This window comes from Streptomyces reniochalinae, from assembly GCF_003323735.1.
Taxonomy (GTDB): Bacteria; Actinomycetota; Actinomycetes; order Streptomycetales; family Streptomycetaceae; genus Streptomyces; species Streptomyces reniochalinae.
Genome location: NZ_QOIM01000017.1, coordinates 112,999 through 165,455, shown reverse-complemented (window position 1 = coordinate 165,455; position 52,457 = coordinate 112,999). Strand labels below are relative to the sequence as shown.

Below are 52,457 nucleotides of genomic sequence, written 5' to 3'. Positions count from 1 at the left end.
AACGTCGACTCCGCCTACTGAGCAGAAGGCCCCCAGCCGACAACACCCCCCACACCCAGCACACACGCACCACGCATGCGACACCCCGAGCGGGTGGGAGGAACACCCTCCCACCCGCTCGCCGCATGAGCGAGGCCGCGTTACGGGTGGTGAGGGAGGGGAACCCGGGCGCCGTCAGTCGCGGGCGGCCCCCGTCAGTCGGGGGCGGCCGCAGGGCGGTCGTTCTCGGGGGCCGGAGACGGGGCGGGAGTGGGTGTGGTGGACGTCGGCGGAGTGGAGGGACACGGTGACGGAGAGGTGGTCCATGCCGGTCTTCGCTTCGCTGGACGCCCTCAGCGATCTCGTCACCCGGCGCGGTCGGCTCTTCGTACGCTGGTCACGCGGTCCCGCGGTGGACCTGCGAAGCGGCTCCAGCATGGACGATCTGACGGGAGCCGCCATGCCGGGGCTGTCGGCCAGCCCGCTCGCGGTGGAGGACTGGTGGGCCGGTCGTCCGGTGCGGGTGTGGGTGGCCAGGCGTCTGTACGACTACTCGCATCTGCCCCGGGTCAGGGACTCCCGCACCCGTGCCTGGGTGCTGACCGGGGACGAGCTGGGGCGCGGTCCTGACAACGAGCCGTTGGTGCGCGACGTCTCTCCGCTCGGCTGGATCGCCGATCAGGTCATCGCGGAGGCGCACGAGATCGTCACCAGCCAGCCGGGCAGGTGGGGCCCGATCCGCCGGGACGGTACGGCGCTGTGAGTCCCGGTGGCGGGGGCGCGTGGGTGGTGCTCAGGCGGGCCCTGTACCGGTCGCCCGGGTGCGTCAGTGGGCGGTGCCCACGACCTTTCCCGGGTTGAACAGGCCGAGGGGGTCGAGCGCGTCCTTGACGGCGTGCTGCACAGCGCAGACCCCGGGACCCAGTTCCCTCGTCATGCCGTCCCGTTTGAGCAGGCCGACGCCGTGTTCGCCGGTGACGGTGCCGCCGAGCGCGACGGCTTCGGACAGCAGTTCCTCAAAGGCGGTCTGCGCGGCCTCGCGGGCCGCGTCGTCGCCGGGCGGGGTGATCAGCAGCGGGTGCAGGTTGCCGTCGCCCGCGTGCGCGATGGTGGCGATGCGCACGCCGTGCCGGCGGCCTGCGGCCTCGGTGCGGGCGAGCATCTGGGGGACGGCGGAGCGCGGCACGCAGACGTCCTCGGTGAGCACGGGACCGAGCCGCTCCAGCGCGGGATAGGCGAGCCGACGCACCTCGAACAGCGCCTCCGCCTCGGTGGGGTCGGTGGAGCGCTCCGCCCACAGCGCGCCGCTCTCGGTGAACGCGGCGGCCACTGCCGCGGCCTCCTCCTCCCCTGCCTGTCCTGGGGAGTCCACCCGGGCCAGCAGCAGGGCGGCGGCGTCCGCCTCGATGCCCAGGTGCTTCCACTCCTCGACCGCCGTCATGCAGGCGCGGTCGAGGAGTTCGAGCGCGGCGGGCTGTAGCCCGCGGCGGGTGCACAGGGCCACCGCCTCCCCGGCGAAGACGAGGTCGTCGAAGGCGCCGACCACCGTGTGCGGGGTGCCGGTGGGTGCCCGGCGCAGCCGCAGGGTGATCTCGGTGATGACGCCGAACGTGCCTTCGGATCCGGTGAACAGCCCGGTCAGGTCGTAGCCGCTGACGCCCTTGGCGGTGCGGCGCCCGAACCGCACGGCGGTGCCGTAGGGGCCGGCCGGACCGCCCATGACGGCTTCGAGACCCAGGACGTAGTCGCGGGTCACACCGTACTTGAGGCAGCACAGGCCGCCCGCGTTGGTGGCGACGTTGCCGCCGAGGGTGGACCAGGGGGCGCTGGCCGGATCCGGCGGATACCACAGCCCGTGCTCGGCGACGGCGGCCTTGAGGTCGTTGTTGACCACCCCGGGCTGGACGACGGCCAGCAGGTTCTCCGCGTCGATCTCGAGGATGCGGTTCATCCGGGACAGATCCACCACGAGGCAGCCGTCGGTGGCGTTCGCCCCACCGGAGAGGCCGGTTCCCGCGCCCCGCGTGACGACCGGTATCCGCAGATCGGCGCAGACACCTACGGCGGCCTGTACCTGAGCAGTGGTGCTCGCACGGAGTGCGGCCAGCGGTTTTCCCGCGGGGGCCCACTCCGCGTCATCGGCTGCCAGTGCGGCCAGGACGTCGGGGTCGGTCACGAGTGCGCTGTCCGGCAGTGCGGAGGCGAGCGCGTCCAGTGCGGTGTCCACACCGGTGCACGCTAGTGCCGTGGCGGGACCGGTGACCATGGGGGATTTCTCCGGTAAGGGCCCGCTCAGGTGGGTGGTTCGCCCAGGGTGCGGGCGAGGCGGTGCAGCCGGAGCGCCAGGTGGACGTCCAGGGCCCGGTCGCCGTGGCGCCAGGTGTCGCCGAGCCGTTCGGCGATGCGCTCCAGACGCTGGTAGAGGGTGTTGGGGTGGATGGTGAGGGCGGCGGCGGTGGCGGTGTGGCCGCGCCCCTGGGTGAGGAAGGTGTCGGCGGTGCCGGTCAGGTCGGTACGGTGCCGCGCGTCGTGGTCGAGGAGCGGGCCGATGGTGGCCTGGACGAAGCGCTGCGCGTCGGCCCGGCCCGAGGCGCTGAGCAGGTAGCGGTAGGGGCCCAGGTCGGCGGGTGCCGCGCGGACGTCGGCGCGGTCGAGTGCGTGCAGGACGGTCAGGCAGGCGGTGGCGTCCCGGTAGGCGGCGGCCAGCCCGGCGACGCCGTGGGCGGGGCCGCCGAGCCCTGCGGTGGCGCCGGTCAACTGGTCGCGCAGCTCGTCGGGCGGGTTTCCAGGATGCCGACGGCACGGCCGCGCACCACGCCGCTCAGCCCGCCGTGGCGGGCCGCCAGCCGGTCCAGGGCGGGCGCGCCGTGGAGGTCGGCGACGGCCACGGTGTGGCCCCGGGCCACGTCGAGGCCCCCTGCGCGGGCGCGGCGCTCGAAGGCGGAGGTGTCCTCGACCTCACCGGCGACCAGTTGTTCGAGCAGTTCGGCGGCGGAGCGGCGTTCGGCGTCGGTGGCCGCCCGCTCGGCGGCGACCACCAGGGCGATCGTCATGGCGGCCCGCTCCAGCAGCCGTTGGGAGTCCTCGTCCAGCGGTGTGCGCGTACTGACGCGCAGGGCGCCGAAGCGGACGGCGGAGGAGGAGACGGGCACCGTGCGGGTGCAGTGGCCCGCTCGGTCGTCGGGCACCGCCGCTGAGCCGTTCCGCGCCGCGGCCACGGTGCGGCCCGCCTCGTCCTCGAAACGGACGGTGCCCCCGACCACCCGCGAGAGGCCGGTGACCGCCTCGTCCACTCCCCCGCCGCGCAGCGCGGCCCGCAGCAGGTCCTCGTGCAGGGCGACCGCACGGTCGACAGTGGTCACGTGGTGGCGCAGCCGCTCGATGAGGCGGGCGTTGTCGATCGCGACGGCGGCGTAGGCGGCCAGCGAAGACAGCAGTGACGTCTCCTGCCCTGTGAAGGACCGCACCCGGCGCTGGGCCACCATCAGGACGCCGAGCGTCTCCCCGCGCAGGCGCAGGGGCGCGCCGAGGATGGTGCGCAGCCGCTCGGCGCGTGCCACGTCGTCCACGCCCGGCGCGTGGGTCAGTCCGGCGTCGTCGAGGTAGTCCGTGCTCTGCACCGGCTCTCCGCCCTCCACCACGCGCCCGGCGAGCCCGCTGCTGGGCTCCAGCACGATGCCGCGCAGGCGTGGCCCTGTGGAGCCGTCGGTCACCTCGATGGTCATCCTCCCGTCCGCACCGGTCAGCGCGAGGTAGGCGACGTCCACGTCGAGCAGGCGCCGCGCCTGGGCGACGCTCTCCTGGAGCAGCACCCCGCGTTCGTGCGTGCCGGTCAGGCGCAGCGCGAGATCGCCGAGCGCCGCCAGCTCCCGTGCCCGCTGCCGGCGCTCGCGCAACCGGGAGCGGAGCCGCTCGGCGCGCAGCGCCTCGGCGGCGATCCGTTCGCGTTCGGCCTCCTGGGTGGCCGATGCCAGCCGCCGCTGCCGCAGCGCCTCGTACGCCGTCGGCTCCGCGTCCTCCAGCAGCAGCTGCAACCACGACTCGGCCCGCCTGTCCACGCCGCCATGCTCTCACCGGACAAGGGCGAGCTGCCGTCGCGGCGGTGCGGTGGCTCACCCTGCGGGTCCTGGGAAGGGGTGCCACTGCCGGCAGCCGCGGTCCGCGAGTGGGGGTGGTCCGTCGCGCGGTTCCCCGCGCCGCTTCGGGCTCGTCCATGTCTCCGCGAGGTCGGACGTCGCCCGCGGCGAGTGCGCGCTGCTGGTCGGCCCGGACGCCGAGGCTCCACGGGCCGGCCACCGCGACCGCCGCACCGGCGTGAGGAGTTGGCCGTGGCCTCTTACTACCCACTGACCCCGACGACGAGTCCGACTCCGGCGGCGGAACGCGCACGCATCCTCGCGGCACCGGACTTCGGCCGGTACTTCACCGACCACATGTCCGCCGCCACCTGGAGCGCGGACCTCGGCTGGCGGGGCCACCGCGTCGGCTGAGTGATCCCTCTGAGTACGCGCGCTCAGGTAGGGCCGGGAGCGGACGGGAAAGCTGAGCGCATGACGCCACCACCACTGTCCGGGCAGCCGTACCCGCCGCACCGTCCGGGCACGGCTCCCCCTCCCCCTCCGCCCGCGCCGCGGCAGGTGCGGCGCGGGCTGCGGGCGGCTCTCACGGTGGCGGTGGTGCTCACGCTGGTGTGCGGCGGCGTCACGGTCCGGTGGCTGCTGCGCGCCCGTGACGAGGCCCCACTGGCCGACAGGCCCCGGGTGAGCGACAGCAGGGCCGGTGTCTCCTACGCGCTCCCTCCTGGCTGGGGGCTCGACCGCCGGGAGGACGCGGACCTCGTGGATGCGTTCTCCTCGCGGATCACCCGCACCACGGCGGGCAGCGGGAGCGGCGGCACCGTCCTGACCGGCCGGTCCGGGCAGGTGGTGCCGACAGCCGACCTCGGGACCTACACCGAGGCGGCGGCCGGGTCGAACGCGGAGTTCTTCTTCCCTCGCCGCCCGGCGGAGCTCGTCGGGTCCCGGGCCACCGAGGTCAGCGGCCATCCGGCGCACACGGTGGCGCTGCGGCTGCCGGCCCGCGGGGGAAGGCCCGCGGGCCACCTGCTGATGACCGTCGTCACGGTGGACAGCGACCGCACCTCCTTCGTCCTCGGTATCGCCACGGGCGGCTCCCGGGCGGGCGTCCACGACGTGGAGGACGTGCTGGCCAGCGCCCGCACGAGGTGAGCCCGGCCGGCGGGCGCCGCTCGCGCCGCCGTCCCCGCCCCGATCACCCGAACGGGCGCATCGGGTGCACCCCTGCGCGCTGGAGGGGCACGTCACCGGAGCGCGAGGGAGGATGGAAGGGAGCGCCCAGGGCAGGAAGGTAGCCGTCGTCGTGAGGAACCGCGAGGAGCCGCCGGCAGGCGACGTCGACGGCGCGCCGGTGGCAGGCGAAGGACCGCAGGGCGTGTCCCTGTCCCCGCCCGGCGGGCTCCTGGACGTGCTGGGCGTGGGGGCCGTGGTGCTCGACGCGCGGGGACGTATCGTGCTGTGGAGCCCGCAGGCCGAAGAGCTGTTCGGCTACTCGGCCGAGGAGGCGCTGGGCAGCTACGCGGCGCCGCTGCTGGTCCCCGACGAGCAGCGGGATCTGGTGCTGGGGCTCTTCGATCAGGTGCTGCGGTCCGGCCGGAGCTGGGCGGGCTCCTTCCCCGTGAAGCTGCGGAACGGCAAGGTCAAACCCCTGGAGTTCCGCAACATGCGCCTCAACGACGACCAGGGCGCGGTCTTCGGGCTGGGCCTGATCACCGACCAGGCCACGCTGCGGGAGGTCGAACGCGACCTGGCCTTCTCCGCCCGGCTGGTGCAGCAGTCCCCGATGGGGATCGCGGTCATGGACACCGCGCTGCGCTACGTGTCCGTCAACCCGACCCTCACGCAGTTGGACGGCGTCGGCGTCGAGGAGCACCTGGGCCGCTCCGTCCACGACGTCCTCCCCCACGGCCACGCGGGCAAGGCGGAGCGGGTGATGCGGCAGGTGCTGGAGACCGGCGAACCCGTCATCGACCAGGAAGTCCTCGGCGGTGAGACCTCGCGGGGCGAGGGGCGGGCCTGGTCCGTGTCCGTCTTCCGGCTCGACGACGCGGGCGGGCGCCCGCTGGGGCTGTCCGTGTCCGTCACCGACATCACCGAGCGCCACCAGGCGGCGCTCCAGGCCGAAGCGGCCCGGCAGCGCCTCTCCCACCTCGCGGAGGCCTCGGTCCGTATCGGCACCACGCTCGGCCTCGAACAGACCGCCAGGGAGCTGGCCGAGGTCGCCGTGCCCGACCTGGCCGACATCGCCGCCGTGGACGTGCTGGACGCCGCCGTGAGCGACCAGCCGGTGCGCATCCCCGAGGAGGAGACCGCCACCTTCCGTGCGCTGGCGCTCGCGCTCGCCTACCCGACCGTCGCCGCGGACGCGGCCGACCTGCCGGGGCATGTGGCGCGCTACGGAGCCGACCGGCTGGTCACCCGCTGTGTGGCCACGGCGGAGCCCGTCGCCGTACCTGCGGTGCGCCCCGAGGATCTGCTGCACATCGCCAGGGACGAGGAGTCCGCGGCGCTGCTGGCGCGCGCCGGGGTCCACTCCTACCTGGCCGTCCCCCTCATCGCGCGCGGTGAGGTGCTGGGCGCCCTGGACCTCAAACGCTCCCGCAACCCCAAGCCCTTCGACCGCGACGACACCGTCCTCGCCTGCGAGCTGGCGGGACGCGCCGCCGTCTGCATCGACAACGCCCGCCTCTACCGGCAGCAGCACAACATCGCGCTCACCCTGCAACGCAGCATGCTGCCCACACCGGCGGCCACCGCGACCCGGCTGCGGGTCGCCTCCCGCTACCAGCCGGCCGGCGCCCACAGCGAGGTCGGCGGCGACTGGTTCGACGTGCTGGAGCTCGAACAGGACCGCACGGCCCTCGTCGTCGGCGACGTGATGGGCAGCGGCATCAACGCGGCCGCCACCATGGGACGGCTGCGCACCGCCACCCAGACCCTCGCCCGGCTGTCGTTGCCCCCGCACGACGTGCTCGGCCACCTCGACCGCATCACGATAGGCCTCGACCCCTACATCGCCACCTGCCTGTACGCCGTCTACGACCCGGCGGAGGGCCGCTGCCGGATCGCCTCGGCCGGCCACCTGCCCCCCGTCCTCGTCCCGGCCCGGGGCGAGCCCCGGCTGGTCGGCCCGCCCGAGGGCGCCCCGCTGGGCACGGGGCTGGGCGAGTACGGCACCACGACGGTCGGTCTCGAGGCGGGCGACCGGCTCGTGCTGTACACCGACGGGCTGGTCGAGACGCGGCGGGACGACATCGAGGACCGGCTGGGCGTGCTGCTGGATCTGCTGCGCCCGGGTGGCCCTGGCGCGGCGGAATCGCTGGAGGAGACCTGCGACCGGCTGCTGAAGACGCTGCGCCACCCCGACAACCACGACGACGTGGCCCTGCTGGTGACCAGCCCCCGTCCCTGACCCTCCCGGTGCCGGCAGCCTCCGGCAGCGGATGCGGGGTACCGGAGGGTGAGGCGGGCGGATCACGGACGTAGGGTCGTGCGGTAACGGGGCACGTGCCAGGAAGCGCCCCTCGTGGCTGGAAGGCGACCGTGACTGCGAACACCGAGCACCCGTCCCTGCTGGATCTGCCGCCGCTGACCGCGGACCACTTCGCCGCCGTCGAGGACAAGGTCGCCTCACTGCTGAGGACCGGGTGCGACGTGGTGGCGATGCAAGGCGAGGCGCTGCTGCCGCTGGAGGCGTGCATCCGTTCGGCTGCGGCGCCCGGCAGTACGGCGCTGAACGTGGTCAGCGGCCCCTACGGGGAGACGTTCGGCGGCTGGCTGCGTGCCTGCGGGGCCGAGGTGGTCACGCTCAGCGCGCCGTTCACCAAAGCCGTCGAGGCCGGACAGGTGGCCGAGGCCCTGCGGCGGAACCCCCGCATCGGCCTGGTCAGCCTCGTCCACGCGGAGGCGGCGACCGGCAACACCAACCCTGTCGCCGAGATCGGCGAAGCGGTGCGTGAGAGCGGCGCGCTGCTGATGCTGGACGCCGTCGCCTCGGTGGGCGCCGAGCCGCTGCTGACGGACGCGTGGGGCGTGGACCTGTGCGTCGTCGGCGGACAGAAGGCGCTGGCGGGCCCGGCCGGGGTCTCCGCCGTCTCGGTCAGCGCCAGGGCGTGGGAGCGGATCGCCGCGAACGAGCAGGCGCCGCGCCGCTCGTACCTCTCGCTGCTCGACTGGAAACAGCGGTGGCTCGACGGCGGCCGTACCGCGCTGCCCCACGCGCCCGCCCAGTTGGAGATGCTGGCACTGGAACAGGCCGTCGACCGGGTGGCCGCCGAAGGTCTCGAGAACTCGATCGCCCGGCACCGCGCGGCCTCCGCCGCGACGCGCGCCGCGGCACGCGAGCTGCCGGGGCTGGCCCCGTACGTGGTGCGCGACCAGGACGCGGCGCCCGCCGCCACGACCCTGCGCGCGCCCGAGGGCGTGGACGCGCGCGAGGTGGTGGCCGCGGCGCTGGAGGCCGATCCCCGGGTGCCGCTCCAGGCTGCGGCGGGCGCGCTCGCCGAGGAGATGTTCCGCGTGAACCACTACGGTCGTGCTGCCGACCGCACGGTGGTCGCGGACACGGTGCGGGCCCTTGCGGCGGGGCTGCGGACGCTGGACGTCGCGGGTGCCGGCACGGGAACCTCCGCCGCGGACGGAGCCGTCCGCAGCGCCGAAGCCGCCTGGGACGCGACCCCACCGGCATGACGGCGGGGCGGCGGAGGCGGTCCCAGGGGCGCCTCCGCCACTCGCGCAGGCGGAGGTTCACTCCGGCCAGGGCGACTCCAGGACGGTGCGGACGAAATCGCCGCGCTCGAAGTGCGGGTCGTAGTGCGCCAGGACGTCGGCCTTCACGTTGCCGAACGTCGTTTCGGGCTTCGGTCCCACCCCGTCAGCGAACGCCCGCAGAATGCTCTGTTTGAACGCGGGACGCGGATGCAGCGTGACGACGGCCTCCCGGTCGTCGGCCGCCAGCTCGTCGAAGCCGAAGCCCAGGACGTCGTACTCCACTCCCGCCGTCACCAGCGCCACCTCGGGCTCCATGAACTCCGGGATGCCCGGTGTGGTGTGCAGGGCGATCGCCGTCCACACCCGCCGGATGCTGTCCTCCGGCACGGAGCGGGCCGCAAGGAAGCGGCGGGCCTCGTCCGCGCTGTCGACCTCGAAGCGGCGGCCGCTGTCGTGGAACGGCTCGCCCAGCCCGACGTCGTGGAAGAGGGCCGCGACGTAGAGCAGTTCCGGGTCGTGGCCGATGCCACGGGCACGGCCCAGGAGGCTGCCGAAGAAGTAGACGCGGCGCGAGTGGTCGTAGACCAGGTCGCCGGTCGTGTCCCGCACGAGTTCCGTGGCCTCCGCCGCCAGCCGGGAGTCCGGCACCCGCACTCCGCCGGGGCCCTCGTGTCCGTCCGTGCGCTCACCCATCCGGGCTCCTTCGCTCCTGCCTCGTGGCTCACACCCTCGCCCTGCTGAGGCCGCCGCGCCGGGCCGACCGCGCCCGCGCGCCTCGGGCCTGCCGCTCAGTGTCCGCCGGGGGTGGGTTCCAGGACGAAGACCGGAATCTCACGGCCGGTCTTGCGCTGGTACTCGGCGTAGTCGGGGAACGCCTCCACGGCGCGCTCCCACCACCGCACCTTCTCCTCGCCGGTGACCTCGCGGGCCGTCATGTCCTGCCGTTTGGGCCCGTCCTGGAGTTCGACCCGGGGGTCGGCGACCAGGTTGTGGTACCAGACGGGGTGCTCGGCCGCTCCGCCCTTCGAGGCGACCACGGCGTACTTCCCCTCGTGCTCCACCCGCATCAGCGGTGTCTTGCGCACCTTGCCGCTCCTGGCACCCCGCGTGGTGAGGACGATGACGGGCATCCCCCGCATCGTGGTGCCCTCCGTGCCGCCGGAGCTCTCGTACAGATCGACCTGGTCACGCACCCACTGCTCCGGGCTCGGCACGTACTCACCCTGGATCGGCATGCTGCGTTCGTCCCCTCGTCGGTTCGCGGCCGGACCGCTCGCGGCCGTCGGATCATCTTGCCTGGCACTCCTCGGCTTACCACCGGTGGCAGGGCCGTACACGTGGCCGGAACCGGCCGCTCGGCGCCGCACACGCCCGGCCTCGGAGCCGTCGCCGGGGGACGGCGCTCTCCTCGCACGCACGCGATTTCCGGGTGCGCCAAGCACGCTCCTCCCGGCACTCTGGACGGATGGAGACACACCTGCGCGGCGCCACCGGCCGGGCGGGCCGTGTCGCCCTCGGGCCACCACAGCTGCGGGCGTTGCGGTACGTCGCAGCGCGCTCGCGCGGCGGGCCGCTCGGAGCCGAAGCCCGCGTCACGGTGAACTTCCACCCCGACCGGCTGGTGGGCGAGGAGCAGGTGCTGGAGCGGCTGGCGCGGGAGGGCACCTACTCCTCGCAGTTCGTCACCGGTGTCGGCAACGGCGGCCTGACGGCGCACCCCGGCGGAGACCGGTGGCGGTGGGAGGCCCGGATGTTCGGCGGCGCGTACGACGAGGCGCCGCCCGAGGAGCGCCCCGTCTACGGCGCGCTCGACCACCGCAGCCGTCGGGCCGGTGCGGCCCCCCGCTTCGGCTCGGCCCATCTGCGGCTCACCCGCGAAACGCTCGCGCGTGCCACGTTCTGCTATCCGGACAGCGTCACCGAGCCGTCCGCCTTCGGCGTGGCCTCCCGGATGGCGCTCGTCGAACTGGCCGAGGCGGAGAGCCGTGACCTGCTCGACGACTACGTCGAGGCCCAGGTCCACGGCGGCGTCCGACTCGACCGGGACGTCGACGCGCTCGTCCTGGACCCCTCCTTCCGGAACACGGCGGTGGAGGCGGCGGCCGCGCGGCTCCCCTGCCCCGTCGAGTGGCACCCGGGTTTCGTACTCACCGCGGACGAGCTGCGCCGCCACCCCGACTACCGCGGCCAGGAGTACGTGGATCTCGGCGTGCGCATCGCGCGGGAGGGCGGCGGCGGCCGCCTCGACCCCCGCGTCCTGGGTGAGGCGGTGCGCACGGGCGGCCACGACCCGCAGGCGGTGAAGAAGGTGTGGCACTGCCTGGCGCGGTTCGGTTGCGCGTCAACGGACGTCCACCCGTAGGGTGTCGACAACGAGTTCGACGCTCCGGCGGACCACCGGGGCTCAGTTGTGGAGCGGTGCATGCATATCGGGGACGGCGGTCAGGAGCGGCTGAACACGGGAACGGCCCACTCGGCCCGGGTCTACGACTACATCCTGGGCGGCAAGAACCACTACCCGGCCGACACGGTGGCCGGGGACGCCATGGTGGAGGTGTGGCCCGCGCTGCCGGTGCACATGCGGGCCAACCGCGCGTTCATGCTGCGCGCGAGCCGCTACCTGGCGCGCGAGCGGGGAGTGCGCCAGTTCCTGGACATCGGCACGGGGCTGCCGACCTCCCCCAATCTGCACGAGGTCGTCCAGGGCACGGCGCCCGAGTCGAAGGTCGTCTACGTCGACAACGACCCGATCGTGCTGAACTACGCGCAGGCCCTGCTCAACAGCACGCCCGAGGGCCGTACCACCTACGTCGAGGCGGACATGCGGGACCCGGACGCCATCCTGGGCTCCGCCGGGTTCCGCGACACCCTCGCGCTCGACGAGCCGGTGGCGCTGCTGGTCGTCGGCATGCTGCACTTCATCCACCCGGGCGACGACGACCACGGACTGCTCCGCCGGCTGCTGGACCCGCTGCCCGCAGGCAGCTACCTCGCGGCGACCGTCGGGACGGCCGACTTCGCCCCGCAGGAGGTGGGTCGGGTCGCCGAGCGGTACGCGGCGGAGGGCATGCCGATGGCCCTGCGCACCCGCGCCGAGGCGGCCGCCTTCTTCGACGGGCTGGAACTGATCGAGCCCGGTCTCGTGCAGGTCCACAAGTGGCGCCCCGACCCTGACGACGAGCAGGTCAGCGACGAGGACATCGCGATGTACGGCGCTCTGGCCCGCAAGCCCTCCTGAGGCCACGCCGCTCGCGTCGGCGGGCGCCGGGGTCAGCCGAGCGCGTGACGGACGTACCGCCCGGCGGTCTCCGCCAGCACTTCGGTGCCGTCGCGTGCCCACAGGCCGGGGTTGAAGATCTCGACCTCGATAGCGCCCCGGTATCCGGCCGCGTCGGCCAGCGTGCGGAAGTGGCGGAGATCCACGCAGCCGTCACCGAGCTGGCCCCGCCCCAACAGCGCGCCCTCGGGCAGCGGGGTGACCCAGTCGGCGAGCTGGAAGGCGGCGATGCGCCCCCCGCTGCCCGCGCGGGCGATCTGTTCGGGCACCTGGTCGTCCCACCACAGGTGGTAGGTGTCCACGACGACGCCCACCCGGTCGGACGGGAAGCGTTCGGCCAGGTCGAGGGCCTGGCCGAGGGTGGAGACCACGCACCGGTCGGAGGCGAACATCGGGTGCAGGGGTTCGAGCGCCATGCGCACGCCCACAGCGGCCGCGTGGTCGCCGAGTTCGGCGAGCGCGTCAGCGACCCGCTCACGCGCCCCGTGCAGGTCGCGGCTGCCCTCGGGGAGCCCGCCCGAGACGAGCACGAGGGTGCCGGTACCGAGCGCGGCGGCCTCCTCCAGTGCCGCGCGGTTGTCGTCCAGGGCGCGGCGCCGCTCGCCGGGCTCAGTGGCGGTCAGGAAGCCTCCCCGGCACAGTGAGGTGACGGTGAGGCCCGCGTCCCTCATCAGCCGGGCCGCCGCCTCGACGCCGTACCGGCGCACCGGCTCGCGCCACAGTCCGGCCTGGGTGACGCCCAGCTCACCGCAGGTCTCGGCGAGCGCGGGCAGGGAGAGTTGTTTGACGGTCTCCTGGTTGATGGAGAAGCGGGCGAGGTCGGGCGGGGCGGCTGTCATCGGGGCACTCCGTGGACGGCGAGGAACTGCTGCATGCGGGTACGGGCCAGGTCGGGGTCGGGGAAGAGACCGAGCCCGTCGGCGAGTTCGTAGGCGCGCGCCAGGTGGGGCAGGGAGCGTGCCGATTGCAGGCCGCCGACCATGGTGAAGTGGGACTGGTGCCCCGCGAGCCAGGCGAGCAGGACGACGCCGGTCTTGTAGAAGCGGGTGGGCTCCTGGAACAGGTGGCGGGCGAGGGGGACGGTGGGGTCGAGTGCCGCGCGGAATCCGGCGGTGTTCCCGGTGGCCCCACCGTCCCCGGTGTCCAGGGTGCGGACGGCTTCGGCGGCCAGCGGGGCGAGGGGGTCGAACACGCCGAGCAGCGCGTGGCTGAATCCGCGCTCGTCGCCCGCGATCAGCTCGGGGTAGTGGAAGTCGTCTCCGGTGTAGCAGCGCACCGTGGCGGGCAGGCGGCGGCGCAGTGCCCTCTCACGGTCGGCGTCCAGCAGGGAGACCTTCACCCCGTCCACCTTGTCGGGGTGTTCCGCGATGATCGTCAGGAACGTCTCGGTGGCGGCGTCCAGGTCCCGGCTGCCCCAGTAGCCCTCCAGGGCGGGGTCGAACATGGGGCCGAGCCAGTGCAGGATGACGGGCTCGGCGGCCTGACGCAGCAGGTCGCCGTAGAGGGCGAGGTAGTCCTCGGGGCCGCGGGCCGCGGCGGCCAGCGCACGGGAGGCCATGACGATGGCCTGGGCTCCCGCGTCCTCCACGACGCCGAGCTGCTCCTCGTACGCCGCACGCACCCGCTCCCTCCCGGCGGCGGGTCCGCTCAGCTGGTCCGTGCCCACCCCGCAGGCGATACGGCCGCCCACCGCGCGCGCCTCGGCGGCGGAGCGGCCGATCAGCTCGGCGGCGCGGGGCCAGTCGAGCCCCATGCCGCGCTGCGCGGTGTCCATGGCCTCGGCCACGCCGAGGCCGTGCGCCCACAGGTGGCGGCGGAACGTCAGGGTGGCGTCCCAGTCGACGGCCGCGGGGGCGCCGGGGCAGTGGTCCGCGAACGGGTCGGCGACGACGTGGGCGGCCGCGAAGACGGTGCGGGAGGTGAGCGGCGCGGCCCCGGCCCCGGCGCTGACGGCCGGGGCCGGCGCGGTCCGTGGGACGTACCCGCGCAGGGCGCCGGTGGCATCGGGCAGCCTGATCCCCGCGGGCCGCCCGGCCGGCGGGCGCGGCGCCGCGCTCACAGCGACAGCTCCGGGACGGTCAGGCGGCGGCCCTCGGCCGACGACCGGAGGCCGAGTTGCGCGAGCTGGACGCCGCGCGCGCCGGCCAGCAGGTCCCACTCGTAGGGTGTGCCGAGCGCGACGTGGCGGAGGAAGAGTTCCCACTGGGCCTTGAAGCCGTTGTCGAAGTCGCCGTTGTCCGGCACCTCCTGCCACTGCTCGCGGAACCTCTCGGTCGCGGGCAGGTCCGGGTTCCACACCGGCTTGGGCGTGGCGGCCCTGTGCTGGGCGCGGCAGCGGCGCAGCCCGGCGACGGCCGATCCCTCGGTGCCGTCAACCTGGAACTCGACCAGTTCGTCGCGGTGGACCCGCACCGCCCAGGAGGAGTTGATCTGCGCGAGGGCGCCGCCTTCCAGCTCGAAGATGCCGTAGGCGGCGTCGTCGGCGGTGGCCTCGTAGGGCTTGCCGCGCTCGTCCCGGCGGCGCGGGATGTGGGTGGTGGCGTGGGCCTGTACGGAGGTCACGCGGCCGAAGAGGTTGTGCAGCACGTACTCCCAGTGCGGGAACATGTCGACGACGATGCCGCCGCCGTCCTCGGCACGGTAGTTCCAGGAAGGGCGCTGCGCCTCCTGCCAGTCCCCCTCGAACACCCAGTAGCCGAACTCGCCGCGCACCGAGAGGATCCGGCCGAAGAAGCCGCCCTCGACGAGCCGCTTGAGCTTCAGCAGTCCCGGCAGGAAGAGCTTGTCCTGCACGACGCCGTGCTTGATCCCCGCGCGCGTGGCGAGCCGCGCCAGTTCCAGTGCGCCGTCGAGCCCGGTGGCGGTCGGCTTCTCGGTGTAGAGGTGTTTGCCCGCGGCGATGGCCTTCTTCAGCGCGGTCTCGCGGGCGGAGGTCACCTGCGCGTCGAAGTAGATCTCGATGGTCGGGTCGGCCAGGACGGCGTCCAGGTCGGTGCTCCACTCGTGCAGCCCGTAGCGGGCGGCGAGGGATTCCAGCGCGTGCTCGCGCCGGCCCACCAGTACAGGCTCGGGCACCAGTGCGGTCCCGTCGCCGAGGTCGAGGCCGCCCTGCTCGCGCAGTGCGAGGAGTGAGCGCACGAGGTGCTGGCGGTGTCCCATGCGTCCGGTCACGCCGTTCATGGCGATCCGTACGGTCCTGACTGTCACGTGTGCGTCTTCCTCTCGACTGTCTCTCGATCCCCTCGCGCACCGGCGGTTCCCGCGGGGCCGCCGCGCAGGCGGTGAGTGTCGGTAAGCGCTTTCAGAGCGCCACGCTAGCTGTCCTCGGGAGCGGCCCACAAGAGGCCCGCGCGGATACGTGGCGGCGCACAGCCGGACCGTGGGAGAGTGATCGACGAAGGAAGAGCTGTTCGAGGGAAAGCGCTTTCCCCACAGAAGGGGTCTCACCGTGGACGGGGGTAGAGGACACGCCCTGAGGTGAGACCATGGCGCTCGCCCCCCGGCCGCAGCCCCACGCGCGCGTGGGGACCGGGGCGGGCGCAGGAGCGGGAAGACGGAGGAAGACATGACAGTGACCCTGGCCGACGTGGCCGCCCGGGCCGGAGTCTCCTCGGCGACGGTCTCCCGCGTACTGAACGGCAACTACCCGGTGGCCGACGGAACCCGCACCCGCGTCCTTCGCGCCGTCGACGAACTGCAATACGTCGTCAACGGGCCCGCGAGCGCCCTGGCCGCGGCCACGTCCGACCTGGTCGGCATCCTGGTCAACGACGTCGCCGACCCCTTCTTCGGCATCGTCGCGAGCGCCGTGCAGAGCGAGATGGGCGGCGAAGGGGTCACGGGCGCGGGCCAGAAGCTCGCCGTCGTCTGCAACACCGGAGGCTCCCCCGAGCGCGAGTTGACCTATCTGACGCTGCTGCGCCGCCAGCGGGCCGCCGCCGTCGTCCTGACCGGAAGCGCCGTGGAGGAGACCGCACACAGCACCGCACTCGCCGACCGGCTGCGCCACCTCGCCGCGGGAGGCACGCGGATCGTCCTGTGCGGCAGACCCCCGCTCCCGCCGCGCAGCGGCACCACGGAGCAACCCCCCGCCCCCGCCGAGGACGGCGTCGTCACGCTCACCTTCGACAACCGGGGCGGCAGCCACCGCCTCACCGCGCACCTCCTCACCCTCGGGCACCGCCGCATCGGCTACGTGACGGGCCCCGCCGACCGCTCCACCACCCGGCACCGGCTGGAGGGGCACAGGAGGGCCCTCGGCGAGCAGGCGCCCGAGGCGCTCGCCGAAGCCGAGCGCCTCACCGTGCACGGCGGCGCCTACGACCGTTCGGCCGGCTATGACGGCGCGCTCGAACTGCTGCGCCGCGCCCCCGACCTGACGGCGGTGCTGGCCGCCAACGACACCGTCGCACTCGGCGTCTGCGCCGCGCTGCGCGACCGCGGGCTGCGTATACCCGAGGACGTCTCGGTGGGCGGCTTCGACGATCTGCCCTTCGCCGCGGACGCCTCCCCCGCGCTGACGACCGTGCGCCTTCCCCTCCACGAGGCGGGCGCCAGGGCCGGACGTCTCGCCCTGGGCCTGGAGACCCCGCCACCCGGCGACGTGGCCACGGTCCGCGCCGACCTGATGGTGCGCGCCTCAACGGCCCCGCCCGCCCCACGCTGACACTCCCCTGGCCCGGGACGCGCCCCGAAGGGGCGCGGGGAACGGCGCGACCAGCCATGCCCCACCCCGCGGACCGCACGCTACGGGCAGTGGCCCCCGAGTGCCGAGGCAGGACCCGCAGGGAAACCGCAGGCCCCGGCCGAGTCGTCGCCGGGCCCCCGTAGCTGCCTACCCCCGCGCGACCGGAGGCGCGGCCTCGCAGTCCGCGCCCGCGGCCTCGCCTGTGCTCCGGGGTGCGCCCGCGCCCGGGGCCTCACCCGTGGACGAGCCCTCGCGCGCGCACCGCCTCATGGCGGCCGCGAGAGCGGCGCCGTAGAGCAGCAGCACCAGCGCGAGCAGCGCATAGGAGAGCGGCGTCAGGGCGGCGACCATGCCCAGCAGCGGGCCGAGCGTGGTGAGCGGCAGCAGGATGCCGGTGGCCGCCAGCAGGAGAGCGGCGAGCCCGACGGGTCCTGGCGGTGCGGGACGGCGGAAGCGGGGCACGGAGCGCAGCAGCGCCATCACCATCGCCTGCGTGAGCAGGTTCTCCGTGAACCAGCCGGCGTGGAAGAGGGCCTGCCCACTCGCGTCGGCCGCGCCGCGCACGGTGAGCGCGAGCACCGCGAAGGTGGCGAGGTCGGCCACGGCGTTCAGCACGCCGAAGGCGGTGATGAACCGCAGGACCTGCCCGGTCCGCAGCGCGGCGGGCCTCCGGGGCGAGGCGGGACCGCTCCGGTCGAAGGCGAAGGCGAGTTGCGCCGCGTCGAAGAACAGGTTCTGCACGAGGACCTGCGCGGGAAGCATCGGCACGAACGGGAACAGCAGCGCGGCGGCGAGCATCGCCAAGGCGTTGCCGAGCTGGGAGGAGAGGGTTACGCGCAGATAGGCGGTGAGGGAGACACCCGCGCGGCGGCCCGCGTCCAGCGCATGGCCCAACCCGGCGAACGGCCGCTCGCCGAGGACCACGTCGGCGCTCTCGCGCGCGGGCGCGACCGCGTCGCGCGGGCACAGTGCCACGTCGGCGGCGCGGAGTGCGGCCAGGTCGTTGACACCGTCGCCGAGGAACCCTGTGGTCCGCCCGTCGGCCCGCAAAGCGGAGACCACGCGCGCCTTGTGGCGCGGGGTGCACCGGGCGAACACACGGACGCGGCGGGCCTCACGGGCCAGTTCTTCGTCGCCGAGCGCGTCGAGGCGACGGGCGGTCAGCACGTCGTCGCCGGGGTCGAGGCCCAGTTCCCGGCAGGTGCGGACGGCGGTGCCCAGATCGTCACCTGTCAGGATCTTCACGTCCACACCGCGCCCGCTCAGCGCGCGCAGCGCCTCGGGCGCCTCCTCGGTGAGGGAGTCCCGCAGCGTGACCAGCCCGACGAAGGTCAGGCCGCGCTCGTCCGCCACTCCCATGGCGCGCCCGCCGGCCCGGTGGCCGCGTTCGGCGGTGGCCACAGCGAGCAGCCGCAGGCCGTCCGAGGCGTACCGCGCCGCGGCCGCGCGCAGCGCCTCACGGCCGGCTTCCGGCAGCGCGCACCGTTCCAGCACGGTGTCGACCGCGCCCTTGACGACGAGCGTGTGCACGCCCGGGCGCCCCGGCTCCCGGACGACGGCCGTGGACAGCCGCCTGGCCGGATCGAAGGGGAGCGCGGTCACGCCCTCCCACGCCTCGACACCGGGTTCGGCATCGCTCCCGTCCGCGGCGGCCCCCACGCCGTGCGCCGCGGCGCGGAGGACCGCCTCGTCCAGCGCGTCGGGCACCGGGTTCTCGGCCAGTTGCACGGTCCACAGCGCGTTGAGCGCCGCCCACCGCAGCACCGCGGGGTCGGGGGCGCAGTCCGCGTTCAGTGCCTGGTCGACGACCGGTCGGTCCTGGGTGAGGGTGCCCGTCTTGTCGAGGCACAGGACGTCCATGGCGCCGAGGTCCGGCAACGCGGACAACCGCCGCACGATCAGCCGGTGTTCCCGTGCGAGGGAGACGGCACCGCGGGCGAGGACCGCGGTCATGACGACGGGCAGCATCTCCGGCGTCAGGCTGACGGCGACCGCCACGGCGAAGGGCAGGATCTGCACTCCGTGCCCGCTGACGGCCGCGTCGGCCGCGAGAGCGAGCGGCGGCGTCAGCAGCATGAAGCGGACGAGAGTCCAGGCGACGCCGCGTACCGAACGGTCGAAGGCGCCGTGCGCGGCGCGTACGCGCCCCCGCCCGTGCCCGTGTCCGGCGGCCAGCCGGGTGGCCGCGCCCGTGGCGATCACCACAGCGGTACCGCCGCCGGCGACCACGCTGCTGCCCTGGAAGCACAGATGGGGCTGCTCGAACAGTTCGGTGTCACCGGCGGGCGGAACGGCCGCGGCATCCGCGCGGTGCTTGGACAGCGGACCCGACTCGCCGGTCAGCGGCGCCTGATGCACGACCAGGCCCGTGGAGCGCAGCAACAGCACATCGGCCGGAACGAGATCGCCGGGGCCCAGCCTGACCACGTCCCCCGGCACCAGATCACCGACCGGAAGCTCCCGGGGCAGCGGTCGCGCCGCGCCCGCGTCGGGGCGCCGCACCACCGTGACCGTGCCGGCGAGCAGAGCCCGCAGCCCCGCGACCGACCGGTCGGCCCGCAGCTCCCCGCAGGCCCGCAGCACACAGCTGACGGTGACCAGCGCCGCGATCACCCCTGCCGTCCCCCACGACCCCACGGCGGTGGAGACGACTGCCAGACACAGCAGGACGGCCGTGAACGGATCCCGTACGCCCCGGCAGAGCCGCCGCCACAGGGACGGAGTGCGCCACGAGGGCGGGGAATTCTCGCCGTACCGCGCCAGCCGGTCCGCCGCCTCGGCCTCGGTGAGACCACGCGGGCCCGCCTCCAGCCGCCGCAGCGCCGCGAGCGGGGCGTGGGCCGCCAGCCCTGCCGCGTGTTCCAGCGGCGCCGCCTCGCTACGGGCGCGCACCGGCCCCTCCCCGCGCCGGGAGAGGCCCGCCGTCTCAGGCACCGAACTCGCTCACCCGCGCAGCCCGTCGCGGCCGCGAACGCTCCACGTCCAGTTGCCGCACCATCTCGTGCACCACGGCGACCACGACCGGATCGTCGACCAGGTACACCTGCCGCCGCCCCTCACGCCGGGCCCGCACCAGCCCGGCCAGCTTCAGCTTGGCCAGGTGCTGGCTCACCGCCGGCAGCGTGCCACCGACCCGCGCGGCGAGGTGCGTGACATCGCACTCCCCCTGGGACAGCGCCCACACGATGTGCACCCGCGAGGGCGAGGCGAGCAGGCCGAAGGCGGCGGCGGCGTCTGCCAGCACCTGAGGGGACGGGTCCGTGTGACCGCCTGCCTGCGATGCCACCGCTGCACTCCCGTCCGCACGTCCACACGCCTTCCGGCGACCGGTCGGCGGCCGCCCGCCACGGACCGCGCGCCCGCGACGGGCCTCAGTCTAGAGGCGCCTGGTGCCGGTGGTGCCGGTCAGACCGCCGCACCTCCTCATCCACAGCACCCTGTCAGTTGCGCAACCATGGAACTGTTTTGCGCTTCGCGGCGTCTTCCCGTGCGCCGGTACGTCCGTTGCCGGTGAACTGGAGAGGAATGTGATGGGCATCATCAGTTGGATCATCCTCGGCCTGCTGGCGGGAGCCATAGCCAAGGTGCTGCTACCGGGCCGTGACCCGGGCGGCCTGATCGGCACCGTGCTCATCGGGGTCGCGGGCGCGTTCGTCGGCGGCTGGATCTCGACCACCTTCCTGGACCGCCCCATCCGGCAGGAGTTCTTCGATCTGCCCACCTGGGGCGCCGCCATCGGCGGCTCGCTGGTCCTGCTCATCCTCTACCGCCTCCTGCTGGGCAACTCCCGGCGCTGACCCCCGGCGCGGGCCGGGCCCGCGCCGGGACAGTGGGGGCCATCGGGGCGCGGGGACGCGGGTGTGGCCCACCTCTCCCGCCCCCTCACGCACCGGGCGGGTCCTTGCCGCCGGATGAGCCTTCGGACGGGCCTCCGGTCGGGCCTTCCACCGAGGAACGCCCGGTGCCGGGGCGGCCGGGACCCGAACGCTCGATCCGGCACTGCCGGGCCCGGGGCTGCGAAGCCCCGGACCGCCAGCCCCGAACCGTCGGATCCCGGACCGCCGGTTCAGCGACCGGGGCCGCCGGACGCGGAACCGCCGGATTCCGAACCGCTGGATCCGGGACTGCCGGAGTCGGAAGCGGCGGAGTCGGGGCCGCGGACGCCGGTATCCGAACCGCCGCTTGCGGGGCTGCCGAAGTCCGGGCCCGCGTAGTCAGGGCTGGCGAAGTCGAAACTTCCGTAGTCGAAAGACCCGTAGTCGAAAGTCCCGTAGTCGGGACTGTGATGACCTGACCGCCTCGCGGGGGCCTCCCGACCCGCGGAGACCTCCCGTCTCGCGTCGGGCAACCGGGCGCGCAGGTACGGCAGCACCGCGCGCTCCAGCAGAGCGGCGCGCCACGCCTTCCCTGCCCTGTCCTCCGCACGCCGGTCCTCCGCGAGGACCGGCGTACCGCCTGGGCCGGAGGCGGGGCTGGATCTGGAGTGGCGGCGCGCTGTGACGACGAGCCTGCCCAGTCCCAGGGCGCCCGTGACGGCGGCGATCCCGGCCCCCGACCACCCGGTCACCACGAGCGAGGCACCGACGTCCCGCTGAGCCCGAACCAGCATCAGCACGTATCCGAGCACCAGGAAGACCACGGCCGCGGCGGCGGCGACCAGCGGCACCAGTACGGCGAGCGCCGCGAACAGTCCGCCGCCGCGGACCCGGTGCACCCTCCTCGCGGAGCCGGCATCCCGACCCCGGGCAGTGCGTTCTTCGCGTGTCCGGCACAGTGCGCGGTACTCGGCTGCCGCCTCACCCGCCAGCTCTTCCGCCGACTCGTGCGCCCAACTCCTCAGACGCTCCGCGGTGCCGGCGGGCGCTCCCCGCAACTCCCGCCTGAAGACCTCCGAGCGCAGGGCTTCGTCCACCACCCGCGCGAACTCCCTGCCGGTTTCCGTCGGGGAGCAGGGGATGGCCCCACTCCCGGGCGGCGAAGCTCCCATTACTCTTCCTCCCAGACACCCGGCGGGCTGCGAACAGTCCGACGGAACGCGAAAATCTACAAGACTGTAGAAGATACTCAAACGAGCGGCGCGGCGACCACACGCCCCGAGCGCACGGGGCCGGTCGTACGGTGGCCGGCCGGCGGAGGGAGGAGTTGTGGGCGAGACAGCACGCGAGCGGGGACGCCGACGCGGACAGGGCGAGTTGGAAGCCACGGTGCTGACCGCCCTGCACGCCGCACCGGGGCCCGTCACCGCCGCCTGGGTGAGGGAACGGCTCGGCGGCGGCCTCGCGTACACCACCGTCGTCACCATCCTCACGCGTCTGCTCGCCAAACGGGCCGTCACCCGCGAGAAGGCCGGCCGCTCCTTCGTGTGGACACCTGCGGCGGACGCGGCGGGGCTGGCCGCTCACCGGATGCGGCAGGTGCTCGACAACCAGAGCGACCGCGGCACCGTGCTGACCCGCTTCGTCACGGGGCTGACCGACGACGACGAGCAACTGCTGCGCTCGCTGCTGACGCAAACCGGAGAGGGCGGGCGCGACGGCGGTCACGACCGCGCCCCGCACCCGGCCACCGGAACCGGAAGCCGCACCGGGAGCGGCACCGGCACCGAGGCGCCGGGCGACGACGCGGAGGGGAAGAGCGACTGAGCCGTGGGCTTCTTCGTCCTCCTCCCCCTCGTCCTGCCCCTGACGTCCTGGCCGGTGGCCAGGCTCGCCGAGCGGCGTCTGCACCCCCGCGCCACGACGCGCCTGCTGGTCGCGGCCGGCGTCGTCCTGGCCGCGTGCAGCACCCTGTGCCTGGGGCTGCTGGTCGTCGTCGGCACCGCCCAGTTGCCTGGCAACCCGCTGCCCGACGCGTGGTCCCATCCGCAAGTGCGCGCGGCCGTCCCCTACGACGAGATCCTGGGGAAGGCCGCCATCCCGGCGCTCCTCGCGCTCGTCACCGCGGGCGGCGTCACCGTGGCGCGCCACCTCCGCGTCCGGCGGCGCGTCCGACGCGCGCTCGGCGGCTTGCCGCCCTCCCCCGTCGCGGTACTGCCCGACAGCGAGCCGTACGCCTTCGCCCTGCCGGGAAACCGGCGTACGCGCGCACGAGTCGTGGTCACCACATCCCTGCTCGACGCGCTCGAACCGGCCGAGCGGCGCGCTCTGTTCGCGCACGAGCGCGCACATCTGACAGCCCGCCACCCGCTGTTGCTGCTCCTCGCCGAACTCGCGGCCGTCGCCAACCCCTTCCTGAGGCCCCTGCGCACGGCCGTCACCTTCGGGGTGGAACGGTGGGCCGACGAGGAGGCCGCCCGGATCGTCGGTGACCGGCGGATGACCGCCCGCGCGGTCGGCAAGGCCGCGCTCATCGCGCGCAACGGTCCGCCGCGGAGCCTTCCCGCGCTCGCCGGCGCCGGACAGGTCCCCCGGCGCGTGCAGGCGCTGCTCGCCCCGCCGCCGACCGCGCGGCTCTGGCTCCCGCCGACCACCGCCCCAGGGCTCGTCGCAGGACTCGCCGCGTGGCTCGCGGCCCTCGGAGCCGCTCTCTCCGCCCTCTCCTCTGCCAACGCCGCCGTCGCGCTCGTCGTCATCCTCCAGGCGGCCACTCCGCTGTGAGCCGGCGCCCGTTCCCTGGCTCGGACACCAGCCGCGAAGGAGGTCACGGTGGCTGGACGGCGAGCGGATCCGCGAGGCCCCGCGGTGCAGGACGTCCAGGGCCGTCAGGTCCAGCCCGGCGATCGGTGCCGGGCGCAACCGCCCGGCCGCGTGTCCGAGCCAGGGCGCTGGAGCCGAGCCGGTCGGACGCGTGCACCGCCGCCCCGGTGGACAGAGGCTCTCGTTAGGGTGATCCGCTGGGCCGGTGCGGCCGTACGGCGCGGGAGGGGAAGCGAGGGTGACGCGTGGGAGCAGCTGACACGCCGACGATACGGGTGCCCGTCGGGCGGGACGCCGAGCGCTGGACCAGCCGGAGCACCGAGCGGCGCGTCCTGCTCGTGGTGCACAACGTCACCTCGGCGGGCCGGCTGCTGGACGTGCTGCCGCTGTTCCACGACGACTTCCGGCTGCAACTGCTGGTCACCTCGACGGAGTCCTCCGCCTTCCAGGCCGGCACCCGCGAACTGTTCGCCGAGCTGGGCCTGCCCGTACTGCCCTGGAGCCAGGCGCTGACGACCCCGGTGGATCTCGCCGTCTCCGCCAGCTTCGGTGGTCAAATCGAGTTGCTTCAGGGCAAATTGGCCGTGCTGTCTCACGGTGTCGGGTACACTAAAAAATTGGCCGTGCCGGGTGCCGGGTGCCGGGTGCCGGGTGCCGGGTGCCGGGTGCCGGGTGCCGGGTGCCGGGTGCCGGGAGCCGGGAGGGGGAGCCGACTTTCGGGTTGTCCCGGGAGTGGTTGCTCGCGGAGGGCGAGCCGTTCGTGGACGCCCTCGTGCTGTCTCATCCGGAACAGGTGGACCGGCTGCGCCGGGTGTGCCCGGAAGCGGCCCAGGCCGCCGTCCTGGCCGGCGACCCCTGCTTCGACCGCATGCTGGCCGCCCGCCGCTACCGGGACCGGTTCCGTCGTGCGCTGGGTGTGCGCGACGGCCAGCGCCTTCTCGTCCTCAACTCCACGTGGAACCCCGAGGGCTTCTTCGGCAACGGCGGTGGCCAGGACCTGCTGCCCGAACTGCTGCCGCGCCTCGCGGCGGAACTGCCGGCCGACGAGTACCGGGTCGCCGCGGTCCTGCACCCGAACATCTGGTACGGACACGGTCCCGGCCAGATCCGCGCCTGGCTGGACCGGGCGCGACGCAGCGGGCTCACCCTGATCGACCCCGTGCACGCGTGGCGGCAGGCGCTGTTGGCGGCGGATGTGGTGCTGGGGGACTTCGGCGCGGTCACCTACTACTCGGCCGCGCTGGGCGTCCCCGTACTGCTGGCGTCCGCGAACCACGACAGGCTGGACCCGGAGGCCCCGCCCGCGGAGTTCGTGCGGAAAGCCCCCCGGCTGGAGCCGCGCCGTCCGCTGCCCGACCAGTTGGAGAAGCTGCTGGCGGACCACAGGCCGCTCAACGGCCCGGCCGAACACACCAGCTCGGCGCCCGGTGCTTCGGCGGCTTCGTTGCGCCGCCACTTCTACGCCCTGATGGAGCTGCCGGAGCCCGCCACGCCCGCCTTGCTTGAGCCACTGCCGCTGCCACCGTACGCGCCGCCCCACCGCACGGCGCCCCTGCACGTCCGCACCCGCGTCGAGGGGCGCGAGGTTCACCTCGAACGCTCGGCCGACCAGCCGTACCACGCCGTCGGCGAGACGCACCTGGCCGTCCACGAGGACACCCGGGACCCGGGCGACCTGGAGGTGGCCGACGTGATCGTGCGGGAAGGCGGAGCCGACGATCCCCGCCTGGGCGGACCGGACAGGTGGAGCGCGCAGGTGCTGCGCCGGCATCCGCACTGCGCGCTGGCCGGCTTCGTGACCGGGCCCGACACCTGCACCGTGCGCACCAGGGAAGGCCAGCTGCTCGACCTGTCCGCCGGGGACGGGGCGGACGCCGATCCGGCCGCGTACGCCTCGGCGCTGTACGCGTGGCTGGCGAGCGGCGGATCGCTGCCGCCCGACGGCACGACGCTGCGGGTGCGGACCGCCGCACTGACCCACCCGGTGCGGGTCACGCCGGCTACGGCGCACCCTCGCACCGGCGCCGCAGATCCGCCAGATACCGCAGGTGCGCAGTGGCCTTTTCCGGTGTGAGCAGCCGCTCGGCCTCGGCGATGGCGGCCAGCGCCCCGGCCTGGTCTTCCTCGTCGTGCAGCGTCTCCGCGAGGTCGGTGAGAGCACGGGCGTGGTTGTAGGCCTCGCCTGCTTCCGCGAAGAAGTCCCGCGCGCTGATCAGCCGGGCGCGGGAGCGGGCGAACTCGCGCATGCCGCGCAGCGCCCTCCCCTGGTGGCGCGAGGCCAGGGCGAGCGCTCGGGGAAGGTCCTCGGCGCCCTCCTGGCCCGGCGTGATGAGCCGGTAGCAGCGCTCTGCCTCGGTGAAGCAGTCGAACGCCTCCTCCCAGCGCCACGACGCCAGCCGCAGCAGGCCCCGCAGCTCCACCGCCGAGGCCTCGCCCCGCAGATGGCCCACCGCGCGCTCGCACGCGAGGGCCGCCTCGATCTCGCCGTCCGCCTCGTCGTGGTGCCGCAGTTCGCCGAGGCAGTGGGCGAGTTGGAAGTGCAGCGCGCCGGCGATGCGGGACTGCGGCCTGTGCTGGTCAGCGCAGGCCGCGGCGAACCGGAGTGCGGGCAGCACGTCGTCCCAGTGCCCGGCCTTCAGCTGGAGCGGCCACAGGGCGCGGGCCAGGCGCAGCGCGGTGTCGGTCTGCTGGTACTCCTGCGCCACGAAGACCGCACGGAGCAGGTTCGCGCTGTCGGCCAGCAGCGCCGTCATGCCCTCGGCCTCGTCGGCGTACGCGGTCCCTTCCGCGGGCGCCGGCTCGACACGCCAGCTTTGCGGGAGTGCCGCGTGGGCGCCGTGCAGTGCCCTGTTCAGCAGGCCCTGGAGCACTCGGGAGACCGCGGCCGCACACGCCGGGACGGAGTCCTCGGGCCCCGCCGCGTCGGCCAGCGCGCGCCGCACCTCGGGCCGAAACCGGTAGCGGCCGTCCGCGGTGGGCTCCGCAAGCTGCGCCTCGGCGGCCTCGTCGAGCATGCGGGCCGCCTCCTCGGGCGCGACCTGCGCGGCCCAGCCGGCCAGTCCGGCGTCGATCGCCGGCCAGTCGCCCAGGCAGACCAGCCGGCACAGCCGGGCGGTCCCGGGGCGCAGGCGGCGGGACGCGGTCTGCACCAGCCCGCGTACGGGATGTTCCATGGTCTCCTCCGCGTCGTCGGGGAGGGTTTCCCCGGTCAGCAGACGCGTGGCCGCGACCTTGAGCGCGTAGGCGTTGCCCGCGCAGTGGCCCAGCAGTGCCGGCATGTCCCGCTTGGCCCGCGTCACCCTCTCCTGGCCCGCCACCCGCCGCAGCAGCCTCACCGCGTCCCGGTCCGTCAGCGGGGGCACCGTGACACGCTCCGCCTCCAGTGCGAAGGCCGGTCCTGAGGAGACGACCAGGAGGAAGACCTCCGGCGTGGCGGGGATCAGCGCCCGGACCTGGGCCGCCGTGCAGGCGTGGTCGATCACCACCAGCGCCCTGCGTCCTGCCGTGAGGCTTCTGTAGAGCTCCTCACGGCCCGCGCCTGTGGGCGGCATCCGGTCGGGCGCCACGCCCATGCGCTCCAGCAGGCGCGCCAGCACGGCGGCCGGCGCCACTCGGTGCTCCCCCGCGCCGTCGCGGAGGTCGACGTAGAACTGTCCGTCGGGGAAGCGGCCGGCCTGGCCGGCTCCCCAGTGCAGGGCCACCGCGCTGGTGCCGATTCCCGGGGGCCCGTGCAGCAGCGCCACGCGCGGACGGCCCCCTGCGGCCCGCCTCGCCTCCCGCTGCAACTGTCTGACCACGCTCTCGCGGTCGGTGAAGTGGCGCGTGGCGGGCGGCAGTCCCGCGCCAGGGCGCAGCTCCACCGCGTCCGGCGGCAGGCTCCGCAGCAGCAGTGCCCACTCGTCCGCCTGCCTGCGGTCCCCGATCAGCTGGGTGTGCACACGGCGGGCAAGGTCCTCGCGCTCCTCCTCGGTGGCCGGCAGCGGCGCTCCCCACCCCAGGGTGCGGCGTACCTGGGCGCCGGTCGACACGACCAGCCGTTTGCCCAACTCCCCGGCGGCGCCGTTTCCCACCGCGCCGAGAAACGCGGCGAGCGCCCCCACCGTGACGACCTCGAACACGCCACCCCTCCCCTGAGTCCGGTACCGGACCGACTGTAGCGGCCAGGTCGCGCCGGCGGACAGCCCGAACTCCCGGGCGGGGAGGGGCGGTCAGCTCTCCAGGGCCGCGGTCATGACGCGCAGGTGGCCGGCGACGGGCCCGAAGGTGAGCAGCCCGCTGCCCGCTCCGGCCTGTTCCCCGGCGGCCGGCTCCAGCTGGGCCAGGGCCCGTCGGGTGACGGCGCTCTCGCCCACCGCCGCCGCGGCGCCGCCGACGAGACACCACATCGCCTCGAACAGGAGGTCACGCGGCGGTGGGGGCATCGCGCGCAGCGCCGCGCGGGCCTCCTCGCTGCGCCCCTGCCCGACGAGCAGCGTGGGCCGCACCCAGGGCTCGTACGGGCCCCAGTCGGCTGCCTCGTCCACGGTGAGCGGCTCGCCGTGCGCGATCTGCACGCTCAGCAGCGCGAGGGGCGGCAGACCGTTGCGCAGCCCCGGCATGCCCGCGCCGTCGAGACACGCGGCGGCCTGCGCGTAGGCGCGCCGGGCGGCCTCGGGCGCCCCGGTCATGGCCGTCCGCAGCGCCCCGTACCAGGTGGTGAGGACGGCGACGAGGGGGAGCTCGTGCCGGGCGGCCAGTGCGTCGGCCGCGGCGGCGTGCCGGTCGGCTCCCGCCAGGTCTCGGCGGGCGCACCTGGCCTGGAGGCGGATGAGGTGACCGAGCACCTCGTACCGCGCCAGCCCGTGTCGCGCGGCGAGGTCCACCACCTCGGCGCCGATCGCGTCGCGGCGTGCCGCCAGTCCCGCGCGGTGGAAGGTCTGCATGAAGGTGCCGTTGAGGGCGTAGGCGAGCAGCGCCGCGTCGTCGAGGCTCCGGGCGATCTCCTCGGCCTGCCGGGCGGCCTGGAGCGGGCGCGCCGTCGTGCCCCGGGCGGCTTCCCCGTCGGCCGGTGCGCCCCGCGATTCCACGGCGATGGTGGCCAGCAGCCGGCAGCGCGCCGCGGCGTGCTCGTCGGCCGCTGGGGACGCCTCCTGCGCGAGGGCCGGGGCAGCGGGCGGAGCAGGCGGCGGGAGCTGGAGCAGGGTCCGCTCCGCCGCGCCCACCAGCCACCGCGACTGTTCGGGGTCGTCCGCGCGGGTCCAGATCGCGGGCACGTCGTAGACGCCGATGACACGTGCCGTCAGTTCCGGGTCGCCCATCTGTTCGGCGGCGGCCACGGCGGCGACTCGGTGGTGCCGGGCCGACTCGAGGCCGCCGCCCCCGGTGACGGCCAGGTCCCGCATGAGGACGGCGGTGGACTCCAGGTGGACCCGGGAGCGCGCCGAGACGTTGCTCTCGTAGGCGGTGGTGGCCTGGGCCCACACCTGCGCCGCCGTGCCGGCCGCGCTCGGGTCCAGGTGTTCCGCCTGGCGCAGGATGTCCTCCTCCAGGCGGCGCAGCCGGGGACCGGGGTCCACGCCGAGCTGCTCGGTGAGCGTGGCGCGGGCCCGGCGCAGTACGGACAGCGCGTCGGCCTGTCTGCCGGTGCGGTACAGGGCTCGCGTGAGCAGCTGCCAGGCGTCCTCGCGCCACGGGTGCTCCGCCACGTGGGCGTCCAGGTCGGGCACGGCTCGCGCGGCCTCCCCCAGCGCGATGCGGGCCTCGGCACGGCGTTCGAGAGCGTGGAGGCGCAGTTCGGTGAGCCGGGCCCGCTCGCCGCGCGCCCACGGCACGTCGCCGAAGCCGGCGTACGCGGGGCCCCGCCACCAGCCGAGTGCTTCGGTCGTGCGGGCCGCCACCTGCGCGGGCTGCGCTTCGGTGAGGGAGGCGACGGCCTGTTCGAACCGCCAGGCGTCGACGTCGTCGGGCGCGGCACGCAGCGCGTAGCCGGTGCCCTCCGTGACCAGCAGCCGGGAGGGGCTGCGGGGCGGCCGCTCGGGTTCCAGGGCCCGCCGCAGCGCGGAGACGAAGGTGCGCACCGCTCCCACGGCGTCGTCGGGCGGGCTGTCCCACAGGTCCTCCACCAGCCGCGCCACCGTCACGGTCTGCCGGCGGGCGACGATCAGGCGGGCCAGGACGGCCCGGTGCCGCGGCCCTTTGAGGGCCAGGGCCTCACCGTCCGGGCTCCAGGCCGCGACCGCGCCCAGCACTCCGTATCGCACCCGCACTCCGGCGTCCCGCCCTCCCGTACCGCTCGCTGACCCCAACGTATACGTGCTCATCGGTTGCTCATCCACGGACCGCAGGGTGGAGGCACCGGGCGCGGGACAGCGGGGCCGACGCCCCGCCCTCAGTGGAGATCCCCGGCGACGCCGCCGAGCGGTGACACACGACGAGACGGCAGACAGGGCCGGCACGGCCGCCCCGAGGACAGTGACGACAGTGAGGACAGTCATGACAGCACGCACACCTTCCGGGGCCGACGCCCGGATCCCCGGCTTCGAGTACCACCGTGTCCGGGTGGCGGACGGCGTCACGCTCCAGGCGGCGGTCGCAGGGTCCGGCTCGCCCGTCGTCCTCCTGCACGGGTTTCCGCAGACCCATCTGATGTGGCGGCACGTCGCCGCGGACCTGGCCGCCGACCACACCGTCATCTGCCCCGACCTGCGCGGCTACGGCGACAGTGACAAACCGCGTCAGGAGGGTCCCGAGACGTACTCCAAGCGGACCATGGCGGCGGATGCCGTCGCCCTCGCGCGCGCCCTGGGCCACGACCGCTTCGCTCTGGCAGGCCACGACCGCGGGGCTCTCGTGGCCTTCCGCGCCGGGCTCGACCATCCGGCCGCCGTCACCCATCTGGCCTGCCTCGACGTCCTGCCCACCCTGGACATGTGGGAGGCCCTGCACGGCACCTCGGCGGCCGTCGGCTTCCACCTCTACCTCATGGCCCAGCCCCCCGGACTGCCCGAGCGGATGATCGAGGCAGCGGCCGACGCCTTCTTCTCCCACTTCCTCGACATCTGGGCCAACGACCCCGACGCCATACCCTCCGGCATCCGCGCCGCCTACCTGGCCGCCTGCGCGAAGGCCGTGCCGTCCATCGTGGCGGACTACCGCGCCTCAGCGGGCATCGATGTCGAACACGACCGGGCCGACCGCGCCGCGGGGCGGCAGCTGACCATGCCGGTGACCGTGCTACAGCAGGACTGGGGTGCCGCGCTCGGCTACGAAGCCGCCGCCCTGTGGCGGGCCTGGGCACTCGACCTGCGGCACTCCACCGTCTCCTGCGGCCACTTCATGGCCGAGGAAGCGCCGCGGGACATCAGCGGGGCCCTGCGGGAACTGCTGGTCCGCCAGGCATCCTGACGGTGTCATGGCGTGGGAGCGCCGCCGTGCGGGACCCGTAGGGCGGCGCTCCCACGTAAGAGGGCAGCCTTCCCGTGGCCGGGGCGGCCCCTTCCGCTCACGTCAGAAGACGTGGGCGTCGACCTCCTTCAGGTAGGTCTCGCGTGTCGTCTCGTCGAGGAAGGATGCCTGGAAGGAGTTGCGGGCCAAGGCGCGCAGCGTCTCCTCGTCCAGCCCGAGCGCCTCGCGCACGGCGGTGAAGTTGTCCTCGGCGTAGCCGCCGAAGTAGGAGGGGTCGTCGGAGTTGACGGTGACCATCAGCCCCGCGTCGAGCATCGCGGGCAGCGGATGGTCGGCGAGGCGGTCGACGACGCGCAGGCGCAGGTTCGACAGGGGGCACACCGTCAGCGGCACCTGGTCGGCGGCCAGCCGCGCCACCAGTTTTGGATCCTCCATGCTGCGCACCCCGTGATCGACACGGTCCACGCCCAGCACGTCCAGGGCCTCCCACACGTTGGCGGGCGGGCCCTCCTCACCGGCGTGCGCCACACACTTCAGGCCCGCCTCCCGCGCCAGCTCGAACACCTCACGGAACTTCGCGGGCGGGTTGCCGACCTCCGCCGAGTCCAGCCCGATTGCGGTGATGCGCTCCAGGTGGGGGCGGGCTTCCTCGAACGTACGCAGCGCGGAGCCGGCGCTGTGATCGCGCAGGAAGCACATGATCAGCCGCGTGGTGATGCCGTGCTTCTCCGGCGCCGCGTCCAGCGCCCGCGCGAGCCCGCGGATCACGGTGCCCACGGGGACGCCGCGCGCGGTGTGCGCCTGCGGGTCGAAGAAGATCTCCGCGTGGCGTACGCCCTGCTCACGGGCGCGGGTGAGGTAGGCGTCGGCCAGGTCGGCGAAGTCGTCCTCCGTGCGCAGCACCGTCATCAGCGCGTAGTACAGGTCCAGGAAGGACTGGAGGTCCTGGAAGGAGTAGGCGGCCCGCAGGTCGTCCTGCGAGGCGAAGGGGAGAGTCAGCCCGTTGCCCTCGGCGAGGGCGAAAGCGAGTTCGGGCTCGAGGGTGCCCTCGATGTGGAGGTGCAGTTCTGCTTTGGGGATCGGTGCTGCCATGGCGTCGGAGCCTATCGGCTCGGCTCCGGTGAGGTCGTGCGCGGTTCCCCCCCCACGGCGTGCGACCACCGGTCCTGCGGTGGCCGCGCGCCGCTCCCGGGCGGCACCCGGCAGGGTGCCGATGACGCACACGACTCCCCGAGACGCGCACGACTCTCCTGGGGCGTGGTTGACTCCCCGCAGGATGCACGCCCCCTCCTGGGGCGTGCACGACTCCCGCGGGACGCACGACTCCCCCGGGGTGCGCGCGCACTTCGCGGCCACGAGGTGCGCCGACGTGGCTGCTACGCTCGCCCGGAGGTACACATGCGAATGCTGATCAACGTGCCCGAGTCCGTGGTCCCCGACGCGCTGCGCGGGATGGCCGCGGCGCATCCGGAGCTAACGGTCGATGTGGACAGGCGGATCGTGGTCCGCCGGGACGCGCCCGTGGCGGGGAAGGTGGCCCTGGTCTCGGGGGGCGGCTCGGGTCACGAGCCGCTGCACGGAGGTTTCGTCGGGCCGGGGATGCTGGACGCCGCGTGCCCCGGCGAGGTCTTCACCTCTCCCGTTCCCGACCAGATGGTCGCCGCCGCGGCGGCCGTCGACAGCGGCGAGGGCGTGCTGTTCGTCGTCAAGAACTACACCGGCGACGTCCTGAACTTCGACATGGCGGCCGAGCTCGCCGAAGACGAGGGCGTCCGCCTCGCCAAGGTACTGGTCCAAGACGATGTCGCCGTCACCGACAGCACCCACACGGCCGGGCGCCGGGGCACCGGCGCGACCCTGTTCGTGGAGAAGATCGCTGGGGCGCTCGCCGCCGAGGGCGCGCCGCTGGAGCGGGTCGCGGACACCGCGCGTCGGGTGGCCGAGTCGTCGCGCAGTTTCGGGGTGGCGCTGAGCGCGTGCAGCACCCCGTCGAAGGGCGGCCCCATGTTCGAGCTGCCGCCGGGTGAGCTGGAGCTGGGCGTCGGCATCCACGGGGAGCCGGGCCGGGAGCGGCGCGCGATGATGACCTCGGGTGAGATCGCTCAGGCCGCCGTTGACGCCGTGCTGGAGGAGCTGCCCTCCCAGCAGCCGGTGCTGGCGCTGGTCAACGGCATGGGGGCGACGCCGCTGCTGGAGCTGTACGGCTTCTGCGGTGAGGTGCACCGGGTCCTGGCCGAGCGGCGGGTTCCGGTCGCCCGTACCCTCGTCGGCAACTATGTGACCTCGCTCGACATGGCCGGCGCCTCGGTGACGCTGTGCCCGGCCGACGAGGAGCTGCTGCGGCTGTGGGATGCGCCTGTGCGCACCCCGGGGCTGCGGTGGGGCGTCTGAGCAGGAGCGCACAGCGGCGGTGACACGGACCACCGGCGCGAGGCGGTCCTGGCCCGCCGGGATCCGGTACAGATCCGGTACTGAATCCGGTACGACGGGATTCCGGCGTGGCCGTGGCGCCGCGTGCGGGGCGGGACGCGCCGCCGTGGTGGCCGTGGCGCGGTACGCCCCGCACGCGGCAGCACGAGAGAAGACCGGGACAGCGGCGAAGGAGCAGTGGTGAGCGGCAAGGTGACGAACGGCGCAGGCGAGGGCACCGGCGGGAGCGCGGAGGGCTTGGACGCCGCCTTCTTCGCGCGCTGGATGCGGGCCGCGGCGGACGCGGTCGACCGCGAGGCCGACCGGCTGACGGAGCTGGACTCGGCGATCGGCGACGCCGACCACGGCGGCAACATGCGCCGCGGGTTCGAGGCGGTCCGCAGCGAGCTGGACGAGGGCGTCCCCGCCACGCCGGGCTCGGTGCTGATGACGGCCGGCCGCAAACTCGTCTCGACGGTCGGCGGCGCCTCGGGCCCGCTGTACGGGACGCTGCTGCGCCGCACGGGCAAGACGCTCGGTGACGCGGAGGTGGTGACCGGCGAGGAGCTGGCCGGGGCGCTGAGCGCGGGCATCGACGCGGTGGCCCAGCTCGGCGGCGCCACCGCGGGCGACAAGACGATGCTGGACGCGCTCAGGCCGGCCGCCGACGCGCTGGCGGACAGCGGCGGCAAGGATCTGCGAGCGGCCAGGACGGCGGCCGAGAAGGGCGCGGAGGAGACCACTCCGCTCCAGGCCCGCAAGGGCCGCGCCAGCTATCTGGGCGAGCGGAGCATCGGCCACCAGGACCCGGGAGCCGCCTCGGCGGCCCTGCTGATGGCGGCCCTCGCCGAAGCGGGCGGCGACGCGGAAGGGAGCGCGTGAGCATGGCGGACACGAGCGAGGGAGCCCGGGTGGGGATCGTGCTGGTCTCCCACAGCAAGCAGGTCGCCGACGCGGTCTCCTCGATGGCCGCCGCTCTCGCCGGGGTGCCCGACGCTCCGGTCACCGGCGCGGGCGGCCTCCCGGACGGCGGCCTGGGCACGAGCGAAGAGGTGATCACCGAGGCGGCCCGGCGTGTGGACGCGGGGGCGGGCGTCGCACTCCTCGCCGACCTGGGCAGCGCGGTACTGACGGTCAAGACGCTGCTGGCCGAGGGTGACGAACTGCCCGACCCGTCCCGGCTGCTGGACGCCCCGCTGGTGGAGGGGGCGATCGGCGCCGTGGTGACGGCCGCGGGCGGCGGCGACCTGGCCGCGGTGGCGGCGGCGGCCGAGGAGGCGTACAGCTACCGCAAGGTGTGAGACCCGTCCGCGAGCGGTGAGGCCGGCGTGGGTGCCCACTCGGGCGCCCGCGCCGTTCCGCCCCGCGCCGACGCTTGGCCCGCCCCCTCGTGCCCGTCACCGCGCCTGCACGGTGGACACGGGAGGTGGTCCGGCTCCGGCACTACCGTGCCGGCACGGTGGACACCGGGGGCTGCCCGGCTCCGGGCAGCGCCCTCCGTGCCGGTGCCGCTCCCGCCGCGGGGGTCCGTCCCGGCCGCTCCCGTGCGGTCAGCGGCCCCGGCCCGGGCGCCGTCACCGGCGTCTTCGCCCCTCCCGCCGCCAGCGCCCTCGCCCTGCGGACCGCCGGCGCCACCGGCACAGCCGGCACCGCCGCCGGTGGACGCGCCGTCCCCGCCGTGGACCGTACCGCCGGGCCCGTCGAGGGGCGTGCCGACGCGGCCGCCGCGCGCCGCGCCGCGGGACCCGCCGTCGAAGCTGCCGCGGGACGCGCCGTCGGACCCGCCGGGGTGGGACGCGTCGTCCTGTCTGTCTCCGTCGTTCCTGTCGCCGCCGCGTGCGGGGACAACGCGTAGCGGCCGTAGCCGGTCCGGCGGACCAGTCCGTGCTGCTCGGCCTGAGCGAGGAGCTTGTTCGCCTGGGAGGGGCTCAGGCCCGCGCGGCGGGCGATGACGCCCAACCGGTGGGCGCCCGGGTCCTCCTCCTCCAGTTCCGCGAGAGCTGCCAGTAACGCGAATCCCCGTGCCGCGCTCACGAAGTACGCCCCGGTCTCCGTCTTCTGCGTGGTCTGCACTCCACCCGCATCTCCATAGGTACACACCTTTGCAGTCGCGTCATGCCGAGCGGCTCGCCAAACATGTGCGTGCCCCGCTCGCCCGTTCCGCATTCACTGTTCCGGACACAGTCCCCATACGTCACGGCGGAATACGTCGTTCACTTTTCCACCGGTGGAAAAGTGGCGTTTTTCGACGTACCGCCCCTTGCGCGGAACGCAATCGCTGTCGGAGGGTGACGACGGCTGACTTCCGGCCGCTGCCGCACCAACAGGGAAGGCGGGATGCGCGGATTGCTTTTCTTCCGATGAGTGAACACCGCCACCGCCATGGTTATGCAGGCGCCTCCCGGTAGGAACTGGCGCCCCCGCTTCCGGATGGAATTCCTCCCGCCCCGGAATACCGGGGCCCTGATGAACTCGCCGTCGACTCCGTGTCCGTGTCCACGGCGTTGCTGACACCCCTTCGCGGAAAGGAGAGTGCCATGCGCTACATCCACTGATGACACCACGTCACCGCGGCCACGCGGCTGACCGCGTGGCCGCGGGCGACGCCCCGCCCCACCTCCCCGCTCCTCGGCACCTGGCCGGAATCCGCACCCCGAGAACCGCACTTGCAAAACCGCACCCCGAGAGAGGCAGACCATGACGGGAGCCGCGGCGCACCGACAGCGGGACACCCGCTACGACCCCCTGGCGCCCGAGGTCATCGCCGCACCGCACCCCTTCTACCGGCGGCTGCGCGAACACCGGCGCGTCTACTGGCACGGGCAACTCGACTCCTGGGTCCTGACCGGGCACGCCGAGTGCCGCGCGGTTCTCGGCGACTCGGCCTCGTTCGGCTCGGACTTCCGCAGGGTGGGAGAGGAGATCCCCGAAGCGCTGCTGAGCGTGCAGTCCCTCGACCCGCCCGCCCACGGAGCCATCCGGCACCTGCTCGTCTCCGCGCTGCACACCCGCTCGCACACGGCGGTGACCGACACGGCCGCGCGGCTCTCCGCGCAACGCCTGGCTGCCGTACGCGGCACGGACCGGCCGGTCGATCTCGTCAGCGAGGTCGCCCGCCCCCTCGCCCTGCACACGATGTGCGACTTCCTGGGCGTCGCCGCCCCCGACGGGCCCAGGTTCGAGGAGATGTCGAACGCCATCGTCCGCAGCATGGACGCCGGGCTCGATCCCGCGCGCGCCGATCCTGGCACCGAGGCGAGACAAGAGCTGAGCCGCATGGTCGGCACATGGCTGGACACGGCCGACGAGGGCGGTTTCGTCGGGGCCGTGCGGGCGGCCCGCGCACACACCCCCGAGGTCTCGCAGGCCGTGCTGGCCAACTCGCTGCGCGCCGTGCTGCACGCGGGCTACGAGTCGGTCAGCCGCCTGCTGGGCAACGCGCTCGCCCGCCTGGTGACGGGCGATCAGACGCTGCCGGAACGCGCGGCCGCCGGGGGGCGGCTCGACACGCTGGTGGACGAACTGCTGCGCCTGGAGGGACCGGTGCAGGCGGACGCCCGGGTGTGCGTGCGGGACAGCGAGGTGGCCGGGCAGCGGATAGGGCGCGGACAGGTGCTGGTGCTGCTGCTGGGCGCCGCCAACCGCGACCCGGACGTCTTCCCCGATCCGGACACCGTCGACCTCGGCCGCCGCAGGGGGCAGCACCTGGCCTTCGGCCGGGGCGCGCACGCCTGCCTGGGCGCGGGCCTGGCCACGCTGCAACTGCGCGCCGTGCTCGCGGCGCTGCGCGAGGCGCGCCTCGGGTTCGTCCCGTCCGGCACGGCCGAGTACGAGCCGACCGCGACCCTGCGGGGACTGCGGACGCTCCCCGTCCGGGTACGCGACACGGGTCCGTGACCGTGCCGGCGACCGGTCCCCGCTGCGTTCGCGGCCTGGTCCCGCACCCAGAGCGCTGACCCGGCCCATACCTGGGCCCTGCCCCAGGTCCGGCTCTTTCCCCCTGCCCTGGCCCGGCCTGTTTCTCCGCCTCAGGACCCGCCGCCGGCGGCCCCCGCCCGCCGTCGCGGTTCATCGCTCGAAGGGACTTCCTGTGCGTATCTCTTCCCGCCCGCTGCGCCGGGTGCTGAGACCGGCGGCGGCAGCCGCGCTCACGCTGACCTGCCTGGCGGGTCAGCAGACGGTGGCCACCGCCGCGACTCCGCCCGCCGGGGACGGCACGGCACACGCCGCCGGTACGCGCGCGCTGACGGCCGACCGGCTGGCGTCTCGGGTACGCGGCCGTGACGTGTTCCGCCACCTGCGCGCCTTCCAGCGGATCGCGGACGACAGCGGCGGCGACCGCGGCTACAACCGGCCCGGGTTCACACGTTCGGCGCGGTACGTCGCCGGGCAGCTGGAGAACGCGGGGTACGCGGTGCGGCGGCAGCGGGTCCCCTACACCGACTTCGACGTCACGAGCGAGCGGTTGTCCGTGCGGACGGGCCACGGCAGGGCCCGCGACGTGCCCGTACTGATGACCAGGTTCACTCCGTCGACCGCCGCGCGCGGCCTCACCGCACGGGCCGTGGCCCTGCCCGAGGGCAGAACCGGCTGCGACGCCGGCGACTACGACGGCGTGGCCGTCCGCGGCTCCGTCGTCGTACTGGCCCGGAACGCCTGCGGGTTCGCGCACCAGCAGCAGGTCGCCGCGCGGGCCGGTGCACGGGCTGTGGTGATGTACTACCCGACCCCGTCTCCGCGGAACAACTACCGCCTCATGGCCATGGCCCCGGAGGATTTCAGCATCCCCATGGGCATGGTCTCGCAGACCGACGGGGAGCGGCTGGCCCGTCAGGCGGCGGCGCGGCCCGGGGCTCGGGTGCGCCTGACGCTGCGGGCGCGGAACGTGGAGCGCACGACGGTCAACCTCATCGCCGAGACCCGCGGCGGCGATCCCGACGACGTGGTCGTGCTGGGCGGGCACTTGGACAGCGTCCCCGAGGCACCCGGCGTCAACGACAACGGCTCGACGGCCGCGACCGTCCTGCAGACGGCGCTGGCGATGGCGCCGCACCAAAACGCGGTGCGCAACAAGGTCAGATTCATGTGGTGGGGCGCGGAGGAGATCCTCGACGTCGGCTCCGGGTACTACGTGGACCACCTCTCCCCCGCCGAGCGCGGCAGGATCGCGGCCGTCCTCAACGCAGAGCTGCTGGCGCCCTCCAACTCCGGGCGTTTCGTGTGGGACACGGGGTCCGGCGGCAGCCACGAGCTCGCCGAACTGTTCGCCGGCTACTTCACCCGGCACGGGCTGCCCTTCGAGCGCCAGGACCCGGGCGCCATCGGCTCCGACCATCTGGTCTTCCAGGCGGCGGGCCTTCCGGTCGGCGGCATCGACGGAGGCAACCTGGGGGTGAAGACGGCGGCACAGCAGAAACTCTTCGGCGGCACCGCTGGGCAGATGTTCGACCCCTGCTATCACCAGCCGTGCGACCGCCTGGACGCGATCGACCGCGAAGACCTCGACCGGAACGCCCCGGCGCTGGCCTGGGTCACGGCCCGGCTGGCCACGGACGACGACGCGGTACGAGCCGTACGCCGGGCAGGGCCCTGACCCACCCGCCGGTGCGAGACGCTCAGCCGCGGTCCGCCTCGAAGGTCCGCAGCAGGTCCGCCGCGACGCTCACCGCGATCGTGGCGGGCTCCTTGCCGGTGATCTCGGTCAGGCCGATCGGGGTCTTGATCCGGTCGATCGCGGCGTCGTCGTGACCGCCCTCGGTGGCCAGACGTTTCCGGAAGCGCGACCACTTGGCGGCCGAGCCGATCAGTCCGATCGAGCCGAGTCCCGTGGTGCGCAAGGCGGCGTCGGCCAGCGCGGCGTCCTCGGCGTGGTCATGAGTCATGATCAGGACGTGGGTGCCGGGCGCCAGCTCCGCGAGCGCCTCCTCGGGGAGCAGCGGGTTGTGGTGGACGTGGACCTGCGCCACCGCGTCCGCCAGCACGTCGAGCCGTTCGTCGGTGAGCATGTCGGTGCGGGTGTCGACCAGGTGCAGGTCGAGGCTGTGGCGCGCCAGGATGCGGGCCAGCTCGAGACCGACGTGCCCGACGCCGAAGAGCGCCACCGCGGGCACCACAGGCAGCGGTTCGAGCAGTACGGTGACGGCTCCGCCGCAGCACTGCACACCGTGCCGGTTGGTGACCTTGTCGTTGAGGGCGAAGTCCATCAGTTCGGGCTCCGGGTCGCCGGTACCGATCCGCTCGCGGGCCCGGTCGATGGCCACCGCCTCGATGTTGCCGCCGCCGATCGAGCCCCAGGCCCCCGTCCGCCCCACGACGAGTTTGGCACCGGCCCGGCGGGGCGCGTGGCCGCGCACGGTCGCGACGGTCACCAGCACGCCGGGTTCCCGGCGTGCCCGCAACCGCGCGACCGCGGCCACCCAGGTCGTGTCAGGCATTGCTCAAAGAGCTGGTTCCGGTGCGGACTTCGCCGCCGTTGTGCGCTGCCTTGTGTGCATGACCGTTGAGCTGTACGGCACCGCCGCGGGCCGCTTCGATCGCCCAGAAGACCGCCTCCGGCGTCGCGGGGGAGGCGAGTTCCACGCTGACCCCCGCGGGACCGAACGCCGCCGCGGCCTCCCGCAACGCTTCCCGTACCGAGAAGGCCAGCATCAGCGGGGGCTCGCCCACCGCCTTGGAGCCGTAGACCGCGCCCTCTTCGGTGGCGTTCTCCAGCAGCGTGACGTTGAACTCCTCGGGCATCTCCGAGAAGCTCGGCAGCTTGTAGGTGCTGGCCGCCTGGGTGAGCAGCCTGCCGCGGTTGGGCCCGTCGCTGGTGTCCCAGCGCAGGTCCTCGAGGGTCAGCCAGCCCGCGCCCTGCACGAAACCGCCCTCGACCTGACCGATGTCGATCATCGGGGAGAGGCTGTCGCCGACGTCGTGCACGATGTCCACCCGCCGGATGCGGTATGCGCCGGTGAAGCCGTCGACCTCCACCTCGGTCGCCGCGGCGCCGTGCGCGAAGTACTTGAACGGCGAGCCCCGGAACGTCTTCGCGTCCCAGTGAAGCCCCTCGGTGCGGTAGAAGCCGGACGCCGACAACTGCACCCGCTGGAAATAGGCGGTGTGCACCAGCTCGTCCCAGGCCAGCTCCTTGTCGCTGCCCAGAGCGCGCGCGACACCCTCGACGATGCGCACGTCGGAGGCGTTCGCACCCAGCTGCGAGGCGGCCACTTGCAGCAGCCGCCGGCGCAGCTGCTCGCAGGCGTTCTTCACCGCGCCACCGTTGAGGTCCGCACCGGAACTGGCGGCGGTGGCGGGGGTGTTGGGGACCTTGTCGGTACGCGTCGGGGCCAGCCTCACCTTGTGCAGCGGGATACCCAGCGTGGTCGCGGCCACCTGCAGCATCTTGGTGTGCAGGCCCTGGCCCATCTCGGTGCCGCCGTGGTTGATCAGGACGGAGCCGTCCTTGTAGATCAGCACCAGCGCGCCGCCCTGGTTGAAGGCGGTGAGGTTGAAGGAGATGCCGAACTTGACGCCCGTGAGCGCGAGGGCCCTCTTGGTGTGCGGGTGCGCGGCGTTGAAGGCCGCGATCTCGCGCTTGCGGTCGGCGAGGCCGCCGTCCTCGTGGACCTGCTGCCAGACGGTGGAGATCCGCTCGGGCTGCGTGACCGGCTGCCCGTACGGGGTCGTCTGGCCCTGGCCCGGCTGGTAGAAGTTGCGCTCGCGCAGCTGCATGGGGTCCAGCCCGAGCTGCGGCGCGCAGCGGCCCAGGATGTCCTCGATCACCAGCATGCCCTGCGGTCCGCCGAAGCCGCGGAAGGCGGTGTTGGAGACGGCGTGGGTCTTGGCGATGCGGCCGGCGACGCGCGCGTTGGGGATCCAGAACGTGTTGTCGATGTGGCACAGCGCGCGGGCCAGCACCGGCTCGGACAGGTCCAGGCTCCAGCCGCCGTCCGCGGTCAGGCAGGCTTCCAGGGCCTGGATGCGGCCGTCCGCGTCGAAGCCGATCTTCCACTCGGCGTGGAAGCCGTGCCGCTTGCCCGACATGGTCAGATCCTGCGTCCGGTTGAGGCGGAACCTGACCGGACGCCCGGTCAGCTTGGCGCCGAGCGCCGCGACGGCCGCGAACCCGTGCGGCTGCATCTCCTTGCCGCCGAAACCGCCGCCCATGCGCAGGCACTGCACGGTCACCTCGTGGCTGTGGACTCCCAGTACGTGCGCGACGATCTCCTGGGTCTCCGACGGGTGCTGGGTGCTGCTTTGGATGAACACCTGCCCGTTCTCGTCGATCTGCGCCAGCGCCGCGTGCGTCTCCAGGTAGAAGTGCTCCTGACCGGAGAACTGGAACTCGCCGCTGAACACGTGCGCGGAGTCGGCGAAGCCCGCGTCGACGTCGCCGGTGACCACCACGGGCTGTGCGCCGTGGAAGCTGTCGGCCGCGATCGCCTCCTGCAAGGTGAGCAGGGAGGGCTGTTCGTCGAGCTCCACCTCGACGGCCGCCGCACCGAGGCGGGCCGCCTCCAGGGTCTCGCCGAGCACCCAGGCGACCGCGTGGCCGTGGAACATGACCTCGTCGGGGAAGAGCGGCTCGTCCTGCTTCATCCCCGCGTCGTTGACGCCGGGCACGTCCGCGCCGGTCAGCACCCGGACCACACCGGGCACGGCCAGCGCGGGCCCGGTGCGCAGCGCGGTGATCACGCCGTGCGCCTTCATGACCTGGACCGGGTAGGCGTGCAGCACGTCCTTGGTGCGGTGGACCAGGTCATCGGTGTAGAGCGCGGTGCCGGTGACGTGCTGCCCGGCGCTCTCGTGCGGCATCGGTACGCCGACGACAGGCGCTTCGGGACGCTCGGACAAATGGCTCATGACGACACCGCCTCCGTGGTTTCCGCGTACAGCTTCAGCAGGCTCTGGCCGAGCATCGCGGAGCGGTACTCGGCGCTGGCCCGGTGGTCGTTCATCGGGGTTCCCTGGGCCCGCAGCACCTGGGCTGCGGCCTCGGCGGTCTCCCGCACCCACGGCTTGCCCTCCAGGGCCGCCTCGGTGGCCAGGGCGCGGACCGGCGTGGCGGCGACGCCGCCCAGCCCGATGCGCGCCTTGCGTACGAGGCCGTCCTCGATGTCCAGCGCGAACGCGACCGCCACGCTGGAGATGTCGTCGAAGCGCCGTTTGGCGATCTTGTGGAAGGCCGCGACCGGCGACAGCGGCAGCGGGATGCGCACCGCGCGGATCAGTTCGCCGGGGCGGCGCACGCTCTGCCGGTAGCCGGTGAAGTAGTCCGCCAGCGGGACCTCGCGCTCACCGTCGGCGTCGGCGAGCACCAGCGACGCCTCCAAGGCGAGCAGCACGGGCGGGCTGTCGCCGATGGGAGAGCCGGTGCCCAAGTTGCCGCCGAGGGTCGCGCCGTTGCGGATGAGCCGGGAGGCGAACTGCGGGAACAGTTGTGCCAGCAGCGGGACGCGGCCGTCGAGACGGCGCTCGATCTCGGTGAGCGTCTGCGCGGCGCCGATCTCGACGTGGTCGGACTCGACGCTCAGGCCCCGCAGTTCGGGCAGCCGGTCGATGGCGACCACGCACTCCGCCCGGCGGGAGCGGATGTTCACCTCCACACCCCAGTCGGTGCTCCCGGCGACCACCACCGCCTCGGGCCGCTCGCGCAGCACCCGCAGCGCTTCGCTCAGCGTGCCCGGCCGCAGGAACACGCTGTCGCCCTGGGTGTACTCGGTGGCGACGGGTGCCGGCGGCGACTGCTCGCGGCGCTGTGCCAGCGGGTCGTCCTCGGTGGGCGCGCCGAGCGCGAAGGCGGCGTCGCGGATCGGACGGTAACCGGTGCAGCGGCACAGGTTTCCGCTGAGCGAGTGCAGGTCGAACCCGTTCGGACCGTGCTCGGCGTCGGTCGTGCCGCCCGCGTCGGTGTCGGCCGGGCCGCCGTCGGCCGCGCCCGCGTGCGCGCAGCGGTCCGGCCGGTAGTACTCGGCGGCCATGCTGCACACGAAGCCCGGTGTGCAGTAACCGCACTGGGAGCCGCCGCGGAGCGCCATCTCCTCCTGCACCTGGTGCAGCGTGGGCGGCGTGCCGGGTTCGCCCGCGGTGGCGAGGCCCTCGGAGGTGACGATCTCCTGCCCGTCGAGGGCCGCGGCCGGAACCAGGCAGGCGTTGACCGCCACCCAGTCGGTGGGCTTGTTCACCCCCGGACGGGCCACCAGCACCGAACACGCGCCGCATTCGCCCTCGGCGCAGCCTTCCTTGCTCCCGGTGAGGCCGCGCTCACGCAGGAAATCCAGAACCGATGTATGGGGTGCGGCCGGGGAAATCGGTGTGACCTTCCCATTGACCGTGGTCCGCGCCGCTACCATGACACATCCTCATTTCGGTGCGCGGTCGTGCTGATGATCCTAGTCGCCATTTCAGTGGCTTTCTCTTTCGGTGGCGCGGCTTGGGAAACCGGGAGCGCGGACCGGCACGGAACGGCGTGCCGCGGGCGATGACGAAGAGCGGAAGACGCCGGGGCCGCGAGGGGGCGCCCCGGCACAGGGGCTGCTCAGCAGCCGTGCGCTACGCGACCCGGAACCCAGGCGGTGCGCTGAGCGAGGCGCTGCACGTCGGCGAGGGTCGACATCCGACTTCGCCTCCTTCTGGCCGCCTACGGGTCGGTGTGCTTGAAGCTAAGTTGCCGCGGACCGCCAGTCAACCCGACCTGGGAAAACGAGCGTCGGGCTCATAGGAAGCTCTGACGAGCTGATCATCCGCCTCCCCGCGCATTGGCCCATCGTCCAAACAGACCCGGCGGCGGACCTCCCGGAGCCTCCCGTGCGGGGGGTGCGGTGCGTCAGGGCAACTGTCCCTGTCACGGCGCGGTTTCGGGCCGCACACATGCGACGCCCCGCGCGGGTGGCCGGCCCCCCTGGGTGCGGGTGGCCGGCCCCGGCAGGTGAGACGCGGCGGTACGGGCGGTCAGTAGTCGACGCGGTCGGACTTGGCCAGCCACGCGTCGAACGGCGCCGTGCGGTGGGGCAGGTCCAGCTGCTCGACGTGCACAGGCCACATCGAGGCCGGCTGCTTCTCGAACAGGTCGTAGAACTTGCGGTCGTCGAAACCGGCGACCGCGGCGTCGTGCCGGTCGGCGGAGAAGACGATCCGGTCGACCCGGGCCCACAGCGCGGAGGAGAGGCACATCGGACACGGCTCGCACGAGGTGACCAGGACACAGCCGTCGAGCGAAAAGGTGTCGAGCTGCTTGCAGGCGGCACGCATCGCGGTCACCTCGGCGTGCGCCGTCGGGTCCAGAGCCGCGGTGACCTGGTTGTTCCCGAGCGCGATGATGTCGTCGCCCTTGGCGACCAGGGCGCCGAACGGACCGCCGCCGTTCGCCACGCTGTCGGTGGCCAGCCTGATCGCCTCGCCCATCCAGGCACGCTCGTGATCCCGGGTGTTCGCTTCTTGGGTCTGCGTAGTCACGGTCGCTTCTTTCGGTTCGGAGGCGGCGGGACTCCCCGGATGCCCTGGCCGTGCGGGACACCGCACCCCTCGGGGCAACTGGCGGGTTCCCCACGCGCGGCGAGCTCAGCTCGTCCGACGGCACCCGCGGGAGATCAGCGCGCCTCGACGCCTTCGTTCAGCTTGTGTGAGGAGTACACCGCCCATCGTGTGACCTCAGCCAGAGGTGGAAGACATGAAGACTTTCGCAGGCAGGGACCCGCTCTTCGTAGGTCCCTACGAAGAGCGGGTCCGCTCGTGTTGTCGCACTTGGCCAACGTCTGCGGCGCTCGGGGATCCGGGGGCGGCACTCGCACGTACTCTCCCCGTTCCGGGTCTCTCACGCCTCCCATCGGCGCGTCGATGCTTCCCCATGCGGCGGCGAATGCCTCGTTGTGTCGACGGTTCCGGCGTGGATGCGGGCGACGACAGGGCCGGAGGTCTCCTGGCCGTGGAGCGTCCTGCCGGGGGGTGACATCGGTGACGATGCCGCCCAGCAGTGATCGCGCGGGCGCGGGGAGGGGGTGGGGGCGGCCTGAAGGTACCCGTCCGGCTACGCCCCCGGCATGCCCTCGAACCAGGCGGGTCCGTCCTGGGTGGCCTGCTTGATCCGGAAGACGGCGAAGTCCGCGAGGGGCGGCAGCGCGTCCAGGGCGAACCAGCCCACCTCCAGCGACTCGTCGTCGTTGACGCGGGCGTCGTCACTGACCGCACGGCAGCGGAAGGTGATGTCCATGAACTGGCAGACGTCACCGTTCGGGTAGGTGACGGGCTTCTCGACGCCGTGGACGGAGACGACCCGCTCCGCCACGCACCGCACGTGCGTCTCCTCGAAGACCTCCCGCACCGCGCAGTCGGCGGGCTGCTCGCCCGGCTCCGGGATACCGCCGATCACCGACCACGTACCGGTGTCGGCACGCCGGCCCAGCAGCACCCGCCCCCGGCCGTCGAAGACGACCGCGGTGACACCGGGCAGGTACAGCAGTTGGTGGCCCGCGGAGAGCCGCAGGTCACGGATGAAATCAGGAGTGGCCATGCACCGAGACTACGACCTGTCCGGGGCCGGGGGCGGCCCGTGCATGCCGCGTGCCCGCCAGGCAGGTCTCGGGGCCGGCGGCCGGCTGGGGACAGGCCGGGAAAGGCGCTAGTGTCCTCGCCCGTGACCACACCTTCGTCGCACCCTCGTGCGACAGCCGACGCCTACGACGCCGTCGCCGTCCTCTATGCCGAACTGGCCCGTGACGCGCTCGACGGCTTTCCGCTGGATCGCGCGGTGCTCGCCGCCTTCGCCGACACCGTGCGGGCCGCGGGGCCCGGGCCGGTGGCCGAGTTGGGGTGCGGGCCCGGAAGCGTCACGGCGCACCTGCGGGATCTGGGGCTGGACGTCTTCGGCGTCGACCTGTCGCCCGCACTGCTCGGCCTCGCCCGCGAGGCGTACCCCGACCTGCGGTTCGAGCTCGGCTCCATGGACAACCTCGACGTGGCCGACGGCCGACTGCGGGGCATCGTGTCCTGGTACTCGATCATCCACACCCCGCCGGAGGAAGTGCCCGCGTACTTCGCGGAGTTCCGCCGGGTACTCGCGCCCGACGGAACACTGCTGCTCGCCTTCTTCGAGTCGGAAGGCGGGCCGACCGCGGCGTTCGACCACAAGGTGACGACGGCCTACCGGTGGCCGGTCGACGACCTCGCGGGACTGGCGGCCGATGCGGGGTTCACCGAGGTCGGCCGGATGCTCCGGGAGCCGGGAGAGGGGGAAAGGTTCCGCCGGGGGCATCTGCTGATGCGCCTGTCCGGGTGACCGGCTGAGGCGCCGAGCCGGTGGTGCCGAGGCGGGTGGCGCCGAGCCGGGAGGGCGGGCGAGGCAGCGGCGGTCAGGCCCGCAGCACCGCGAGGCGGGCGCGGATGTGGTGGACGGCCGCCTCGGCGTCGTCCACGGTGACGGTGAAGACTCGGCCGTCGCCCAGCCGCAGGACGACGCCCTCACCGCGCCGGATCACCACCGCCGTGCCCATCCCGGGGCGCCAGCGGTAGCCCCAGCCGCCCCAGTGCCGTGGGGTGACGGTGGGCGCGTGGTCGGCCGAGACGACGTCCCGCAGCGGGATCCGGCGTCGCGGCACACCCGCGTGGCCGCAGCGCACCTGGAGGCTGTCCTCGTCGACGGTGACCTCGACGTGGACGAAGGCCAGCGTGCCGAAGAGGATCAGCAGCCCTGCGGCGACACAGCCGACGACCGACATGACCAGCGGTACGAGCCCGCCCGACCAGCTGGGGTCGACGGCGAGCTCGATACCGAGCGCCAGGCAGCCGGCTCCCAGGGCGGCGAGCCCCCACTGCAGGCGGCTGGTGGCCCGTCCCGTCCACCCCGCGGCTCCCGCGGCCGAGGCGGCGTCCGCGAGGGGCGCGGGCGGGGCGAGGGCGGCGTCGTCGTGGCCGCGGAATCCGGCGCCACCTTCGGCGGGGGGCGCGCCGTCGCGGGGCAGATCCGTCATGCTCGGCAGCGTACCCCCGCGGCGCGGCGGGGGCAGCCCGTGGAGCCGAGCCGTCCGCAAAGCCCCCGAAGGGGTTATACGGGGCGTGCGGGCGTCAGCCGTGCGCGGCCGGGGCGGGGGCCAGGAGGCGGCCCTCCGCGTAGGTGAGCGCGGCAGCGGGAAGGGTGCCGGTCCTGCCGCTGTGCAGCACCGTGAGGCCGCCGGTGGGCGCGGCGCCTGGGTCAGGGGAGATGCCCGCGCGGCGCAGCGCCTGCGCACAGACGGCGACGGCGGAGCCCTGAAGCGCCGGCCCGCCGGGGCCGGAGGCGCCGAGGGCTTCGCGGATGCGCTGGCCGACCAGTTCGTAGTGGGTGCAGCCGAGGACGACGGTCCGCGCGTCGTCGGGCGTGCGCCGGGCCGCGGCCTCGACCGCCGCAGCGATGAGCTGTTCGTCGCCGTTCTCGATGGCTTCGGCGAGGCCGTGGCAGGGCACGCCGGTGATGTCGGCGCCGTTCGCGAACTCCTCGATCAGCTGCTGCTGGTAGGGGCTGCCGGTGGTGGCGGGCGTGGCCCAGATGGCGACCCTTCCCCCGGTGTTCGCGGCGGCCGCGGCAGCCGGTTTCACGGCGGGGACGGTGCCGATGACCGGCAGCGCGGGCTCCAGTTCGGCGCGCAGGGCGGGCAGCGCGTGCACGGAGGCGGTGTTGCAGCCCACGATCAGGACCTCGGGCTCGTACGCGGCGGCGGCGCGGGCGCACAGGAGGGCTCTCTCGGTGATTCCGTCCGCGTCGCGGGGGCCCCAGGGCATTCCGTCGGGGTCGAGCGAGAGCACCAGGTCGGCGTCGGGGCGTGCGCGGCGTACCGCCGCCGCGGCGGCGAGCAGGCCGATACCGGAGTCCATGAGCGCGATCTTCACGGTGAACAACTGTAATCGATCGGCTATGCGGACCCGGCTCGTCATGGTGCCCCCGGTGGCCCGCGTGCGGCAGACTGCCGCTCGATGACCACCCTCACCTGGACCTCCGCCGTTCCGCTCGCCTCGCTGGCCGCGTGGGTGTGGCTGCTGCTGGGCCAGGGCTTCTTCTGGCGGACCGACGTGCGCATGCCGCCCGCGCCCGCCGAGGAGCCGGCTGCCTGGCCGTCCGTCACCGTGGTCGTACCGGCCAGGGACGAGGCCGAGGTGCTGCCGGTGAGCCTGCCGTCGCTGCTGGCGCAGGACTACCCGGGGCGGGCGGAGGTGCTGCTGGTGGACGACGGGTCCACGGACGGTACGGGGCGGCTCGCCCGCACGCTCGCGGAACGCACGGCCCGCGGCCTGCCGTTGACGGTGCTCTCTTCCGGGGAGCCCGAACCGGGCTGGACGGGCAAACTGTGGGCTCTGCGGTGCGGGATCGCCCGCGCGCGGGCGGGCCACAGCACCGGTGGCGGGGTGCCCGAGTTCCTGCTGCTGACGGACGCCGACATCGCGCACGGTCCTGATTCGCTGCGCCGTCTGGTGCGCGGGGCGCTCGCCGGGCGGCTCGACCTGGTGTCGCAGATGGCGCGGTTGCGGGTGCGTACCGGCTGGGAGCGGATGATCGTGCCGGCCTTCGTGTACTTCTTCTCGCAGCTGTATCCGTTCCGCTGGGTCAACAGGCCGACGGCGCGCACCGCCGCGGCGGCAGGGGGGTGTGCGCTGCTGCGTACCGAGGCCGCGGTGCGGGCCCGGGTGCCGGACAGCATCAGGGACGCGGTCATCGACGACGTGACGCTGGGCCGCGCCGTCAAGCGCGCGGGTGGCCGGATCTGGCTGGGGCTCGCGGACTCGGTGACGAGCGTGCGCCCGTACGTGGGTCTGCGGCCGCTGTGGCGCATGGTCTCGCGCAGCGCCTACGCGCAGCTGCTCAACAACCCGCTGCTGCTGGTCGGCACCGTGATGGGGCTGGTGTTGGTGTATCTGGTGCCGCCGGTGTGGGCGTGCGCGGGGTCGCCGGTGGGCGGGGCGGCGTGGCTGCTGATGACGCTGACGTACCTGCCGATGCTGCGCTACTACGGCGGGCCGGTGTGGCTCGCGCTCCTGCTGCCGGTGACGGCCGCGCTCTATCTGGCGATGACCGTCGACTCGGCCGTGCAGCACTACCGGGGCCGGGGCGCCGCGTGGAAGGGCCGCACCTACGGCTGACGGCCGCGCCTCCCCACCCGGTCGGCCTCCCCTCTCCGGGGGCGGCCGGTTCGCGGCGGTCGCGACGAGGCACCCGCGCGCCGGCGCCCTGTCACTTGCGCCCCGGCGTCCACTGCATGCCCCAGCCGTACTCCTGGTCGACGGTGCGCTGCGGACTCACCCCTCGCTGCGGCACCAGGTAACGCGCTTCGCGACGCACCATCAACTCGCCGCTCTCGTTGCTGATCAGGGCGAGGGCGCAGACGGTGGAGGGGATGGTGCACTCGTCGAGGGAGAAGTCGACGGGCGCGCCGTGCTGCGGCCTGAGGGTGACGGTGGCGTGCAGCCCGGCGAAGCTGCGCGCGCCCTCGTAGATGGTGACGAAGATCAGGACGCGCCGCAGTTCGGCCGCGTGGTCGAGGTTGAGCGTCAGGTTCTCGCCGGTCTCCACGGCGCCGGTGCGGTCGTCACCGTCGAGGTGGATGTAGGGCGGCCTGTGCAGCGAGCCGAAGGAGTTGCCGAGCGCCTGCACGACGCCCTTGCGGCCGTCGGCCAGCTCGTAGAGGGCGCACAGGTCCAGGTCCGGGCCCGTCAGCGCGCCCATGGCCTTGCTCAGCCGTCCGGCCAGCCCCTTGGGCTGCTGGGCCTGGGTCGTCCAGTTGAGATTGACGCGCATGGCGCCCGAGGTGCCGCCCTGCTTGGTCAGCGAGACCGACGGCGCCTCCTTGGTGAGCGTCACCTTGCTCAGCCGCACGGGCGCGGCGGGTGCGGGCTGAGGTGCCGGTGGCGTCGGAGCCGAGGGGGCGGGGGCCGAGGGGGTCGCGGGCATGGAGGGAGCGGGCGGCGCCGGGGGGGCGGCGTCCGCCGTCGGGCCGGGGACCGAGGGGGCCGGCAGGTCGGGGGTGCTCGGGGCGCCGGGGCCCTGCGGCAGGCCGGGCACCCGCACGTCGGGCGGTCCTGGCACGTGCGGGGTGGGGGCGCTGTGCGGGTGCAGCGGCGCGCCGCTGCCGGCCGGGGCGGGTGCACCGCCCGCGGCGGACGGCTCGTCGACGCTGATGCCGAAGTCGGTGGCGAGACCGGCCAGGCCGCTGTCGTACCCCTGACCGACAGCGCGGAACTTCCACGCGCCCTGCCTGCGGTACAGCTCCCCCAGCAGATAGGCGGTCTCGGCTGCCGCGTCGGCCGGGTCGAAGCGGGCGATCTCCGCTCCGGTGGCTGGGGCTCCGGCAGCCCCGGCCTCCAGCAGGCGTACGTACAGGCCCGGCACCTGGCCGAAGCTGCCGCCGTCGGCGGAGGCCGCGATGACGATGCGGTCGATCTCCGGTTCGACGCGCCCGAGGTCGACGGTCAGCCCGTCGGTGCAGGACTCGCCTATCGGGTTCTTGCCCTCGTGCAGGACGGCCGACGAGGAGTGCCGGGGCTGGTTGTAGAAGACGAAGTCCGCGTCGGAGCGGACCTTGCCGTGCGAGTCGAGCAGGAGTGCCGACGCGTCGACGTCCGGCACGAGCGGTCCTGACGACCAGCCCAGCTCGATCCGGACCGTCGCAGCGGACACGGGGACGTTGGTCCCCTTGCGCATCGTCATAGCCACTCCCCCTCGGGCTCGGTGGACCCGGCGTTCCGGTCCCTCCCAACCTATTGCACGCGTCCGCGCCCGCCGAAGCCCCTTCGCGCTCCTCTCGCCGCAGTCCGCCGAAGTCGAACAACTTGTTCGGGCAGGGGCGTTCTGAGGCATTGCCGGTGGGCTTATGCTTCTGTCAGCTTCTCCTCCCGCGCGCCCGTTTCAGGAAGCAGGCGGGAAAGAGCCGTCTCGCCACGCCTGACCGGGCGTCAACACGGTCGGCGTGAGGGGCCTTCGGCCCCCGGTCGAGCTCCTTCCGCGCAGCTCCCTGGCGCGGTCGCTCCCACGGGGGTGAAAACAGGTGCCCGCCTGCGGTGATGCGGGTGGGCCAGGCGTTGTGTGTGTACCTCTCTAGTGCCGATGCGGATTGTGGGCTTACCTTATGAGCATGACCTCCCCCCGCAGCTCTTACAGCGGCGGCTACTACGCTGCATCGTCCTACCCCGAGACGCCGATCTACGACATGCTCGTCGCCGAGCGGGGCACACCGCAGATCGCTCCCATCCGGGTGCCGTCGGCCTATGACACGGGGAGCACGGGCAGCGCGCTCGCGGCGCTGCCTCCGGCACTGCCCGCGGGCCCCGACCCGCGGCAGCCGCAGATGCCGCAGCCCGCACCGTTGCAGCACGCGCCCGCGCCGGGATACGGGTACCCGGGCGCGGCCGCGCCCCAGCCCCCGGCGCCGCAGCCCGCACCGCAGCAGGCCGCGCCGATGCGCCAGCAGCCGGTCCGGCAGGCTCCGGCCGCCCTTCCGCCCGGTGGAGGCTCGGGCATGCAGGGCGGCCCTGTTCCGCTGCAACACACGCCCGCGCCGCACATTCCGCAGCAGGCGCAGCCGCGCGGCTACGGCTACCCGGGGCCGCAGGGCCCGGCGCAGCCGCAGGCACCGATGCAGCAGATGCCGCAGCAGCCGCAGCCGCAGGTCCAGGTGCAGCAGTACCAGCAGCAGGCGATGCACAGCCAGGCGACGCAGTACATGCGTCCGGTGGCCCCACGCCCCGCGGCGCCCCGCCCGATGCCGGTCCAGCACGAGGACCCGTACGGCGGCCACCAGTACGGCGGCCGGGGGTACTGACACCGGGGTACCGACGAGCCGTCGCGCGCTCGGCGCGCGTCGCCCCATGAACGCTTGCGCGGGCACCGCCGTAGGGGAGACGGCGGTGCCCGCGAGCGTGTAGGGACCGCGGGGCGCCGGAGGTCAGCCGCCGACCAGCCGCGACCTGATCAGGAAGCGCACCCCCTCGGGGGCCTCCAGCGAGAAGCCGCTGCCCCTGCCCTCGACGACGTCGACGGTCAGATGGGTGTGGCTCCAGTGCGCGAACTGCGCGGCCGACATCCAGAACGGGACGGGTTCTGCCACGCCGTCGATCTCCAGCTCACCGAGCAGCACGTCGGAGCCGCCCGTGCGGAACTCGCCCCTGCCGTAGCACATGGGGCTGCTGCCGTCGCAGCAGCCGCCGGACTGGTGGAACATCAGCGGCCCGTGCTTGGAGGTGAGCGTCCGCAGCAGTTCGGCGGCCGCGGGCGTGACGGCGACCCGCTCGGGCTCCGCCCGCTCGTCAGGCGTGCCCATCAGAACATTCCGAGCTTCTTGGCGTCGTAGCTGACCAGCAGG

Annotated in this window: 47 protein-coding genes and 1 pseudogene (1 of these 48 running past the window's edge); 22 read left to right on the top strand and 26 right to left on the bottom strand. The window is 73.9% G+C overall.

All coding sequences use genetic code 11. The features are described 5' to 3' along the window. Window positions 1-304: 304 nt before the first annotated feature. Entirely contained in the window at window positions 305-742 is a 438-nt protein-coding gene (locus DQ392_RS00825; RefSeq protein ID WP_114013483.1) for a DUF6098 family protein, read from the top strand. 63 nt (window positions 743-805) lie between these two features. Here DQ392_RS00825 and DQ392_RS00820 read toward each other — a convergent pair whose 3' ends face one another. Genes DQ392_RS00820 through DQ392_RS00810 form a run of 3 tightly spaced genes read right to left on the bottom strand, consistent with a single transcriptional unit; the run spans window position 806 to window position 4,037 of the window. Further along, window positions 806-2,245 carry an FAD-binding oxidoreductase gene (locus tag DQ392_RS00820; RefSeq protein ID WP_114013482.1) on the bottom strand — a complete coding sequence of 480 codons (1,440 nt, stop codon included), beginning with the start codon at window positions 2,243-2,245 and terminating at the stop codon, window positions 806-808. Between the two features lie 26 nt (window positions 2,246-2,271). Next, the gene (locus DQ392_RS00815; protein WP_114013481.1) at window positions 2,272-2,736 is read right to left on the bottom strand and encodes a PucR family transcriptional regulator; all 465 of its coding nucleotides are present in this window, start codon (window positions 2,734-2,736) and stop codon (window positions 2,272-2,274) included. Beyond that, window positions 2,733-4,037 (bottom strand): GAF domain-containing protein, encoded by a 1,305-nt coding sequence (locus tag DQ392_RS00810; protein WP_114013480.1) that lies wholly within the window; start codon window positions 4,035-4,037, stop codon window positions 2,733-2,735. The genes DQ392_RS00815 and DQ392_RS00810 overlap by 4 nt, the downstream gene beginning before the upstream one ends. Window positions 4,038-4,307: 270 nt before the next feature. Here DQ392_RS00810 and DQ392_RS00805 point away from each other — a divergent pair, with 270 nt between their 5' ends. The 4 genes from DQ392_RS00805 (at window position 4,308) to DQ392_RS00790 (ending at window position 8,744) form a co-directional block, all read left to right on the top strand. After that, window positions 4,308-4,469 carry a hypothetical protein gene (locus DQ392_RS00805; protein WP_342774887.1) on the top strand — a complete coding sequence of 54 codons (162 nt, stop codon included), beginning with the start codon at window positions 4,308-4,310 and terminating at the stop codon, window positions 4,467-4,469. Between the two features lie 60 nt (window positions 4,470-4,529). Further along, window positions 4,530-5,207, top strand: a complete 678-nt coding sequence (locus tag DQ392_RS00800) for a hypothetical protein (protein WP_147266462.1) — start codon at window positions 4,530-4,532, stop codon at window positions 5,205-5,207. 151 nt (window positions 5,208-5,358) lie between these two features. Next, window positions 5,359-7,467 carry a SpoIIE family protein phosphatase gene (locus DQ392_RS00795; RefSeq protein WP_425470448.1) on the top strand — a complete coding sequence of 703 codons (2,109 nt, stop codon included), beginning with the start codon at window positions 5,359-5,361 and terminating at the stop codon, window positions 7,465-7,467. A gap of 131 nt (window positions 7,468-7,598) precedes the next feature. Next, window positions 7,599-8,744 (top strand): pyridoxal-phosphate-dependent aminotransferase family protein, encoded by a 1,146-nt coding sequence (locus tag DQ392_RS00790; protein WP_114013477.1) that lies wholly within the window; start codon window positions 7,599-7,601, stop codon window positions 8,742-8,744. A 57-nt stretch (window positions 8,745-8,801) separates the two neighbouring features. On the opposite strand, the gene DQ392_RS00785 is transcribed toward DQ392_RS00790, so the two are convergent. Both DQ392_RS00785 and DQ392_RS00780 read right to left on the bottom strand, forming a co-directional pair. Then, window positions 8,802-9,458 (bottom strand): HD domain-containing protein, encoded by a 657-nt coding sequence (locus DQ392_RS00785; protein ID WP_114013476.1) that lies wholly within the window; start codon window positions 9,456-9,458, stop codon window positions 8,802-8,804. Between the two features lie 95 nt (window positions 9,459-9,553). Next, complete coding sequence (locus DQ392_RS00780) at window positions 9,554-10,000, bottom strand: nitroreductase family deazaflavin-dependent oxidoreductase (protein WP_114013475.1); 447 nt, start codon at window positions 9,998-10,000, stop codon at window positions 9,554-9,556. Window positions 10,001-10,230: 230 nt separating this feature from the next. Between DQ392_RS00780 and DQ392_RS00775 the strand changes: the two genes are divergently transcribed. Together DQ392_RS00775 and DQ392_RS00770 are read left to right on the top strand one after the other, a co-directional pair. Continuing rightward, window positions 10,231-11,127: a DUF3626 domain-containing protein gene (locus tag DQ392_RS00775; RefSeq protein WP_114013474.1), complete on the top strand. Its 897-nt coding sequence runs from the start codon at window positions 10,231-10,233 to the stop codon at window positions 11,125-11,127. A gap of 60 nt (window positions 11,128-11,187) precedes the next feature. Then, window positions 11,188-12,003 (top strand): SAM-dependent methyltransferase, encoded by an 816-nt coding sequence (locus DQ392_RS00770; RefSeq protein ID WP_114013473.1) that lies wholly within the window; start codon window positions 11,188-11,190, stop codon window positions 12,001-12,003. Between the two features lie 32 nt (window positions 12,004-12,035). Here DQ392_RS00770 and DQ392_RS00765 read toward each other — a convergent pair whose 3' ends face one another. Genes DQ392_RS00765 through DQ392_RS00755 form a run of 3 tightly spaced genes read right to left on the bottom strand, consistent with a single transcriptional unit; the run spans window position 12,036 to window position 15,249 of the window. Next, window positions 12,036-12,881, bottom strand: a complete 846-nt coding sequence (locus DQ392_RS00765) for a sugar phosphate isomerase/epimerase family protein (RefSeq protein WP_114013472.1) — start codon at window positions 12,879-12,881, stop codon at window positions 12,036-12,038. Further along, on the bottom strand, window positions 12,878-14,101 hold the full coding sequence (locus DQ392_RS00760; RefSeq protein ID WP_245981003.1) for a dihydrodipicolinate synthase family protein: 1,224 nt from the start codon (window positions 14,099-14,101) through the stop codon (window positions 12,878-12,880). Before DQ392_RS00760 ends, DQ392_RS00765 begins: the two co-directional genes overlap by 4 nt. Further along, the gene (locus DQ392_RS00755) at window positions 14,098-15,249 is read right to left on the bottom strand and encodes a Gfo/Idh/MocA family protein (RefSeq protein ID WP_114013471.1); all 1,152 of its coding nucleotides are present in this window, start codon (window positions 15,247-15,249) and stop codon (window positions 14,098-14,100) included. Before DQ392_RS00755 ends, DQ392_RS00760 begins: the two co-directional genes overlap by 4 nt. Before the next feature lie 358 nt (window positions 15,250-15,607). Here DQ392_RS00755 and DQ392_RS00750 point away from each other — a divergent pair, with 358 nt between their 5' ends. Next, complete coding sequence (locus DQ392_RS00750; RefSeq protein WP_114013470.1) at window positions 15,608-16,708, top strand: LacI family DNA-binding transcriptional regulator; 1,101 nt, start codon at window positions 15,608-15,610, stop codon at window positions 16,706-16,708. Between the two features lie 168 nt (window positions 16,709-16,876). On the opposite strand, the gene DQ392_RS00745 is transcribed toward DQ392_RS00750, so the two are convergent. Both DQ392_RS00745 and DQ392_RS00740 read right to left on the bottom strand, forming a co-directional pair. Beyond that, complete coding sequence (locus tag DQ392_RS00745; protein ID WP_114013469.1) at window positions 16,877-19,663, bottom strand: HAD-IC family P-type ATPase; 2,787 nt, start codon at window positions 19,661-19,663, stop codon at window positions 16,877-16,879. After that, a complete protein-coding gene (locus DQ392_RS00740) occupies window positions 19,656-20,015 on the bottom strand; it encodes an ArsR/SmtB family transcription factor (RefSeq protein WP_114013468.1) in 360 nt (119 codons plus the stop codon). Before DQ392_RS00740 ends, DQ392_RS00745 begins: the two co-directional genes overlap by 8 nt. Window positions 20,016-20,259: 244 nt before the next feature. On the opposite strand from DQ392_RS00740, the gene DQ392_RS00735 reads away from it, so the two are divergent. Then, window positions 20,260-20,526 carry a GlsB/YeaQ/YmgE family stress response membrane protein gene (locus tag DQ392_RS00735; protein WP_114013467.1) on the top strand — a complete coding sequence of 89 codons (267 nt, stop codon included), beginning with the start codon at window positions 20,260-20,262 and terminating at the stop codon, window positions 20,524-20,526. Window positions 20,527-20,795: 269 nt separating this feature from the next. Here DQ392_RS00735 and DQ392_RS00730 read toward each other — a convergent pair whose 3' ends face one another. Continuing rightward, window positions 20,796-21,644, bottom strand: a complete 849-nt coding sequence (locus tag DQ392_RS00730; protein ID WP_114013466.1) for a hypothetical protein — start codon at window positions 21,642-21,644, stop codon at window positions 20,796-20,798. Window positions 21,645-21,873: 229 nt separating this feature from the next. Here DQ392_RS00730 and DQ392_RS00725 point away from each other — a divergent pair, with 229 nt between their 5' ends. From DQ392_RS00725 to DQ392_RS00715, 3 genes are all read left to right on the top strand, one after another. Beyond that, window positions 21,874-22,371 carry a BlaI/MecI/CopY family transcriptional regulator gene (locus DQ392_RS00725; protein ID WP_114013465.1) on the top strand — a complete coding sequence of 166 codons (498 nt, stop codon included), beginning with the start codon at window positions 21,874-21,876 and terminating at the stop codon, window positions 22,369-22,371. Between the two features lie 3 nt (window positions 22,372-22,374). Continuing rightward, window positions 22,375-23,325, top strand: coding sequence for a M56 family metallopeptidase (locus tag DQ392_RS00720; RefSeq protein ID WP_114013464.1), 951 nt, complete (start codon window positions 22,375-22,377; stop codon window positions 23,323-23,325). A gap of 760 nt (window positions 23,326-24,085) precedes the next feature. Continuing rightward, on the top strand, window positions 24,086-25,438 hold the full coding sequence (locus tag DQ392_RS00715) for a hypothetical protein (RefSeq protein WP_245981002.1): 1,353 nt from the start codon (window positions 24,086-24,088) through the stop codon (window positions 25,436-25,438). Here DQ392_RS00715 and DQ392_RS00710 read toward each other — a convergent pair. Both DQ392_RS00710 and DQ392_RS00705 read right to left on the bottom strand, forming a co-directional pair. Further along, on the bottom strand, window positions 25,365-27,482 hold the full coding sequence (locus tag DQ392_RS00710; protein ID WP_114013463.1) for an ATP-binding protein: 2,118 nt from the start codon (window positions 27,480-27,482) through the stop codon (window positions 25,365-25,367). The two genes, DQ392_RS00715 and DQ392_RS00710, sit on opposite strands and share 74 nt — an antisense overlap. A 90-nt stretch (window positions 27,483-27,572) precedes the next feature. Further along, window positions 27,573-29,663: an AfsR/SARP family transcriptional regulator gene (locus tag DQ392_RS00705; RefSeq protein ID WP_245981001.1), complete on the bottom strand. Its 2,091-nt coding sequence runs from the start codon at window positions 29,661-29,663 to the stop codon at window positions 27,573-27,575. A gap of 172 nt (window positions 29,664-29,835) precedes the next feature. Here DQ392_RS00705 and DQ392_RS00700 point away from each other — a divergent pair, with 172 nt between their 5' ends. Further along, complete coding sequence (locus DQ392_RS00700) at window positions 29,836-30,747, top strand: alpha/beta fold hydrolase (RefSeq protein ID WP_114013461.1); 912 nt, start codon at window positions 29,836-29,838, stop codon at window positions 30,745-30,747. A gap of 102 nt (window positions 30,748-30,849) precedes the next feature. Here the strand turns inward: DQ392_RS00700 and DQ392_RS00695 are convergent, their stop codons facing one another. Continuing rightward, complete coding sequence (locus DQ392_RS00695) at window positions 30,850-31,839, bottom strand: adenosine deaminase (RefSeq protein WP_114013492.1); 990 nt, start codon at window positions 31,837-31,839, stop codon at window positions 30,850-30,852. A 306-nt stretch (window positions 31,840-32,145) separates the two neighbouring features. Here DQ392_RS00695 and dhaK point away from each other — a divergent pair, with 306 nt between their 5' ends. The 4 genes from dhaK (at window position 32,146) to DQ392_RS34940 (ending at window position 35,011) form a co-directional block, all read left to right on the top strand. Beyond that, window positions 32,146-33,138 (top strand): dihydroxyacetone kinase subunit DhaK, encoded by a 993-nt coding sequence (gene dhaK, locus DQ392_RS00690; protein ID WP_114013460.1) that lies wholly within the window; start codon window positions 32,146-32,148, stop codon window positions 33,136-33,138. 219 nt (window positions 33,139-33,357) lie between these two features. After that, window positions 33,358-34,038 (top strand): dihydroxyacetone kinase subunit DhaL, encoded by a 681-nt coding sequence (dhaL, locus tag DQ392_RS00685; protein ID WP_425470447.1) that lies wholly within the window; start codon window positions 33,358-33,360, stop codon window positions 34,036-34,038. 2 nt (window positions 34,039-34,040) lie between these two features. Next, the gene (locus DQ392_RS00680; RefSeq protein ID WP_114013459.1) at window positions 34,041-34,457 is read left to right on the top strand and encodes a PTS-dependent dihydroxyacetone kinase phosphotransferase subunit DhaM; all 417 of its coding nucleotides are present in this window, start codon (window positions 34,041-34,043) and stop codon (window positions 34,455-34,457) included. A gap of 158 nt (window positions 34,458-34,615) precedes the next feature. Then, on the top strand, window positions 34,616-35,011 hold the full coding sequence (locus DQ392_RS34940) for a hypothetical protein (RefSeq protein WP_245981000.1): 396 nt from the start codon (window positions 34,616-34,618) through the stop codon (window positions 35,009-35,011). Between the two features lie 23 nt (window positions 35,012-35,034). Here DQ392_RS34940 and DQ392_RS36100 read toward each other — a convergent pair. After that, a pseudogene (locus DQ392_RS36100) lies at window positions 35,035-35,322 on the bottom strand (helix-turn-helix domain-containing protein); the annotation flags it as partial. Window positions 35,323-35,966: 644 nt separating this feature from the next. Next, on the bottom strand, window positions 35,967-36,356 hold the full coding sequence (locus tag DQ392_RS36095) for a PAN domain-containing protein (RefSeq protein ID WP_425470446.1): 390 nt from the start codon (window positions 36,354-36,356) through the stop codon (window positions 35,967-35,969). On the opposite strand from DQ392_RS36095, the gene DQ392_RS36090 reads away from it, so the two are divergent. Both DQ392_RS36090 and DQ392_RS00665 read left to right on the top strand, forming a co-directional pair. Next, window positions 36,292-37,053 (top strand): cytochrome P450, encoded by a 762-nt coding sequence (locus DQ392_RS36090; RefSeq protein ID WP_425470445.1) that lies wholly within the window; start codon window positions 36,292-36,294, stop codon window positions 37,051-37,053. The two genes, DQ392_RS36095 and DQ392_RS36090, sit on opposite strands and share 65 nt — an antisense overlap. A 193-nt stretch (window positions 37,054-37,246) precedes the next feature. Then, complete coding sequence (locus DQ392_RS00665) at window positions 37,247-38,749, top strand: M28 family peptidase (RefSeq protein ID WP_114013456.1); 1,503 nt, start codon at window positions 37,247-37,249, stop codon at window positions 38,747-38,749. Between the two features lie 22 nt (window positions 38,750-38,771). On the opposite strand, the gene xdhC is transcribed toward DQ392_RS00665, so the two are convergent. The 5 genes from xdhC to DQ392_RS00640 form a co-directional block, all read right to left on the bottom strand. Then, window positions 38,772-39,590, bottom strand: a complete 819-nt coding sequence (gene xdhC, locus DQ392_RS00660; RefSeq protein ID WP_114013455.1) for a xanthine dehydrogenase accessory protein XdhC — start codon at window positions 39,588-39,590, stop codon at window positions 38,772-38,774. Next, window positions 39,583-42,000 (bottom strand): xanthine dehydrogenase molybdopterin binding subunit, encoded by a 2,418-nt coding sequence (xdhB, locus tag DQ392_RS00655; RefSeq protein ID WP_114013454.1) that lies wholly within the window; start codon window positions 41,998-42,000, stop codon window positions 39,583-39,585. The genes xdhC and xdhB overlap by 8 nt, the downstream gene beginning before the upstream one ends. Next, entirely contained in the window at window positions 41,997-43,490 is a 1,494-nt protein-coding gene (locus DQ392_RS00650) for a xanthine dehydrogenase small subunit (protein ID WP_114013453.1), read from the bottom strand. Before DQ392_RS00650 ends, xdhB begins: the two co-directional genes overlap by 4 nt. A 598-nt stretch (window positions 43,491-44,088) precedes the next feature. Further along, complete coding sequence (locus tag DQ392_RS00645) at window positions 44,089-44,592, bottom strand: nucleoside deaminase (protein ID WP_114013452.1); 504 nt, start codon at window positions 44,590-44,592, stop codon at window positions 44,089-44,091. Between the two features lie 571 nt (window positions 44,593-45,163). Next, window positions 45,164-45,646, bottom strand: a complete 483-nt coding sequence (locus DQ392_RS00640) for an NUDIX hydrolase (RefSeq protein WP_114013451.1) — start codon at window positions 45,644-45,646, stop codon at window positions 45,164-45,166. 123 nt (window positions 45,647-45,769) lie between these two features. Between DQ392_RS00640 and DQ392_RS00635 the strand changes: the two genes are divergently transcribed. Then, a complete protein-coding gene (locus tag DQ392_RS00635; protein ID WP_114013490.1) occupies window positions 45,770-46,411 on the top strand; it encodes a class I SAM-dependent methyltransferase in 642 nt (213 codons plus the stop codon). A 73-nt stretch (window positions 46,412-46,484) separates the two neighbouring features. Here the strand turns inward: DQ392_RS00635 and DQ392_RS00630 are convergent, their stop codons facing one another. Further along, window positions 46,485-47,102 carry a hypothetical protein gene (locus DQ392_RS00630; RefSeq protein ID WP_114013450.1) on the bottom strand — a complete coding sequence of 206 codons (618 nt, stop codon included), beginning with the start codon at window positions 47,100-47,102 and terminating at the stop codon, window positions 46,485-46,487. A 94-nt stretch (window positions 47,103-47,196) separates the two neighbouring features. Then, window positions 47,197-47,997, bottom strand: a complete 801-nt coding sequence (locus DQ392_RS00625; protein WP_181856215.1) for a glutamate racemase — start codon at window positions 47,995-47,997, stop codon at window positions 47,197-47,199. An 84-nt stretch (window positions 47,998-48,081) separates the two neighbouring features. Between DQ392_RS00625 and DQ392_RS00620 the strand changes: the two genes are divergently transcribed. Next, a complete protein-coding gene (locus DQ392_RS00620) occupies window positions 48,082-49,242 on the top strand; it encodes a glycosyltransferase (RefSeq protein ID WP_114013448.1) in 1,161 nt (386 codons plus the stop codon). Window positions 49,243-49,333: 91 nt separating this feature from the next. Here DQ392_RS00620 and DQ392_RS00615 read toward each other — a convergent pair whose 3' ends face one another. Next, complete coding sequence (locus DQ392_RS00615) at window positions 49,334-50,806, bottom strand: TerD family protein (RefSeq protein WP_114013447.1); 1,473 nt, start codon at window positions 50,804-50,806, stop codon at window positions 49,334-49,336. A gap of 424 nt (window positions 50,807-51,230) precedes the next feature. On the opposite strand from DQ392_RS00615, the gene DQ392_RS00610 reads away from it, so the two are divergent. Continuing rightward, on the top strand, window positions 51,231-51,917 hold the full coding sequence (locus tag DQ392_RS00610) for a DUF6643 family protein (protein WP_114013489.1): 687 nt from the start codon (window positions 51,231-51,233) through the stop codon (window positions 51,915-51,917). 123 nt (window positions 51,918-52,040) lie between these two features. Here DQ392_RS00610 and DQ392_RS00605 read toward each other — a convergent pair whose 3' ends face one another. After that, entirely contained in the window at window positions 52,041-52,415 is a 375-nt protein-coding gene (locus DQ392_RS00605; protein WP_114013446.1) for a DUF779 domain-containing protein, read from the bottom strand. Then, a protein-coding gene (exaC, locus tag DQ392_RS00600; RefSeq protein WP_114013445.1) for an acetaldehyde dehydrogenase ExaC crosses the window boundary here: on the bottom strand, window positions 52,415-52,457 show its 3' end. It continues 1,481 nt past the right edge of the window; only the last 43 of its 1,524 coding nucleotides appear in the window; the start codon falls outside the window, past its right edge; its stop codon occupies window positions 52,415-52,417. The genes DQ392_RS00605 and exaC overlap by 1 nt, the downstream gene beginning before the upstream one ends.

What these genes read in the sequence shown, in the direction of transcription:
- DQ392_RS00615 (WP_114013447.1), bottom strand. Translation starts at nt 50,806, where the DNA reads ATGACGATGCGCAAGGGGACCAACGTCCCCGTGTCCGCTGCGACGGTC.
- DQ392_RS36095 (WP_425470446.1), bottom strand. Translation starts at nt 36,356, where the DNA reads ATGGCGTTCGACATCTCCTCGAACCTGGGCCCGTCGGGGGCGGCGACG.
- xdhC (WP_114013455.1), bottom strand. Translation starts at nt 39,590, where the DNA reads ATGCCTGACACGACCTGGGTGGCCGCGGTCGCGCGGTTGCGGGCACGC.
- DQ392_RS00800 (WP_147266462.1), top strand. Translation starts at nt 4,530, where the DNA reads ATGACGCCACCACCACTGTCCGGGCAGCCGTACCCGCCGCACCGTCCG.
- DQ392_RS00820 (WP_114013482.1), bottom strand. Translation starts at nt 2,245, where the DNA reads ATGGTCACCGGTCCCGCCACGGCACTAGCGTGCACCGGTGTGGACACC.
- DQ392_RS00825 (WP_114013483.1), top strand. Translation starts at nt 305, where the DNA reads ATGCCGGTCTTCGCTTCGCTGGACGCCCTCAGCGATCTCGTCACCCGG.
- DQ392_RS00650 (WP_114013453.1), bottom strand. Translation starts at nt 43,490, where the DNA reads ATGGTAGCGGCGCGGACCACGGTCAATGGGAAGGTCACACCGATTTCC.
- DQ392_RS00620 (WP_114013448.1), top strand. Translation starts at nt 48,082, where the DNA reads ATGACCACCCTCACCTGGACCTCCGCCGTTCCGCTCGCCTCGCTGGCC.
- DQ392_RS00680 (WP_114013459.1), top strand. Translation starts at nt 34,041, where the DNA reads ATGGCGGACACGAGCGAGGGAGCCCGGGTGGGGATCGTGCTGGTCTCC.
- DQ392_RS00735 (WP_114013467.1), top strand. Translation starts at nt 20,260, where the DNA reads ATGGGCATCATCAGTTGGATCATCCTCGGCCTGCTGGCGGGAGCCATA.
- DQ392_RS00780 (WP_114013475.1), bottom strand. Translation starts at nt 10,000, where the DNA reads ATGCCGATCCAGGGTGAGTACGTGCCGAGCCCGGAGCAGTGGGTGCGT.
- DQ392_RS00695 (WP_114013492.1), bottom strand. Translation starts at nt 31,839, where the DNA reads ATGGCAGCACCGATCCCCAAAGCAGAACTGCACCTCCACATCGAGGGC.
- DQ392_RS00705 (WP_245981001.1), bottom strand. Translation starts at nt 29,663, where the DNA reads ATGAGCACGTATACGTTGGGGTCAGCGAGCGGTACGGGAGGGCGGGAC.
- DQ392_RS00785 (WP_114013476.1), bottom strand. Translation starts at nt 9,458, where the DNA reads ATGGGTGAGCGCACGGACGGACACGAGGGCCCCGGCGGAGTGCGGGTG.
- DQ392_RS00630 (WP_114013450.1), bottom strand. Translation starts at nt 47,102, where the DNA reads ATGACGGATCTGCCCCGCGACGGCGCGCCCCCCGCCGAAGGTGGCGCC.
- DQ392_RS00700 (WP_114013461.1), top strand. Translation starts at nt 29,836, where the DNA reads ATGACAGCACGCACACCTTCCGGGGCCGACGCCCGGATCCCCGGCTTC.
- DQ392_RS00770 (WP_114013473.1), top strand. Translation starts at nt 11,188, where the DNA reads ATGCATATCGGGGACGGCGGTCAGGAGCGGCTGAACACGGGAACGGCC.
- DQ392_RS00750 (WP_114013470.1), top strand. Translation starts at nt 15,608, where the DNA reads ATGACAGTGACCCTGGCCGACGTGGCCGCCCGGGCCGGAGTCTCCTCG.
- dhaK (WP_114013460.1), top strand. Translation starts at nt 32,146, where the DNA reads ATGCGAATGCTGATCAACGTGCCCGAGTCCGTGGTCCCCGACGCGCTG.
- DQ392_RS00610 (WP_114013489.1), top strand. Translation starts at nt 51,231, where the DNA reads ATGACCTCCCCCCGCAGCTCTTACAGCGGCGGCTACTACGCTGCATCG.
- xdhB (WP_114013454.1), bottom strand. Translation starts at nt 42,000, where the DNA reads ATGAGCCATTTGTCCGAGCGTCCCGAAGCGCCTGTCGTCGGCGTACCG.
- DQ392_RS00775 (WP_114013474.1), top strand. Translation starts at nt 10,231, where the DNA reads ATGGAGACACACCTGCGCGGCGCCACCGGCCGGGCGGGCCGTGTCGCC.
- DQ392_RS36090 (WP_425470445.1), top strand. Translation starts at nt 36,292, where the DNA reads ATGTGCGACTTCCTGGGCGTCGCCGCCCCCGACGGGCCCAGGTTCGAG.
- DQ392_RS00765 (WP_114013472.1), bottom strand. Translation starts at nt 12,881, where the DNA reads ATGACAGCCGCCCCGCCCGACCTCGCCCGCTTCTCCATCAACCAGGAG.
- DQ392_RS00640 (WP_114013451.1), bottom strand. Translation starts at nt 45,646, where the DNA reads ATGGCCACTCCTGATTTCATCCGTGACCTGCGGCTCTCCGCGGGCCAC.
- DQ392_RS00605 (WP_114013446.1), bottom strand. Translation starts at nt 52,415, where the DNA reads ATGGGCACGCCTGACGAGCGGGCGGAGCCCGAGCGGGTCGCCGTCACG.